The following is a 57,379-nucleotide window of genomic DNA, read 5'->3' on the forward strand; positions in this document are numbered from 1 at the left end:
CGCTGCCGCCATTCACATTGAAGATCAGGTGGGTGCCAAGCGGTGCGGCCATCGTCCGAACAAGGAAATCGTCTCGCAACAAGAGATGGTTGATCGCATCAAGGCCGCCGTGGATGCGCGCACCGATGACAGCTTTGTGATCATGGCGCGTACCGATGCGCTGGCGGTTGAGGGGCTGGAGTCCGCGCTGGAGCGTGCCGCTGCCTGCGTCGAAGCGGGCGCCGACATGGTGTTCCCGGAAGCCATCACCGAGCTTGAGATGTACAAGCTGTTCGCCAGCCGCGTCAAAGCGCCGATTCTGGCCAACATCACTGAATTCGGCGCCACCCCGCTGTACACCGTGGATCAACTGCGTGAGGCCGATGTGTCGCTGGTGCTGTACCCGCTGTCGGCCTTCCGCGCCATGAACAAGGCCGCGGAAAACGTCTATGGCGCGATTCGTCGCGACGGCACCCAGCAGAACGTCATCGACACCATGCAAACCCGTATGGAGCTGTACGACGCCATCGATTACCACGTGTTCGAACAGAAGCTCGATGCGCTGTTTGCCAGCAAAAAGTAACGCCGCTTGAAACCGGATTGACCTGACGCCTGTGATGGTTGTCGAGCCTCGCGGGGCTCGACACGCAAGACAGGTGTAAAAAAATTTATAAGTTCTTGCCGAATCCCTAACAAATTCAAGATTGGAGAAGCGCAATGGCCGAAGCAAAAGTATTGAGTGGTGCCGGATTACGCGGCCAGGTGGCCGGGCAAACGGCGCTGTCGACCGTAGGCCAGGAAGGCGCCGGGCTCACCTATCGTGGTTATGACGTGCGTGAGCTGGCCGCCCAGGCGCGCTTTGAAGAAGTGGCTTATCTGTTGTTGTACGGCGAGTTGCCGACCCAGGTCGAGCTGGAGGCCTACACAGGCAAGCTCAAAACCCTGCGCGATTTGCCGCAAGCGCTGAAGGAAGTTCTGGAGCGTATCCCGGCCGATACCCACCCGATGGACGTGATGCGCACAGGATGCTCGTTCCTGGGCAACCTTGAGCCGGAACAGGACTTCAGCGAGCAGCACGACAAGACCGACCGCCTGCTGGCGGCCTTCCCGGCGATCATGTGCTACTGGTATCGCTTCAGCCACGACGGCGTGCGCATCGATTGCGTGACGGACGAAGCGTCGATTGGCGGCCATTTCCTGCACCTGTTGCATGACAAAAAGCCAAGCGACTTGCACGTCAACGTCATGAACGTGTCGCTGATTCTGTACGCCGAGCACGAATTCAACGCCTCGACCTTCACTGCCCGTGTCTGCGCTTCCACGCTGTCCGATCTGTTTTCGTGCATCACGGCAGCCATCGGTTCGTTGCGTGGCCCGTTGCACGGTGGGGCCAACGAAGCGGCGATGGAAATGATCGAGCGCTTCAGCTCGGCCGACGAAGCCATCAAAGGCACCCTCGGCATGCTCGAACGCAAAGACAAGATCATGGGCTTTGGTCACGCCATCTATAAAGACAGCGACCCGCGCAATGAAGTGATCAAGGGCTGGGCGAAAAAGCTGGCGGACGAAGTGGGGGACACCATGCTGTTCCCGGTGTCCGAAGCCATCGACAAGACCATGTGGGAGCAAAAGAAGCTGTTTCCCAATGCTGACTTCTACCATGCCTCGGCGTACCACTTCATGGGCATTCCAACCAAGCTGTTCACCCCGATCTTCGTCTGCTCCCGCCTGACCGGCTGGGCCGCGCACGTGTTCGAGCAGCGCGCCAACAATCGCATCATTCGCCCGAGCGCCGAGTACATCGGCGTCGAACAGCGCAAGTTCGTGCCAATCGAACGTCGCTGACCGCAAGGCCGCCCACCCGCCCACAGGCGCGTGACTTGCGCCTGACGGCGCCGCGTGTGGCGGCCCCGACCTAACCGTGATCGAGTCCCATGCCAATGAACACTGAATTTCGCAAAACACTTCCGGGCACCCGGCTGGATTATTTCGACACCCGCGCGGCAGTCGATGCGATCAAGCCCGGCGCTTATGACACGCTGCCGTACACTTCCCGCGTACTGGCCGAAAACCTGGTGCGTCGCTGCGATCCGGCGACCCTCAATGCTTCGCTGAGCCAGTTGATCGAACGCAAGCGTGACCTCGACTTCCCGTGGTTCCCGGCCCGCGTGGTGTGCCATGACATTCTCGGACAGACCGCGCTGGTTGACCTGGCTGGCCTGCGTGATGCCATCGCCCAACAAGGCGGCGACCCGGCGCAAGTTAACCCGGTGGTTCCGACCCAGCTGATCGTTGACCATTCGCTGGCAGTGGAATGCGGCGGTTACGACCCTGAGGCGTTCGAAAAGAACCGCGCCATCGAAGACCGCCGTAACGAAGACCGTTTCCACTTCATTGAATGGACCAAAAAAGCCTTTAAAAACGTCGACGTGATCCCGCCGGGCAACGGCATCATGCACCAGATCAACCTGGAGAAAATGTCGCCGGTGATTCAGGTGCGTGACGGCGTGGCGTTCCCCGATACCTGCGTCGGCACTGACAGCCACACGCCCCACGTCGACTCGCTGGGGGTGATTGCGATTGGCGTTGGCGGGCTGGAAGCCGAAAGCGTGATGCTGGGCCGTGCGTCCTGGATGCGGTTGCCCGAGATCGTTGGCGTTGAGCTGACCGGTAAATTACAGCCGGGCATCACGGCGACGGACATGGTGCTGGCCCTCACTGAATTCCTGCGCAAGCAAAAAGTGGTCGGCGCCTGGCTGGAGTTCTTCGGTGAAGGGGCCGCGGCACTAACCTTGGGTGACCGCGCAACGATTTCCAACATGGCCCCGGAATATGGCGCCACGGCGGCGATGTTCTATATCGACCGGCAAACCATCGACTACCTCAAGCTGACCGGGCGCGAGGACCAACAGGTGCAGTTGGTCGAAACCTACGCCAAGGTCAGCGGCCTGTGGGCTGACAGCCTCAAAGACGCGCAATACGAGCGCCGTTTGAGCTTTGACCTGTCCAGCGTCGTGCGCAATATGGCAGGCCCGAGCAACCCGCACGCCCGGGTGGCCACCACCGATCTGGCCGCCAAAGGCATCGCCGGTCAATGGGACGACGTGCCGGGGCAAATGCCGGATGGCGCGGTCATCATCGCGGCCATTACCAGTTGCACCAATACCAGTAACCCGCGCAACGTGATCGCGGCAGGCCTGATTGCCCGTAACGCCAACCGGCTGGGGCTGACCCGTAAACCGTGGGTCAAATCGTCGCTGGCGCCGGGCTCGAAAACCGTCGCCTTGTACCTGGACGAAGCCGGGCTGACCGATGAACTGGAGCAGTTGGGCTTTGGTGTCGTGGCGTTTGCCTGCACCACGTGCAACGGCATGTCGGGTGCGCTGGACCCGCACATCCAGCAGGAGATCATCGACCGTGACCTGTACGCCACGGCCGTGCTGTCGGGTAACCGTAACTTCGACGGGCGTATTCATCCTTACGCCAAGCAAGCGTTTCTCGCCTCACCACCCTTGGTGGTTGCCTACGCGATAGCGGGCACCATCCGTTTTGACATCGAGAAAGATGTGTTGGGACGGGACGCCAACGGCACTGAAATCCGCCTCAAAGACATCTGGCCGAGCGACGAAGAAATCGACGCGGTGGTCAAGTCGGCGGTCAAGCCGGAGCAGTTCCGTCAGGTCTACATCCCGATGTTCGCGATACACGAAGACACCGGCCCGAAAGTCGAGCCGCTGTATGACTGGCGCCCGCAAAGCACCTACATTCGCCGCCCGCCTTACTGGGAAGGCGCACTGGCCGGCGCGCGTCCACTCAAGGGCATGCGCCCGCTGGCGGTGCTGCCCGACAACATCACCACTGACCACTTGTCGCCGTCCAACGCGATCATGCTCGACAGCGCGGCCGGTGAGTACCTGGCGAAAATGGGCCTGCCGGAAGTTGACTTCAACTCCTACGCGACCCATCGCGGTGATCACCTGACTGCGCAGCGTGCCACCTTTGCCAACCCGAAACTGTTCAATGAAATGGTGATCGAGGACGGCAAGGTCAAACAGGGCTCACTGACGCGGCTGGAGCCTGAAGGCAAGGTGATGCGCATGTGGGAAGCCATTGAAACGTACATGGAGCGCAAGCAGCCGCTGATCATTGTCGCCGGTGCCGATTACGGCCAGGGTTCTTCACGCGACTGGGCGGCCAAGGGCGTGCGGCTGGCGGGCGTGGAAGCCATCGTCGCCGAGGGTTTCGAGCGCATTCACCGCACTAACCTGGTGGGCATGGGCGTTCTGCCGCTTGAGTTCCTGCCGGGCACCAACCGCAAAACCCTGGCGCTGGACGGCAGCGAGATCTACGACGTGATCGGTGAGCGGACTCCGCGTGCCACGCTGACGCTGGTCATCACGCGCAAGAACGGCGAGCGCATCGAAGTGCCTGTGACGTGCCGTCTGGACACGGCTGAAGAAGTCTCGATCTATGAAGCGGGCGGCGTGTTGCAGCGTTTCGCACAAGACTTCCTGGAATCGGCCACCGCGTAATCACAGCGCCGGGGCGCCTCGCCCCGGCCTAAACAGGACTGTGTCATGGTTTATGCAGCGCAAATAAAAATCCCGGCGACGTATATGCGGGGCGGTACCAGTAAAGGTGTGTTTTTCAGTCTGCTCGACTTGCCCGCGATCGCGCAGGTGCCGGGCGCGGCCCGTGATGCCTTGTTGCTGCGGGTCATTGGCAGCCCGGACCCTTACGAAAAACAAATCGACGGCATGGGCGCCGCGACGTCCAGTACCAGCAAAACGGTGATTGTGAGCAAAAGCCTGCGACCTGATCACGACGTCGACTATTTGTTTGGTCAGGTCGCCATCGATAAGCCATTCGTGGACTGGAGTGGCAACTGCGGCAACCTGTCGGCCGCCGTCGGCTCCTTTGCCATCAGCAGCGGCCTGGTGGACGCGTCACGCATTCCGCAGAACGGCACTGCCGTGGTGCGAATCTGGCAAGCCAATATCGGGAAAACCATCATTGCTCATGTCCCCATCACGGACTCAGCCGTGCAGGAAACGGGCGATTTTGAGCTGGATGGCGTTACGTTTCCGGCCGCCGAAGTGCAGTTGGAGTTCCTTGATCCGGCGGCGGATGAAGACGGCGCCGGTGGTTCCATGTTCCCCACCGGGCATGTGGTCGATGAGCTGGACGTACCCGGCGTCGGCACCCTGAACGTGACTATGATCAATGCTGGCATTCCCACTATTTTCGTCAATGCCCGCGACATTGGTTACAGCGGCACGGAACTGCAAAGCGACATCAACAGTGATGCCAAGGCCCTGGCCATGTTTGAAACCATCCGGGCCTACGGGGCGCTGCGCATGGGGCTGATCGGCTCTGTGGAAGAGGCCGCCAAACGCCAGCACACCCCGAAAGTCGCCTTTGTAGCGGCACCTGCGGATTACGTGTCGTCCAGCGGCAAAGCGGTCAAGGTGCAGGATGTGGATCTGCTGGTGCGGGCGCTGTCGATGGGTAAATTGCACCACGCCATGATGGGCACGGCAGCCGTTGCGATTGGCACCGCGGCCGCCATTCCCGGCACGTTGGTGAACCTGGCGGCTGGCGGCGAAACCCGTGATGCCGTGCGATTTGGCCACCCTTCAGGGACGTTGCGCGTCGGCGCACAGGCGCAGCAGATCAACGGCGAATGGACCGTCACCAAAGCCATCATGAGCCGCAGCGCGCGGGTGCTGATGGAAGGCTGGGTACGAGTGCCGGGCGATTCGTTTTGAACGCGTGAACCCTTTTCCCTCATCCCGCCCTTTTCCGTCAGGTGAAGGGCGGGGTGACGGGCCAAGGTGCAAAGGCACTATTGAACGGGCACTTGAGACCTGCACCATCACGATAAACCTGAGGATGGAACACACCACTCACTGACTGTTCTGGAGACACCCCATGAGCGCCAACGTCGACCTCAACAACCGTCCTGACTATGACCAGGTTTTGCAGGACATTGCCGATTACGTCCTTAATTACCGCATCACGTCGCCCGAAGCCCTGAACACTGCCCGTTATTGCCTGATGGATACGTTGGGATGCAGTTTGCTGGCCCTGCGTTTTCCGGAGTGCACCAAGCACCTCGGGCCGCTGGTCGAAGGCACCGTGGTGCCATTCGGTGCGCGGGTGCCCGGTACGTCCTACCGGCTCGATCCCGTAAAAGCGGCGTGGGACATCGGTTGCTGCGTGCGTTGGCTGGATTACAACGACACTTGGCTGGCTGCGGAGTGGGGGCATCCTTCGGACAATCTCGGCGGGATTCTGGCGGTGGCCGATCACCTCTCACAGCAGCGCGTGGCCAAGGGGCAAGCGCCCCTGACGGTGCGCGACGTGCTCGACGCAATGATCATGGCGCATGAGATTCAGGGCGTGATCGCGCTGGAAAACTCGTTCAACCGAGTCGGCCTCGACCATGTGTTATTGGTGAAAGTCGCCTCGACGGCCGTGTGCGCCAAGCTGATGGGGGCGGGTCGCGAACAGCTGTTGTCAGCGCTGTCGCACGCATTTGTGGACGGTCAGGCCTTGCGCACCTACCGCCACGCGCCCAATGCAGGCTCGCGCAAATCGTGGGCGGCGGGGGATGCCACCAGCCGTGGAGTGCGTCTGGCCGACATCGCCCTGCGGGGAGAAATGGGTATTCCCGGAGCTCTCACAGCGCCGCAATGGGGCTTTTATGATGTGCTCTTCAGCCATACCAATAAGGATCTGGCCCTCAAACCTGAAGGTCAGCGCGCGTTCACGCTGGCGCAGCCGTATGGCACTTATGTGATGGAAAACGTGCTGTTCAAGGTCAGTTTTCCGGCGGAATTTCATGCGCAAACCGCCTGCGAAGCTGCCGTCACCTTGCATCCGCAGGTCAGGGATCGGCTGCATGAGATCGAGAAAATCGTCATTACCACCCACGAATCGGCGATCCGGATCATTTCCAAGCAGGGCAAACTCGCCAATGCGGCAGATCGCGATCATTGCCTGCAATACATGGCCGCCGTGCCCTTGGCGTTTGGCAATCTGGTGGCTGAACAGTACGAGGACGATTTCCATGCGGCGCATCCGATCATTGATGAGCTGCGGGAGAAGATGCACATCGTCGAAGACCCACGTTTTACCCGGGAGTATCTGGAGGCCGACAAGCGGTCAATTGCCAACGCCATACAGGTCTTTTTCACCGATGGTTCCAGCACGCAACAAGTGGTCGTGGAGTACCCGATAGGCCATCGTCGGCGCCGGGCGCAAGGCATTGTGCTGCTGGAAGAGAAGTTCAGGCATAACCTGGCGACGCGTTTTACAGGGCAGCGTTGCGCGCAGATTGTTGAACTGTGCAACGACCAGGCACGGCTTGAGTCGACGCCGGTCAATGAGTTTGTCGACAAGTGGGTGCTCTGAACCCGCCTTTGTCATCACCGCTGCAGGCTGCACACGGGGTTAATCCGCTTGCGTAGTGCAGCCGGTGGCAGTGCGACAGGCGAGGTTTATTTGAAGCGGCGTTCCACGCCTTTCTCGACCAGGATCTTGGCCGAGATTTCCTCCACGGAAAAATGCGTGGAGTTGATGTGCGGGATGTTTTCGCGCTTGAACAGGTTTTCGACTTCGCGCACTTCGAATTCGCATTGGGCAAAGCTGGAATAGCGGCTGTTGGGCTTGCGCTCGTTGCGGATGGCGGTCAGGCGGTCAGGGTCGATGGTCAGGCCAAACAGCTTGTGTTTGTGCTCGCGCAAGGCGGCGGGCAGTTTCAGGCTTTCCATGTCGTCTTCGGTCAGCGGGTAGTTGGCCGCGCGGATGCCGAACTGCATGGCCATGTACAGGCAGGTCGGGGTTTTACCGCAGCGCGAGACGCCGACCAAAATCAAGTCGGCCTTATCGTATTTGTGGGTGCGGGCGCCGTCGTCGTTGTCGAGGGCGAAGTTCACCGCCTCGATACGCTCCATGTAGTTGGAGTTGTGCCCGATGGAGTGCGACTTGCCTACCGAGTAGGAGGAATGTTCGGCCAGCTCTTGCTCCAGCGGGGCGAGAAAACTGGAGAAAATGTCGATCATGAAGCCATTGGAGGTCGCGAGGATTTCACGAATGTCCTGATTGACGATGGTGTCGAAGATGATGGGACGAACGCCGTCTTTTTCGGCGGCGTTATCGATTTGTTGTACCATTGCCCGCGCTTTTTCTGCGCTGTCTATATAAGGCCGCGTGAACTTGCTGAAGGTCACATTTTCGAATTGGGCCAACAAACTCTGGCCGAGGGTTTCGGCGGTGATGCCGGTGCCATCGGAGATAAAGAAAGCAGATCGTTTCATTTGCGCCTTGGGCCTTAAGCTGGTGACGATTCTTGGATATGATAGGCGCGATTTTGTCGGCCTCAGTGTCAGGCAGTGTCACTTATTTTCCAGGTCCAGGCCACATTCGCTGAGATGCCGCCCTGTAGAGCGTCCAGCGCCCTGAGCTTTTCCAACACAGTTAGTGGAGAGATCACCTTGGTAGAGTACGTAGTTTCCCTCGATAAGCTCGGCGTCCATGATGTAGAGCATGTGGGGGGCAAGAACGCATCCCTCGGCGAGATGATCAGTAATCTTGCAGGCGCCGGTGTTTCGGTACCCGGTGGTTTCGCCACCACGTCTGCGGCCTATCGCGATTTTCTTGAACTCAGCGGTTTGAACGATCAGATCCACGCGGCACTCGACGCGCTGGATGTTGATGACGTGAACGCACTGGCCAAAACTGGCGCCCAGATCCGTCAATGGATCATGGAAGCCGAGTTCCCGGAGAAGCTCAACGAAGCAATTCGCACGGCATTTGCCAGCTTGTCGCAGGGCAACCCCGACATGGCAGTGGCCGTGCGTTCTTCAGCCACCGCCGAAGACCTGCCGGACGCATCCTTTGCCGGTCAGCAAGAAACCTTCCTTAACATCCGTGGCGTAGAAAACGTGATTCGTGCGACCAAGGAAGTGTTCGCTTCCCTGTTCAACGACCGTGCGATTTCCTACCGAGTGCACCAGGGCTTTGATCACAAACTGGTCGCCCTGTCTGCGGGCGTACAGCGCATGGTGCGTTCCGAAACCGGGACCGCTGGCGTGATGTTTACGCTGGACACCGAGTCGGGTTTCCGTGATGTGGTCTTCATCACCGGCGCCTACGGCCTGGGCGAAACCGTCGTACAAGGCGCGGTTAACCCGGACGAGTTCTACGTTCACAAACCGACGCTGGACGCAGGCCGTCCTGCGATCCTGCGCCGTAACTTGGGCAGCAAAGCCATCAAGATGATCTACGGCGACGAAGCCAAGGCCGGTAAGTCCGTCAAGGTCATCGACGTCGAACCCGCGGATCGCGCACGTTTTTGCCTGAGTGACGCTGAGGTCTGCGAATTGGCCAAGCAAGCGATGATCATCGAAAAGCACTACAAGTGCCCGATGGACATTGAATGGGCCAAAGATGGCGATGACGGCAAGCTGTACATCGTTCAGGCACGTCCTGAAACCGTGAAAAGCCGCTCTCAGGCCAATGTCATGGAGCGCTACCTGCTCAAGGAAACCGGCACTGTGCTGGTAGAAGGCCGTGCGATCGGCCAGCGCATCGGCGCTGGCAAGGTCCGCATCATTAAAGACGTGTCCGAAATGGACAAAGTGCAGCCGGGCGACGTACTGGTGTCCGACATGACCGACCCGGACTGGGAACCGGTCATGAAGCGTGCAAGCGCTATTGTGACCAACCGCGGCGGCCGTACCTGCCACGCGGCGATCATTGCCCGTGAACTGGGCATCCCGGCCGTGGTGGGTTGCGGCAATGCCACCCAGCTGTTGAAAGACGGCCAGGGCGTCACTGTTTCATGTGCCGAGGGCGATACCGGTTTTATTTTTGAAGGCGAGCTGGGCTTCGACATCAAGAAAAACTCCGTGGATGCCATGCCGGAGCTGCCGTTCAAAATCATGATGAACGTCGGTAACCCGGATCGCGCCTTCGACTTCGCGCAGTTGCCGAATGCCGGTGTGGGCCTGGCCCGCCTGGAGTTCATCATCAACCGCATGATTGGCGTGCACCCTAAAGCCCTGTTGAACTACGACGGTCTGCCGCAGGACATCAAGGAAAGCGTCGACAAACGCATCGCCGGTTACAACGACCCGGTGGGCTTCTATGTTGAGAAACTGGTCGAAGGCATCAGCACGCTGGCTGCGGCTTTTGCGCCGAAGAAAGTGATCGTGCGCCTGTCGGACTTCAAGTCCAACGAATACGCCAACCTGATCGGCGGCAAGCTGTACGAGCCGGAAGAAGAAAACCCGATGCTGGGGTTCCGCGGTGCTTCGCGTTACATCAGCGAAAACTTCCGTGACTGCTTCGAACTCGAATGCCGTGCCCTGAAGCGTGTGCGCAATGAGATGGGCCTGACCAACGTCGAAATCATGGTGCCATTCGTGCGTACCTTGGGCGAAGCCAGTCAGGTGATCGACTTGCTGGCCGAGAACGGCCTCACGCGTGGCGAAAACGGCCTGCGCGTCATCATGATGTGCGAGCTGCCGTCCAACGCGATTCTGGCGGACGAGTTCCTGGAGTACTTCGATGGTTTCTCCATTGGTTCCAACGACCTGACTCAGCTGACGCTGGGGCTTGACCGTGACTCGGGTGTTATCGCGCATTTGTTCGACGAGCGTAACCCGGCGGTCAAGAAGCTGTTGTCCAACGCCATCCAGGCGTGTAACAAGGCCGGCAAATACATCGGTATTTGTGGTCAGGGCCCGTCCGATCACCCGGATCTGGCGCGCTGGCTGATGGAGCAAGGCATTGAAAGTGTCTCGTTGAATCCGGATACCGTGCTGGAAACCTGGTTCTTCCTGGCTGAAGGTCAAGCCAAGGCTTGAGTCGTTAAATGAGGGGCAGGGCAGTCCAGTGATTGCCCTGTCCTTATATAAGCAGTGGTAGGGCGAGTTCCTGTATGGGGTCGCCCTTTTTTGTGCAAGAGCATTATGCAAAGCAGCAGTCATCTATTTCCCGTTGCCCTGATCAGCGCCGAGCGTCGGGGCGATCTGAGCGAAGACGTGTATCGCTTGAAACCCGCTAATAGCCCGGATGTGTCCGTGGAGTTGGCGGTCACCCGCCTGGGCCTGGCAGATGCCGGGCTGACGCGGGGCGTGCCCGTGATTTTGTTGCACGGCAGTTTTTCTAATCGGCGTTTCTGGTACTCCCCGAAAGGTGTCGGGCTTGGGGCGTTTTTGGCCCGCGCAGGCTTTGATGTGTGGTTGCCGGAAATGCGCGGCCATGGCCTCTCTGTGCGTAATCAACAATGGCGCAACAATCGCGTGGCCGATTACGCACGTTACGATTTGCCGGCCATTGCTGCGTTTGTCCGTGAGCAGAGCGGGCAGGTCCCGCACTGGATCGGGCATTCACAAGGCGGCATTACATTGGCCGCGGCACTCGGCGGTCAGTATTTGGGTGAGCCGGCCGTAGCCTCCGCTGCGTTTTTTGGCACTCAGGTCAATCGCCGTTACTGGCCATTGAAAATACCGCCGGTGGAGTGGGGCGCTCATTTATTACTAAAACGCTGCGCGCAACTGTCCGGAACGCGCCTTAAGCGCGGGCCGGAGGATGAACCGATCGGCATTGCGCTGGAATCCTTACGCTGGAACGGTTTTCTCGGGCGCTTTAAGGATGCCGAGCGTGACTGGTGGGCGGGGCTGGCTGAAGTCCGCTTGCCGATCATGGCAGTCGCGGCGGCGGGTGACCTGAAAACGCCGGAGCGGGCTTGCCGCACGTTGTATGACCAAATGGGCTCAGAGGCGCGAAAATTCATTACGTTGGGGCATGCGCACGGTTTCAGTTCTGATTTCGGGCACGCTGAAATGCTGGTCAGTGACGCTGCTCAAGCCGAGGTTTGGCCTTTGGTGCTTGAATGGTTACACGGCCACACAGCGCTGCAGCTCTCCGGCACTGGGAAACAAAGCGACGGTACTCCATTGGGGTTCCGACAGGTCGAGGTTGAAGCTACTATGTGACGCGATTTGTGGTTTTGGTCATATTGTGTGGCTGGGGCCAGCGTATGTTCTGACCTGTAGGGCAACATTTAAAGCTTGGCTGCGTGCTGGCGTCTATAACACTAGAACCCTTTGTTTCTTCCTGTAGCGTCTTCTCCCAAGGAGTTTCCATGAACCACTACATCACGCCTGATTTGTGCGATGCCTACCCTGACCAGGTTCAAGTGCTAGAGCCGATGTTCAGCAATTTTGGGGGGCGCGATTCATTTGGTGGCCAAATCGTGACCATCAAGTGTTTTGAGGACAACTCACTGGTGAAAGAGCAGGCAGAGGCAGACGGTAAAGGCAAAGTGCTTGTCGTCGACGGCGGCGGTTCGCTACGCCGTGCTTTGCTGGGCGACATGATCGCTGAAAAGGCGGCGAAAAACGGCTGGGAAGGCCTGGTTATTTACGGCTGCATCCGTGACGTCGACGTCATTGCGCAAACGGATCTGGGCGTACAGGCCCTGGCCAGTCATCCGATGAAAACCGACAAGCGCGGGTTGGGCGACCTCAATGTTGCCGTGACCTTTGCGGGCGTGACGTTTCGTCCGGGTGAGTACATTTACGCCGACAATAACGGCGTCATTGTGTCGCCCACTGCTTTGAAAATGCCGGAATAACGGCGCAACCGCTAAGGATCACGGATGTTCGAGGAAGACAACGCTCAATGGGGCCTGGTGCACGCGTTGGTACTGGACGGCGAGGGCGGTGCCCGCCCGATTGCCCGCACCGAGCTCAATGACCTTGAGTTGCACAGTCATGAAAGCCTCTGGTTGCATTGGGATCGCAGTCATCCTCAAACCCAGAGCTGGTTGCGTAACGCCAGCGGCCTGAGCGAATTCAGCTGTGATTTGCTGCTCGAAGAGAACACCCGTCCACGTCTGCTGCCTTTGCCCAACAATGAACTGCTGCTGTTCTTGCGCGGCGTGAACCTCAATCCGGGGGCAGAGCCGGAAGACATGGTGTCACTGCGCATTTTCGGCAGTGCGCAGCGGGTAATTTCGCTGCGCATGCGCCCTTTGCGTGCAACCGATGAGCTGCTGACTGAGTTCGATCAGGGCGAAGGGCCTAAAAATCCCGCTGAATTGATCCTCTATCTGGCTCAGCACCTGACATTAAAGGTGCAGGATTTGATCGGTGAGCTGTCTGAAATCGTCGATGACGAGGAGGACAAGATAGATGCCGACGAACGGTACACTCCTGAGCATGGCTCGATATTGCAGATCCGTCGCCGGGCAGCGGCATTGCGTCGTTTTCTTGCACCGCAGCGCGATATTTTCGGACAGCTGACGCGCACCAAATTGCCGTGGTTTACGGCGGACGATGCCGACTACTGGAACGAATTGAATAACAGTCTGACCCGCTACCTGGAAGAGCTGGAATTGACCCGCGAGCGCGTGGGACTGGTACTTGAGGCTGAAGACCGGCGTCTGAATGTGCGCATGAGCCGCATCATGTATCGCTTTGGCGTACTGACCGGAATCTTTTTGCCCATCACCTTTATTACCGGATTACTTGGTATCAATGTGGGGGGAGTTCCCTTCTCCAATGACCCATACGGCTTTGCTGTTACGTGCCTCGTCATGCTGGTTATTGGCGTGGGCCAGTGGTGGTTTTATCGCCGGTTGCAATGGTTGTGAAGGGTGGGCATGTGACCCCGTTGATGTGGCCCGCGTCTTTCACTGACATACCGAGAGGTGCTTATGCACGATCCGTTTGAACAGTCTTTACGTGAAATGCTCAAGGCTGAGCCGTCGACCCGTGACGACGATGCATGCCTGGGCCGAGTACTGAAAACTGCAAACCGCCAGGTGGGTGCAGGTGATCTTTTCAGTCTTCTGGGCCGTTGGGTGCAGGCACTGATGATTGCTTTGAACAGCGGTTCGGCTCATATTGCGCCCGTTTCGCGACGCAAACCTGCTGCTCGCCCTGCTGATAAGGCTGATTGAACATGGAACTTGATCTCTGGACCCAGAGCCTGGTCACGGCAATGACCGCCCTTTGGACCAAAATTGCCAACTTCATTCCAAACCTGTTTGGGGCGTTGGTGGTTGTATTGCTGGGTTTCGTGGTTGCAAAACTGCTTGATACCCTGCTGTCGAAGTTGCTGGCCAAGCTGGGCCTTGATCGCCTGATGGGCGGGACCGGCCTGACCAAAATCCTGGGTCGTGCGGGGATCCAGGTGCCGATCTCCACCTTGATCGGCAAGATCGTCTACTGGTTTATTTTGCTGATTTTCCTCGTTTCTGCGGCTCAGTCCCTTGGGCTTGAGCGGGTTTCAGCTACGCTGGACATTTTCACGCTTTACCTGCCCAAGGTTTTTGGTGCGTTGCTGGTGCTGCTGGTGGGGGTATTGCTTGCGCAATTGCTCAACGGTCTGGTGCGTGGCGCGGCCGAAAGCGTCGGGTTTGATTATGCTGGCGGGCTGGGTCGGGTGGCTCAGGGGCTGGTCATCATCATCAGTATTTCAGTGGCGATCAGTCAGCTTGAGGTCAAAACTGACCTGCTGAACCATGTGATTGTCATCGTTTTGATTACCGTTGGTCTGGCCGTTGCGCTGGCAATGGGGTTGGGAAGTCGGGAAATTGCGGGTCAGATCCTTGCCGGGATCTATGTGCGTGAGCTGTATCAGGTTGGGCAAGACGTACGTGTTGGCGAGATAGAAGGGCAGATCGAAGAGATCGGCACGGTTAAAACCACGTTGCTGACCGAGGAGGGTGAGCTAGTCTCCATCTCCAATCGGATCTTGCTGGAGCAGCACGTGACTAGCCGCTGATGCGGCAAACCCTGCTAATGTATGCCGCCGCAAATATGCCTGTGTTCTCGGCTGTGGCGGACATTGACCTGACTGTCGGCACGACTCGTTTTGAATAAAGCCCAATCGCTATCCATGCGCTATGACCCCCGCGAACTCTCTGATGAGGAGCTGGTGGCGCGCTCGCATGATGAGTTGTTTCACGTCACGCGCGCCTATGAAGAGTTGATGCGGCGTTACCAACGCACTTTGTTCAACGTTTGTTCAAGGTATTTAGGGAACGATCGTGATGCTGACGATGTCTGTCAGGAGGTAATGCTTAAGGTGCTGTATGGCTTGAAGAATTTTGAGGGCAAATCGAAATTCAAGACCTGGCTATATAGCATCACCTACAACGAATGCATTACGCAGTATCGGAAGGAACGGCGAAAGCGTCGCTTGATGGACGCATTGAGTATTGACCCCCTTGAGGAAGCGTCTGAAGAAAAGGCGCCGAAACCTGAGGAAAAGGGCGGACTCGATCGCTGGCTGGTGCATGTGAACCCGATCGACCGGGAGATTTTGGTGCTGCGATTTGTCGCAGAACTGGAATTTCAGGAAATCGCGGACATAATGCATATGGGTTTGAGTGCGACGAAAATGCGCTACAAGCGTGCTCTTGATAAATTGCGTGAGAAATTTGCAGGCATTGCTGAAACTTAGTTCAGCGCAAATAGCTCTACGTGTAGGTAAGTTCTGATAGACTTGCCGCCGAGTTGTCCCCCGGTATGTGGGACTGCTTTACAATCACCAGATGGGGATTTAACGGATGAAACTGAAAAACACCTTGGGCATTGCCATTGGTTCCTTTGTAGCCGCAACTTCGTTCGGTGCCCTGGCACAAGGCCAAGGCGCGGTCGAGGGTGAACTGTTCTACAAAAAACAGTACAACGACAGCGTCAAGCACGTAGAAGACGGTTACAACCCAGGCGCATCGATCGGTTACTTCCTGACCGACGACGTCTCGCTGAACCTGACCTACGACAAGACTAACCACACCCGTTCGAACGACGGCACTGGCAACCAGAAAATCAAAGGCGACAACTTTGGTCTGAACGCTCAGTACCACTTCGGCACCGTTGGTGACGCTCTGCGTCCTTACGTTTCCGGTGGTGTTGCTCACAAGAGCATGACCAACGTAGAAGCTGACGGCCACAGCGGTCGTGACCAGTCGACTTTCCTGACTGCTGGCGCTGGTGTTAAGTGGTACATCACTGACAACCTGTTCGCCCGTGCAGGCGTTGAAGCTGACTACAAACTGGACAACGGCAAGTGGGACTACGCGCCTACTGTTGGCCTGGGTGTAAACTTCGGCGGCAACGGCGGTAAAGTAGCGCCTGCTCCAGTTCCAGCTCCAGCACCAATCGCTGAGCCAGAACCAGAAGCTCCAATCGCTGAAGTGGTTAAGGTTGAGCTGGACGTTAAGTTCGACTTCGACAAGTCGGTTGTTAAATCGCAGTACATGCCTGACATCCGCAACGTTGCTGATTTCATGAAGCAGTACCCTGCGACCACCACTACTGTTGCTGGTTACACTGACAGCGTAGGTCCAGACGCCTACAACCAAAAACTGTCCGAGCGTCGTGCTAACGCCGTTCGTGCAGCTCTGGTTAACGACGGTGTTGAATCCGGTCGCGTAAACGCAGTGGGTTACGGCGAAGCCAACCCAGTTGCTTCGAACGCAACTGAAGAAGGCCGTGCTCTGAACCGTCGCGTAGAAGCTACCGTTCAAGCAGAAGCTAAGTAATTTTTAGCTAGCCTGTTCAGAAAAGCCCGGCTCAGGCCGGGCTTTTCTTTGTCTGCGATTTAGTCCCGATGTCTCAAGCCGAGCAGGCCTGAAACGGCGTCCCACACTTCCCTCGCCTCTTACCGCTCGGCACGGCTATAATCGCGCTCACTTTCAGCCGCCTTCCGAGACCATCGAGCCCATGTATAACCTGGCCCGCCAGTTGCTCTTCAAGCTTTCCCCTGAAACCTCGCATGATCTGTCTCTGGATTTGATCGGAGCGGGCGGCCGTTTGGGGCTGAACAGTTTGCTGTGCAAGGCGCCAGCCAAGCTGCCCGTTAGCGTCATGGGGCTTGAGTTCCCTAATCCGGTAGGGTTGGCCGCAGGCCTGGATAAGAACGGGGCGGCGATTGATGGATTCGCCCAATTGGGGTTCGGGTTTGTGGAGATCGGCACCGTGACGCCGCGCCCTCAGCCCGGTAATCCCAAACCGCGGATTTTTCGCTTGCCTGAAGCGCAGGCCATTATCAATCGCATGGGCTTCAACAACCTGGGGGTCGATCATTTGTTGACCCGTGTGCAGGCGGCCAAATACAGCGGGATCCTGGGTATCAACATCGGCAAGAATTTCGATACACCGGTTGAGCGGGCCGTTGATGATTATTTGATTTGCCTGGACAAGGTTTACGCTCACGCGAGCTACGTGACGGTCAACGTCAGTTCTCCGAATACTCCGGGTCTGCGCACGCTTCAGTTCGGCGATTCACTCAAGCAGCTTCTGGAGGCCTTACAGCTGCGTCAGAACGAGCTTACGCAGCGTCACGGCAAGCGTGTGCCGCTAGCGATCAAGATTGCACCTGACATGACAGATGAAGAAACCGTGCTCGTCGCGCGAGCCTTGCTGGAAACCGGCATGGATGCGGTGATCGCCACCAACACGACGTTGAGTCGCGTGGGTGTGGAGGGCATGGAGCATGGGGATGAGGCAGGCGGCCTGTCGGGTGCGCCCGTACGAGAAAAAAGCACTCATACCGTCAAGGTCCTGTCTGAAGAACTTGCTGGCCGGATGCCGATTATTGCGGCGGGCGGTATCACTGAAGGCAAGCATGCGGCTGAGAAAATCGAGGCAGGTGCCAGTTTGGTGCAGATTTATTCCGGCTTCATTTACAAAGGGCCAGCGCTGATTCGCGAATCAGTGGATGCCATTTCGGCCATCACCCGTCGATAAACACCCAATAAAAAGGGCTCCTTGGAGGAGCCCTTGGGCCGCAGCCCGCCGCCCGGATAGGACGACATGGTTAACGTGTTGCGTATTCGAGGTGATGTCGGAATGTGCCCAGAGTTAGCCGACGGCGTGAAGTTCGTTGAGTCTGTGGATGCCCGCAGTGCCTGTCATACCGTCCCAGTTGTCGCCGCGTCCTTCGCGCCAGCCATTAATCCATGCCTGGCGCACCGACGGTAGAGTAAAAGGGCAAAGCTCACGGGACTTGCCGTTAACGCCATATTGGTATCCGCGCAAGAAAGCTCTTTCCAACGGATCACGCTTAAGTCTTCTCATAGGGTATTGCCCTCACTTGTTGACTGTTTTATATCGCGTCGACCTGACTCAGGTCGGGGCAGAGTGCTTCTGCCGTGGGTGGCTCGCTGCCGGCGTGGCGAGCATTTTTGTTATCACCTGCGCGGTGACAACCTGCGTTCAGTTCTAACCAATGTGGTTGGGTGTGTGAATGATCGTTTTGTCATAAGGACGTAACGATAGTGGTGTTCAGGCCATAAGAAAGGGAGGCCTTTTGCCCCTTTCTACGACCAAAGCCTGATCCTGCGAGTGTTTGCAAAGATGATGCGTTTCATTCTCTGCTGCGAATGACCGCCTTATTTGCTCGGGTACTATTCGACGAAGGGTCTGAATATGTCCCTTTGTTTCAAGATGAATGACCTGTCTCAGCGTCTAAACTCTTCATGCCTGCGGGCAAGGTTGGGCGCGGGGATGGACCGGCACAGTCTCGTGCCACGCGAGCGCTCTTCAAGAAAAGCGCTTGATTGAAAACGGAGCAGGCAATGCGTTGCCTCTTCACAGATAGCTAAAAGCTCAGGAATCCCATGTCGGATCGTTACGAACTCTTCCTTACCTGCCCGAAAGGCCTTGAAGGCTTGCTCCTTGAGGAGGCCACAGGCCTTGGCCTTGAGGACGCTCGCGAGCATACCTCGGCCATTCGTGGTACTGCAGATATGGAAACTGCCTACCGTCTGTGTCTCTGGTCGCGTCTTGCTAACCGCGTATTACTGGTACTTAAGCGCTTTCCGATGAAAGACGCCGAGGACCTCTATCACGGCGTGCTGGAGGTTGACTGGCAGGATCACATGGTGCCCGACGGCACCTTGGCGGTGGAGTTCAGCGGCCACGGCTCCGGCATCGACAACACCCATTTTGGTGCGTTGAAAGTCAAAGACGCCATTGTCGACAAATTGCGCACGCCGTCCGGCGAGCGTCCGTCGATCGACAAAATCAGCCCTGATTTGCGTATCCACCTGCGACTGGATCGGGGTGAAGCCATTCTGTCGCTGGATCTGTCAGGCAGCAGCCTGCACCAGCGCGGCTATCGCTTGCAGCAAGGCGCTGCGCCGCTCAAGGAAAACCTTGCAGCAGCTATCCTGATTCGTGCGGGCTGGCCGCGCATGGCAGCTGAAGGCGCTGCGCTGGCTGACCCGATGTGCGGTGTGGGCACATTTTTGGTCGAGGGCGCGATGATTGCCGCCGATATGGCGCCTAACCTCAACCGCATTCATTGGGGGTTTGACGCCTGGCTCGGCCACGTACCGGCGATCTGGAAAAAACTTCACCAGCAAGCCACTGAGCGGGCTGAGGCGGGCATGTCAAAACCGCCATTGTGGATTCGGGGTTATGAAGCCGATCCGCGCCTGATCCAGCCTGCGCGCAACAACATCGAGCGCGCCGGTCTGAGTCACTGGATCAAGATTTACCAGGGTGAAGTTGCGACGTTCGAACCTCGCCCGGATCAGAACCAGAAAGGCCTGGTCATTTGTAACCCGCCGTATGGCGAGCGCCTGGGCGATGAGGCGAGCCTGCTCTATCTCTACCAGAACCTGGGCGAGCGCCTGCGTCAGGCCTGTTTGAACTGGGAGGCGGCGGTGTTCACGGGCGCGCCTGACCTGGGCAAGCGCATGGGTATTCGCAGCCACAAACAGTATTCATTCTGGAACGGCGCCTTGCCGTGCAAGTTGCTGCTGATCAAGGTCGTGCCGGACCAGTTCGTGACTGGTGAGCGTCGTACCCCTGAGCAGCGTCAGGCTGAGCGCGAGCAGGCTGAGTCCGATCTGCCGTCCAACATTGAAGCACCGGGTAAGTACGAAAAATTCAACAAGAACGGTAACCCGATCAAGCCGGTTCCCGTTGTGGTTGAGCAGCCGCGTCTGAGCGAAGGCGGGCAAATGTTCGCCAATCGTCTGCAAAAGAACCTCAAAGCCTTGGGCAAATGGGTTAAGCGCGAAGGCATCGATTGCTACCGTGTCTACGATGCAGACATGCCTGAATACTCGATGGCGATTGATCTGTACCACGACTGGGTGCACGTTCAGGAGTATGCAGCGCCCAAATCCATTGACCCGGAAAAAGCCTCGGCGCGCATGTTCGATGCGCTGGCGGCCATTCCTCAGGCATTGAACGTCGATAAAAGCCGTGTGATCGTCAAGCGGCGCGAGCGCCAGAGCGGGACCAAGCAATACGAGCGCCAAAGCGCGCAAGGCAAGTTCACCGAGGTCAATGAAGGCGGCGTGAAGCTGCTGGTCAACCTGACGGACTACCTGGATACCGGTCTGTTCCTCGACCACCGCCCGATGCGCATGCGGATTCAGCGCGAGGCGGCCGGCAAGCGTTTCCTGAACCTGTATTGCTACACCGCAACCGCGAGTGTTCACGCCGCTAAAGGGGGCGCGCGCAGCACCACGAGCGTGGATTTGTCCAAAACTTACCTGGACTGGGCGCGTCGTAATTTGTCGCTCAACGGTTTTTCAGACAAGAACCGTCTGGAGCAGGGCGATGTGATGGTATGGCTCGATGCATGCCGGGAAGAGTACGACCTGATCTTTATCGATCCGCCGACCTTTTCCAATTCCAAGCGCATGGAAGGCATCTTCGATGTCCAGCGTGACCACGTGCAATTGCTGGACCTGGCGATGGCGCGTCTGGCGCCCGGCGGTGTGTTGTACTTCTCCAACAACTTCCGCAAGTTCATCCTCGATGAGCACCTGGAAGCGCGTTACGCCGTCGAAGAAATCACTGCCAGTACGATTGATCCGGATTTTGCCCGCAACAGCAAGATTCACCGCGCCTGGAAAATCACGGCGCGTTGATCGCGCTCCTGTCATCCCGGGCTGCAGGCAGGGATGACAGAGGCCATACACAAAAACGCCCCGGCTCGAGTGAGTCGGGGCTTTTTTTATGGCTTCGTAAAAGCCTTATTGGGCGATTGAAATCGCACTGTTCGGCAGTTGCGGTTGACGATAAAGATCCAGCAGGACCTGGTCGAGGACGGCCGAGGCGCCCCATGGGCGTGGGTCATTGAGAATGGCCACCACGGCCCAGGTGTTGCCATTGCTATCACGGCTAAAGCCCGAGATCGCACGCACAGTGTTGAGAGTGCCGGTCTTGATGTGAGCCTGACCGTTCATGGCGGTGGTTTTCAGACGCTTGCGCATCGTGCCGTCCTTGCCAGCAATGGGCATGGAGCTGATGAACTCGGCGGCGTAGGGGCTTTTCCAGGCGGCCTGGAGCATTTGAGCCATTTCACGGGCGCTGACCCGCTCGGCACGAGACAGGCCTGAGCCGTTCTCCATCACCAGGTGCGGCGCCGTGATGCCTTTCTTGGCCAGCCACTGACGAACCACACGCTGGGCTGCTTTGGCGTCATCGCCGTCGGCATCCGTGCGGAACTGCGCACCCAGGCTCAGAAACAACTGCTGAGCCATGGTGTTGTTGCTGTACTTGTTGATGTCACGAATGATTTCAGCGAGGTCTGGCGAGAAGGCGCGGGCCAGGACTTTGGCGCTTTTGGGGACGGAACCCTGGCGATCTTGCCCCAGAATACTGCCGCCCAGCTCTTTCCAGATCGCGCGAACGGCGCCTGCGGTATACGTGGCGTGGTCAAGCAGCGACAGGTAGGTCTGCGAGTTGCAGCCATCGCCCAATTGACCCGTGACGGTAACGAGGACTGAGCCGTCCGGCTGCGGCACCGGGTTGTAACGCACGTCGCCCGTGCATTGCTTGGCGTTGACGGCTTTTACCTGATTGTCCACGCGGATGCTGGCAATCGGCGGCTCAACTGATATCAGGACCTTGCCTGAGTCGTTGCGTGCAACAAAGCGCAGCGCCTTGAGGTTGACCATCAGCGCGTCGGGCTTGACCAGGAAAGGCTTGTTCTTGTCATTGCCGTCGTCATCAAATACTGGCAATTGCGGTTGCTCGAAGAAGCTGCGGTCCAGCACCAGATCCCCGGTGACTTGTTGCACGCCATTGGCACGCAGGTCGCGCATCAATAGCCACAGCTTTTCCATGTTCAGCTTGGGGTCGCCGCCGCCTTTGAGATAGAGGTTGCCTTGCAGGATGCCGTTGCTCAGCGTGCCATCGGTGTAAAACTCGGTTTTCCACTGATGGGTAGGGCCGAGCATTTCCAGGGCTGCGTAGGTGGTGACCAGCTTCATGGTGGAGGCCGGGTTCATTGAGACATCAGCATTGAACACAGTCGGTACGCCGGGGCCGTTGAGCGGCAGCATCACCAGTGATAGTGCGTTGTTTTGCAATTTGTTGGTTTTGAGCGCCTGCTGAACCTTGGGCGAAAGAGTGGTGTTGACCGGGGCAGCGTTGGCCCCAAAGGCGAATGGCAGCATCAACCCGGCGAGTAGCAGTGGACGTAAAGACTTGATCATAAAAAGTAATACCCTGCAGGCGAGGGGAAAAAATACGAGGGCATGATGAAAAATTCCCTCAATGGTCATGAAAGTGACGGCATTATGCCCCAAGGTGGTCAGTCTTGTGCATTGCCGTGATACACACGTGCATTGATTAAATGCACAAAACGATGAGCCGTCCACACTGAACCGGGCACGTACAGCTCGAAACTGGTAAAGTGCCGCCGTTATTACTTAAGAGGATTGTTCAATGGCTACTAATCGTTCCCAGCGTCTGCGCAAAAAGCTGTGCGTTGATGAATTTCAGGAGTTGGGTTTTGAGCTGAACCTGGATTTCAAAGAAGACCTGTCGGAAGAAGCTATCGACGCTTTCCTCGAAGCGTTCTTGAAAGAAGCCATGGAAGACAACGGCCTTGGTTATGTTGGCGGCGACGACTACGGTCTGGTGTGCCTGCAGAAGCGCGGTTCGGTCAGCGAAGAGCAGCGCGCAGCTGTTGAAGCCTGGCTGAAAGCTCGTCCAGAGCTGACCAGCGTTGAAGTGAGCCCGCTGCTCGACGTGTGGTACCCGGAAAAGCCTATCAATCCGGTAGCCTGATGTGATGCATGGAGGCAGCCTGTCTGGCTGCTTCCATGCGGCTGTTCTGCAAGATCCTCTGGCCCGTCCGGGCGACCGATACACATTCCTTGATTATTTTTTGCCTGCGCTCCTTGCACCCCCGTGCGTGCGTTTTTTAGCCGTGTAGTCGAGGGCGAGACTGCTTAGCGCGTGGCTGTCTGCGTGCATGGGTGTGTCCGTCTCACCCATCAGGCTTTCGGGAATGCAAAAAAAAGGACAAGGGATGGGCTTGTCCTTTTATCGATTGGCAATCAGGGCATCAGTCGTAGATGACCTTTTTCTTCCAGTCCGCGTCAGCTTCGTCAGTTTTCAAGCCCTCGGTCAGTTCGTTGACCTCATCCTTTGTCGGCTCAAGCTTGGTAAGCACCAGCGAATTTGCACGCGCCAGTTGTTCTTCCATTTCCTTCAACGCGCTGCTGTACATGGCGGGTTCAGGTTGTTTGCGCAGGTACTGGGCGCCGCGCTCATAGGCAAGGCGTGCCTGCCCCGGCTGATTTTGCTGGAAGGCCAACTGCCCAAGGTTGTTGAAGAATTCGATGTGCAGCACGACCAGCAAATGGCGGATCTCTTTGATCCAGCGTTTGGCTTCGTTAGTAGGCAGAAAGCCATCTTGCACCGCGCGGGTGATTTGCCCGTGCAATGTTTCCAGCAAGAAACGCACATCCTTGGCCTTGGCTTCAGTCAGGATCGGGCCGGGCGGGTTATTGACGGGGATCGACTCGCCTTGGCCCACCAGTGCGTTCAGCTCGGCAATACGCGCCTTGACTGGCGCACTGTTCTTATCCAGATGCAGCAGGCGCTGGCAGGCATTGAGCTCCAGGCGTGTCAGCAAGTGCTTTAAGCCGGGCGACATCAATTGGCCGGGGAAGGTTTCGCTGACTTCGCTGCAACGACGAACGCGGTCAGTCAGTTCGACCTTCAGGCGCGCCTTTTCGAGTTTGTTGTTTTCCACCACATGGTTCATGTAACCGATGGCGATCAATAGGACGATCCCGGCTACTACAAGCAGGGTGATCATGGATGGTGTCAACGTGAAAACCTCTTTGGATAGTCAATGGGCTTTATTTTGGTGTCGCAAACAATCTTGAAGGTCAGAGCTCTCGTCTATAAAGAGGCAGATGTGTTGGATGTGGTACAGAGTGCCACTATTGTGCGCTGCCAACTATAACTCCTTGTAGGATGTCGGAATATAGGCGTCAGGACTTGGGCGCTAGACGGCGTAGGAAATGGCCTTAAGATTGGGGAAGTCATTGATTTCAATATATTTTCATATTGGGGTTGACGACTTCTAAAACCATCCCTAGAATGCGCGCCAATTGCAGCGTAAAGCACACAGCGAAACGCAGTAACCAGTGAAGTTGTAGCGTGTCCCCTTCGTCTAGTGGCCTAGGACACCGCCCTTTCACGGCGGTAACAGGGGTTCGAGTCCCCTAGGGGACGCCAATGCGGGAATAGCTCAGTTGGTAGAGCACGACCTTGCCAAGGTCGGGGTCGCGAGTTCGAGTCTCGTTTCCCGCTCCATTTTTAAGCAGCTTCGCTCTCGGGCGGGGTTGAGTGAAAGCCAAAACATTAGCTTCGGTCAATGTGATTGGCACTGAAACATGCAGCGTATGTTTCGGGCAACGTCCCCTTCGTCTAGTGGCCTAGGACACCGCCCTTTCACGGCGGTAACAGGGGTTCGAGTCCCCTAGGGGACGCCATTATTGCGGGAATAGCTCAGTTGGTAGAGCACGACCTTGCCAAGGTCGGGGTCGCGAGTTCGAGTCTCGTTTCCCGCTCCAAATTTTGTTTTCTGAAGTCAAGCAACATTCAGGAAGCATAAAAAGATCAGCTGAGGCTGATTTTTTTTGTGTCACCAGCAGCCTTGCCTTCGGGTGAGGTTGAGTGAAACGCCAGCGCAGCAATTGAGTTTGATGCGGCTGGCACTGAGACATACAACGTATGTTTTGGGTAACGTCCCCTTCGTCTAGTGGCCTAGGACACCGCCCTTTCACGGCGGTAACAGGGGTTCGAGTCCCCTAGGGGACGCCATTTTGCGGGAATAGCTCAGTTGGTAGAGCACGACCTTGCCAAGGTCGGGGTCGCGAGTTCGAGTCTCGTTTCCCGCTCCAAATTTTGTTTTTTGGAGCAACGCAGTTTCAAAAAACACATAAAAGCAGCCTACGGGCTGCTTTTTTTGTGCCTGCGATTTTTAGGCCGTGCTCAATCCGTGCGGCTTTGCACAATCACTCCCGCGCCTCAACAACAGCCAAATACGTGTTCTTACCATTAAGCGTCACCGCCCGCTGGACGGTATGACTGCTAAGGTTGGACATATCCCCTTGTTCAGTCAGTACTGACCTGAACCTTGCGTCACCTTCGTTGTTCAAAACCCTTAATGCTTCGATCACGCCGACACAACACAACAAGAGAATCCGTATGAACAATCTTAAAAAGTGGCTCAGTGGCTCGCTTCTGGCCTTTGGGATCGTTACGCAACCGGTGTGGGCACAAAGCCAGGTAACACCGGTTCATTTCGCAGATCTCACGTGGGAAAGCGGCAGTTTTATCACTGAGGTGCTGCGCCAGCTCACCGAAAAGGGCTACGGCGTCAGCACCGACACATTGCCAGGCAGCACTGTCAGCCTTGAAGCGGCGTTGGCTAAAAACGATATTCAGGTGATCGGCGAAGAGTGGGCCGGGCGCAGTCCGGTGTGGGTCAAGGCTGAAGCAGAAGGCAAGGTCTTCGGCCTGGGCGATATCGTGAAAAACGCCAGCGAAGGGTGGTGGGTACCGGAGTACGTTATTAAAGGCGATCCGAAAAAAGGGATCGAGCCCTTGGCGCCCGAGCTGAAGTCCGTCAGCGATCTGGCCCGTTACAAGGATGTATTCCGCGATCAGGAAGACCCGAGCCGCGGGCGCTTTCTGAACAGTCCCAGCGGCTGGACGTCTGAAACCGTTAACAGTCAAAAGCTCAAAGCCTACGGGCTGGATAAAGATTTTGTGAATTTCCGGACAGGTTCCGGGGCTGCGCTGGATGCCGAGATCAGTTCTTCGATCAAACGCGGCAAGCCGGTGCTGTTCTATTACTGGTCCCCGACACCTCTGATCGGGCGCTACCCGTTGATCAAGCTGGAAGAGCCTCCATTTGATGCCCAGGCCTGGAAAACCCTGACCGACGCGAACGATCCGAACCCCAAGGGCACGCGTTCGTTGCCTGCGAAATTGGCGATTGGCGTTTCTGCCCCCTTCAAATCCGAGTACCCGCAGTTGGTGCAGTTTTATGAGAAGGTCGACTTCCCGATCGACCTGCTGAATCAGACGCTGGCGCAAATGAGTGAAAAACGAACCGAACCGCGTAAGGCCGCGCAAGCCTTCCTGCGTGAACAGCCGCAGATTTGGGAGAAATGGGTAACCCCTGAGGCCGCCCAAAAAGTTAAATCGGCGTTATAAGCCGCTTATTTCTCAGAACAAGAGCCGTGCATGTTTCCTGAAAATCTGACGTTCTCCATCGCCGGTTGGGTCAACGATGGGGTCGATGCGCTGGTAAGCAATTATGGGGATGTGTTGCGCAACATCTCGGACACGTTGCTGTGGGCCATTATCCACCTTGAAAACCTGCTGCGTCTGACGCCGTGGTGGCTGATGCTGGCCATCGTCGGCGCCATTGCCTGGCATGCCACCCGCAAGATCATCAGTACGCTGTTAATCGTTGGCTTGCTGTTCCTGGTCGGTGCGGTCGGGCTTTGGGACAAGCTGATGCAGACCCTGGCGCTGATGATGGTGGCCACCGTGATTTCGGTGCTCGTCGGCATTCCCTTGGGCATTCTGGCGGCGCGCAGCAATCGTCTGCGGGCGGTGATGATGCCGTTGCTCGACATCATGCAAACCATGCCCAGTTTCGTTTACCTGATCCCGGTGCTGATGCTGTTCGGTCTGGGCAAAGTTCCGGCCATTTTCGCCACGGTCATTTATGCCGTACCCCCGTTGATCCGCCTCACCGATCTGGGCCTGCGCCAGGTGGATCGCGAAGTGATGGAGGCCATCAACGCATTTGGTGCCACCCCGTGGCAGCAACTGTTCGGCGTGCAATTGCCACTGGCCTTACCGAGCATCATGGCCGGGATCAATCAGACCACCATGATGGCGTTGTCGATGGTGGTGATCGCTTCCATGATCGGGGCCAGGGGATTGGGCGAGGATGTGCTGGTGGGCATTCAAACCCTCAACGTCGGCAAAGGACTGGAAGCAGGATTGGCCATTGTGATTCTCGCCGTGGTGATTGATCGCATTACTCAGGCTTATGGTCGGCCGCGGCACGGAGAGCGTAAATGAGCGCAGTGACCGAGAGCAAAATCGAAGTCCGTCATGTGTTCAAGGTCTTTGGCAACCGCGAAAAAGAGGTGCTGGCGCTGATTCGGGCGGGCAAAAGCAAGGATCAAGTCCTGGCCGAAACCGGCTGCGTCGTGGGTATCAATGATTTGTCGTTGTCGATCCAGGCGGGGGAGGTCTTCGTCATCATGGGCCTGTCCGGGTCGGGCAAGTCGACGCTGGTTCGCCACCTGAACCGTTTGGTCGACCCTACAAGCGGTCAGATCCTGGTCGATGGTGAAGATATTCTTCAGTACGACATGTCAGCTTTGCGGCACCTGCGCCGCCATAAAATCAGCATGGTGTTTCAGAATTTTGGTCTGTTGCCCCATCGCACTGTGTTGGAAAACGTGGCCTACGGGCTCAAGGTGCGTGGCGAAAACAAAGCGCAGTGCAATGAGCGCGCCCGGCACTGGATTGGCGTGGTGGGCTTGCAGGGTTATGAACAGGCGATGATTCATCAATTGTCGGGGGGCATGCGTCAGCGCGTGGGGCTGGCAAGGGCCTTGGCCACCGATACCGACATCATCCTGATGGACGAAGCCTTCAGCGCGCTCGATCCGTTGATCCGCGCCGAAATGCAGGACCAGTTGCTCGAGCTTCAGCGCACGCTGCAAAAAACCATTGTCTTCATTACCCACGATCTGGATGAGGCGCTGCGTATTGGCAACCGCATTGCGATTCTCAAGGACGGGCAATTGATACAGGTTGGGACGCCGCAGCAAATACTCAACGCGCCAGCGGATGAGTACGTCGATCGTTTTGTGCAACGTCGGCGCACAGAGGTGTAAACAACAAGTAACCCGCTACCGCAGTAGGCAGGTGTGCATTGCGTTTAATGAAAAGACAGTCCGGCCCCGGGCACAGCGCCGGGCGGACTGGCCTTTTCACGCTACCGCAATGGATGCTCTATGAAAACCCTCTCCACGACCCCCGGGTTATTGTCCCGTTTCAAGGTTCTGGGCAGCTTCAATGCCCAACATTTTCCGCCGCGTCCCACGCTGTTCAGTGTGCTGGCCCGCCAACTCAATGAGGCGCTGGCCGAGAAGTACCCAAGCCTTGTCCTTGATGTGGCCGATTTGCATATCGCTGAGCCTTGGCCAGTAGCGGCCGCCTTAATCACCCCCGAAAACGGCATGCCCCGGCACTATCGGCTGATCTCCCCGGTGGACATGCTGATCCAGAGTTACCTTGATGCGCGGCCAGTGACCCTGATCCAGGGGTTCCATCGTTTGACCGGCGACACCCGCGAGCGCGATCCCCACCCATTGCCTGTGCACATGGATGACGTGCAAACGGCCATCAATGAATGCGCTGCGTTGCTGATCGACATTTGGCAACACGCGCTGACGCTGTTTTGGAGTGTTGGCAACGGTGAGGGCAGATCGCCATTTCAATGGCTGAGCCATGTGCAGCAATGGGGGCTGCAATCGACGTTGGCCGACAACCTTTACGTACCTGCCCTGAGCAATGATCAGGCGGCTTCAATGGCGGTGGTGGCCAATTTTCCCGACAAGGACACACGCGTAAAGGGGACACAAGAGACGCCTTTACACGCCTGTCTGGTCAATATTCAGGCCTTGCAGGCGCAAGGTGTTGAGCGCTTCCAATTACCCGGTGTGATGCTTGTTACGCGGCAGATGAAGCAGCGCCTGCTGGTGCTCAGTTACTCGCTGGAATCAGGCATTGAAGTATTTGAGTCGCTGAATGATTACGCCACACGAATGGCCAGCCGCCTTCAGGACACCCTCGAACAACCCGTATTTGCATGGGCGTTGCACGAACCGTCAGGTGACTTTTTCACCGCACTTTCCTGCACCCTGCTGGATCAGCAGCTGCGCGTTGTGCAGGCGCTTGGCCAAACAGCCCGGCGCGAACACTGGAGTGCATTGCGTCTGGAACAAAAACTGGATGCTGCCGTGGGCATGTTCCCTTTGTTCAATGAGCAAGACCGTCCGTGGCTGGACCATGTCATGACGAAATTGCCAGCATGGCTCAAGCAAGCATCAGCGCAGCACCTGTTGGCCTACAGCAAGCTGATGATTGCCCAGGCCTTGTTTCAGCAGCAAGCGCAGGGGAAAACATTCCTGGACGGGATCGATGCCTTGCCGACATTTGCTGAGCAGCAAATCAGGCAACGGCTGGACAGGGATCACCCCGGCGCAGACATCGACATCGCCAGGGTCGAGATTCATAACCTGGGTGTCGAAGTGCTGACCTTGCCGATTTTTACCGACGACACGCTGCCCCTGACCGAGTTTGTCCTGAGCTATCGCGGCGGCTGGCCCGTCGGGCTTATTGGGGTTCAGGGGCGCGACGCCACCGTTTTGCCAGACTGGTTCACCGCAGATTATGCGCGACAGTTAGTGGACGAGCTGGATGTCGGCTCGCAGTACATTGCGCTGATCAAACGGTTGCTGATTGATGAACCAGATGAAGTCGCACGTCGTAAAACGTTGTTCAAATCCCAGCTGAGCGTGCAACTGCCGCTATTCGCCCTGGAAAAACTGATCAAGGGTGAAGCCGGGTTTACGCAACAGGGCTGGAACATCGTGAACGGCCTGATGCGCCCCGACGCACACGACACGCTGGAGAAAAGTGACCTCTGTGTGCGGCCGTTGGGGTTCATCGCCTATGAGGGGGCGTCAACGGATTATGTCGCCAACATGTTTGTACTGGGCCCGCGTCAGGTCGACACAGGCCCGTTTGTCCTCTATCAACCCTTCGCGCCCGAACCGTTGCAGGAGTGTGCAACATGGGCGGCGCTATTTGCGGCGATCAGCGACTCTGAAGACCTGAATTACAGCGTGCTGCAATGGCTCAACGATGATGCGCGCGACGTGTACGCTGACGCCGGGTTTGCCAGACCGCATCTGGAAGGGGTGTTGCTGGAAGGCTTCCTGGCGCTGTTACCACGCAGTCCAGCGATGTTGAGCACACAGGCTGTAGTGGGTAATTACTTTGACGCGCTGTTTGAGGCCAATGCCCAGGCATTGCTTTTATTGGCAGACAAACAGACCGTTACCGTTGCAGAGCGGCGTTGGCTGTTGGTTAAAAAAGCCGGTTGGGCCTTGTTTAATGGCCTCACGTTTTTCGTCAATGGGCCATTGCAGAAGGCTGCCTGGTTGCTCCAGACCTTGCTGAGCATTGATAGCACGCTGCATGCGCGTTTGAGGGGGGACAAAGAGGCCGCGTTGGAGTCAGTGATCGACCTGTTGCTCAACATCAGCCTGGCGTTATTGCAGGAAGGTCTGAATTTCAGGACGCTCGCCAATGACCGTCGGCGTTTGAAGGTGCCAGTCGATGAGCCGTTGTTCTCCCGCTATGAAGAACCCAATGCGCCCAGTGTAAAACCGGACAAGTTGCCGCTGATAACCCCTGAAAAACGGCCGGATCTGACCCCTTCGGCTGTTCAGGACTATTCGGCACTGGCGGTGTCCTGGTTCAGTCCATCGCAGCGCTTGACCGGCGCGCAACGTCTGGAACTCGAAACCTATGAAGTGCCAGTTGATCTGACCGATGCCACGCCGATTGAAGTAGGCGAATTGGCCGGCATCCTGACGTACCAAGGCGTGTCCTACGTGCGCATCGCTAACAAAACGTATTGCGTGGCGCGTGATGCTGAAGGCTTGCACATTCAAGATGTACAGCACGCCAACCGTCGGGGGCCTCGCTTGAGGAAAGAGCCTTCCGGTCGTTGGCAACTGGATTTGCGGCTAGGTTTGAAAGGTGGCGGGCCTAAAGCGCGGATCAAGAAACTGCGTGATGAGAAACAAAAGAAAGTTAACGAACTGCTACAGCAGGCTGAAGTCCTCAAAGGCCAAATTAATGACAGTGAGCGCGTCCTGCACGTCACACAGGGGCTCATGGACACTGCGGTGGACCGTCGGGCAGCGTTTCTTGAGCGTTTCAGCGTTGAGTTTGAAAGCTGGCGGCTAAAGATGCACGACCTGATCAATCTCTTGGACAAAGCCGAAGCGATCTCGCCGTTGGAGTCGCGTGCAAAGCTACTCCATGAATGCTGGGTAAAGCTGACCCTGCAGCACTTCAAATTGCAGAACTACTATGAGCTGGAGCGCCAGGCCCTCCCGGTCTTCAACTCTCAAGAGGACTTTCTGGAAAAGTTGCTTGATGTGGCCAAACAGCTGACAGCCGGCTCTGTTAGTACGTATGAAACGTGGATTGAGAACCTGGAAAAAGCCCGCGATATCGAAGCCAAACTGTTTTACAACTCGGCGCTGGAAGTTGAAGCCCTCAGACACGTACATGGACGGCCTTTGCCCAAAGACAGTGCGCTGCGCGAGCTTAAGCATATGGAGGATCAGGAATATTTTGATCGTCATTGGTCGGCTGTGTATCTGGAAACCTTGTGTGAGCTGGTGATCCGCCGGGGCGGTGTCAACTTGTCCCCGGAAGAACAGCATGCGTTCAACTTCTTTGGCAGTGCGGCACTGATTGATACGGCGTGGTCGCAACTGAGTTTGCGGATGGATAATCAACTGTACAGCGAAGATCACATTGCGCTGCTGGACCGCGCTATCGAGCAGTACTATGCAGCAGAAAGTGTGTGCGGGAACTTGATCAATCTGGAGTCCGAGCATTTTCGGAATGAGTACCTGGCGCCGATCATGCAGGTAGTCCGGCACTTGAGAGTGTTTGCAGAATCCCAGCTGGAAAAAGTCATTCGCGACTCCGAGAGCTCATCTTCAGAATACGAAGAGCCGCGACCGGGGCCTAGCCGATTGGCGTATGCGGCACTCAGTAAAAAGCCGGCGACATCCGGAGCGCCACAACGGGTGATTAAGACCACCACCCATCAGGTATTGGTCGGCGCCCCGCGCGAATCATCCGCGGGTCAATCTGGCGGCGTGGTGGATGTGACCGAAGGCTTTGGCAGGCTGTCCGTTCACACCTATAAGCAGGTCGAGAGTGGTGTCTGGGAGGAAATCACTCAACTGCGGCCGGCTGTGCAACTGGCCACTCAGGCCAGAAACCTCTCGCGGCTCGAAGCCGACGGTCGACGCTTGCTGGCCAAGGTCGACAGTGCGATTGAAGCCAGCCGTTCCAGCGCCATGACTTCAAAAATCCCCGTCGAAATCGAAGAAATTCTGGAATTCAAAGGCAAGAGCCTTGATGAGGTGGCGGTGCAGATCGACCGGATTGTGACGGGCGTCAGCACTGAACCGGAAACCCTGAGCGAAACGCGCAAACAGGCAGCCCGGGCACTGAGCGAACAATTGAAGGCAGAGGCCATCAAGTTGCGCGCGTTGGGTAAAAGTTTGCGAATCAGCATGATCAAGCGCCTCCCGCCGACGGGCCCCAATGTGGAGTATTTGAATACGCAGGGAGAAATCAGGATTCGGCGCCTGGGTGAGCGCAAGTTCTTGTCCCGCGGCCAGCGCAAGGATTACCTGCAGGAATACGCCATCGACGACAAACAGGGGGCAGCGCTGTGGTACGCGCACTTTCATTACAAAGCGCTCGATACCCCGACGGCTGCGTTCGATGTGGCGCATCTCAAAACGGCAGCCCAGCGGCGGTTGAGTGAACAGGCGCTGTATTCAAAGGCCGGGACCTCGCAAGAAGTGATTGAGGTGTACCGCGCCAAACTGGATACGGCATTGGCCCAGCGGCTGTTCCTGTTGATCCCTTAATGGCGGGCTCTTATTGCACGTCGTAGCGAACGGTGAGCACGCCTTTCTTTTCTTTGATCGACAGGATGGGCACTGTCTTCAATTGCTTCAACGAGCTGACATGGGTGCCAGCGCATGGGTGGGTGGGCAGTTCACCGAAGCCGATGAAACGCTGGTCGCCTTCCATGCGCGTCATCCGCGGCAAGTCTGCGTCGATCCATCGCTGCAGTTGCTCCTCGACCTGTTGCGCCTGCAGCGGCTGAGGGGCGTTGCCCGGGACGAAGCTGACCCGGCATTCACCGGGCCAATGATGCGCTTTGCTGGGGATCCAGCCTGCGCGTTCGCCACAGACGCCGATCAAATGACCGGCCGAATGCAGGCGGGTATTCAAAAGGCGCCGCGTCGCATCGACTCGGGCCTGGTTTTTACCTGTTTGCACTGCGGCGTTGACCACATGCACCAAGTGCTCGACATCATGGAAGACCTTGATCACTTCGCTGTCCCCAATCCAGCCCGTGTCGCTGGGCTGCCCGCCACCCTGGGGGTGAAAAGGGGTGCGACTCAACACCACCGCAAATCCATCGTCACACGGCGCACAACTGAGCACATCGACCTGAGCGGTGAGTCCATCTTCGGTAAAAAACAGGCGTGGGGTCATGGGGAGGTTCCTGAGAAACAAGTTTTTAAAGTATAAGGACGTCACCCTGGCGTGATAATCCCTTCAAATTTCAATGGACCTGTGCGCTGTGAGCATAAATCTACCGTTGTCCTTATTGGCCGAAATGGCGATTTTCGTGAAGGTGGTCGAGGCCGGGAATTTTTCTGAAGCGGCGCGGCAACTGGGCACCTCGCCCTCTGCGGTGAGCCGCAGCATTGCCCGGCTGGAAAAGGCATTGGCCATCCGTTTGTTGCAGCGCACCACCCGCAAACTGCGTCTGAGCGATGGCGGGGAGGAGGTGTATAAGCGCTGCCGGGATGTAGTGGGCGCGGCGCAATCGGTCATGGAAGTCAGTGGACGGTTTACCCAAGAGGCTGAAGGTCTGGTGCGCGTGAGCGTCCCCAAGGCCATCGGCCGCTACGTCATCCACCCGCATATGCCCGAGTTCTTGCGCCGCTTCCCGCACGTGGATGTGCAGTTGGTGCTTGAAGACCGCTATGTGGATTTGATTGATGGCAACGTCGACTTGAGCATTCGCGTCACTGACCAGCCCGCGCCGGGCTTGGCGGGGCGGCAATTGTGTGTGATCGAGCAACTGCTGTGCGCAACCCCTCAGTACCTGGCCTCGAACGGCGTCCCGCAACAGCCCGAAGATCTGCGCCATCACAGCTGTATTTGCCTGGGCGAGACTCCGGCCGATGCACGGTGGAAGTTCAAGCAGGGCAGCGTATCCGCTGTGGTGGGGGTGAAGGGGCGGTATGCCGCCAATCACACGGGCGTTCGGCTGGATGCGGTGTTGCAGCACATCGGAATTGGCAGCCTACCGTACTTCACGGCGCGTCAGGCACTGGAGCAAGGGCGCATCGTTCAGGTGTTGCCCGAGTGGGACTTTATTGCGTCTTACCACGGTGGCGTGTGGCTGCTGTACGAGCCGACCCGTTATCTGCCGCCGAAATTGCGGGTGTTTATCGACTTTCTGGTTGAACGGCTGGCGCAAGAAGCGAGTCGGCCGCAGTCAGCCTCTAGTCCGGACGCGAGCACTGCCTAAGCGCCACACCCGCCGTGACAGTGGGCCTTAAAACGGCCGGGCGAAAAAAAAGCCCGTCCGGGTAACCGGGCGGGCCTGATGTGGTGCTGGGCGCCGATCAGTGTTGCGGGCTGTCTTCGCCTGTCGGCAACGCCATGAACTGCTTTTCCTGATTCCAGTCGAACGGTTCGCCGTTTTCTTCGGCTTCATGACGGCGCTCTTCAAGCGCCTCATACATGTCCAGTTCTTCATCGGACAGGAAGTTGAAGCATGCACCGCCGAAGTACCACAGCAGATCGCGGGGCACCAGGTGAGCGATTTGCGGGTAGCGTTCGATCACCTGGCACATGATGTCCTGGCCCAGGTACTGACTCTCGATCGGATCGACCGGCAATGCGCTGCGCATTTCGTCGAACCGTTCCATAAACAATGCGTGGCTTTCTTCGGGGATCTGCTCGGCATCACCGACAGCAACCAGAATGCTGCGCAGAATGTCGAGCAACACGAGGTTGTGGTTGAGATCGTTGGTGGCCATTGCGGTGTCCTCTAAAGCAAAACGGGCGCGGGAGTATAAAGCTCCGCGCGCCTGCTGTCGTGCTATCGAACTTTTCCTTCGCTGTGGGTGAGTGCTTCCTTCGAGAAATCGTCGACGTCGATCACCTTGCGACGTGCCGCCTCGGCCTCGCGCAGGGTCTGCCCCTCGGCCGGTTGCAGCACGCCAGCAGTGAGCGCCGCATCAATCGCATGTTCCCCTGCGGCCGGTTTAACCTGACCGCTTTTGAGCCCCTGATGCAGTTTTTTGAACAGCGGTTGGGCGGCGCTAAGCAGTTGACTGGCATGTTGCAGGGCGCCGACCGGATCCTCAGCCGATTGCGGGCGATAGCACCCGGCAAGTACGGCCTCCAGTGTCGGATCGCCTTTGGCGCGTCCCAACACGGCGGCCACCTCGGCGTCCAGTGCATCGTCCGGCCCGGTGTGACGTCGGCCAAACGGGAAGACAACCCCGCGCAGCAACCAGCCCAAGGTGCGGCTCGGGAAGTTTTTCAGCAATTGATCCAGTGCCCGCTCGGCCTGTCCCAAGCTTTCTTCCATGGCCCAGGTAAACAGCGGGTTCAGATGCTCGGGTGAATCCAGATCGTGATAGCGCTTGAGGGCTGCGCTGGCCAGGTACATATGGCTGAGCACATCGCCCAGACGCGCCGACAGGCGTTCGCGACGTTTAAGTTCGCCACCCAGCAGCATCATGCTCAGGTCTGCCAGCATCGCGAACGCTGCAGCCTGACGGTTCAAGGCGCGGAAATAGCCTTGGCTCAACGCGTTGCCCGGTGCGTGTTCGAAGCGACCCAGCCCCAGGTTCAAGACCAGCGTACTGGCGGCGTTGCTGACAGCAAAACCGATGTGTTTGAGCAACAGGTCATCAAACTCGTGCAGGGCCTGTTCGTGGTCCTCGCGCCCGGCCAGTGCCATTTCCTTGAGTACAAACGGGTGGCAGCGAATGGCACCCTGGCCGAAGATCATCAGGTTGCGCGACAGAATGTTCGCGCCTTCCACGGTGATGAAGATCGGCGCCCCTTGCCAGCTGCGACCCAAATAGTTGTTGGGCCCCATGATGATGCCTTTGCCGCCGTGCACGTCCATGGCGTGGCTGATGCATTCGCGGCCACGCTCGGTGAGGTGGTATTTGAGGATGGCCGACAACACGGACGGTTTTTCCCCCAGATCGACGGCGTTGGCCGTCAGCATGCGGGCGCTGTCCATCAACCAGGCATTGCCGCCGATACGGGCCAGCGCTTCCTGAATGCCTTCGAACGCTGCGAGGGGCACGTTGAACTGTTCGCGCACCTGAGCGTATTGCCCGGTGACCAGGCTGGTGAACTTGGCCGCGCCGGTGCCAACGGCCGGGAGTGAAATCGAACGGCCCACGGACAGGCAGTTCATCAGCATCATCCAGCCCTTGCCGAGCATCTCCTGCCCGCCAATCAGGTAGTCCAGCGGAATAAACACGTCTTTGCCCGAGTTGGGGCCATTCATGAAGGCTGCACCCAGTGGCAGATGGCGTCGGCCAATCTCGACCCCCGGAGTGTCGGTCGGAATCAGCGCGAGACTGATGCCCAGATCTTCTTCCTCACCCAACAAGTGGTCGGGGTCATGGGCCTTGAAGGCCAGGCCCAGCAGGGTGGCGACCGGGCCGAGCGTGATGTAGCGCTTTTCCCAATTCAGACGCAGACCGATGACTTCCTCGCCTTGCCACTGGCCTTTGCAAATGATGCCGGTGTCGGGCATGGCGCCCGCGTCAGAACCGGCAAGCGGGCCGGTGAGGGCGAAGCACGGGATGTCGTCGCCCCGGGCCAAGCGGGGCAGGTAGTGGTTGCGCTGTTCATCCGTGCCGTAGTGCAGCAGCAATTCAGCCGGGCCGAGGGAGTTGGGCACCATCACCGTGGACGCCAGGTCGCCACTGCGGGTGGCGAGTTTCATGGCCACCTGTGAATGCGCATACGCCGAAAAGCCCTTGCCGCCAAACTCCTTGGGAATGATCAGTGCAAAGAAACCGTGTTGCTTGATGTGCGCCCAGGCTTCAGGGGGCAAGTCCATGCGCTGGCCGATGTCCCAGTCCGAGACCATGGCGCACAGTTCTTCGGTGGGGCCGTCAATAAAGGCCTGTTCTTCATCGGTCAGCTGGACTTTGGGGTAAGCCAGCAACTGATTCCAGTCGGGACGACCGCTGAACAATTCGCCATCCCACCACACGGTGCCAGCGTCGATGGCGTCGCGCTCGGTTTGCGACATGGGTGGCAGGGTTTTTTGAAACCAGTTGAACAGCGGGGCGGTGAACACCTTGCGCCGCAGATCAGGCAGCAACAACAGCGCGGCCGGTATCGCCAGCAGAATCCAGAAGATCCCCAGCAGCCAGCCCGGTGCATGGCTGAAAATGGCCATGGCCACGAGATAGACAGCCACCACGCCCATGGCGGGCAGCGGTGCAACGCGGCGATGCGCCAGCCAGGCGACGCCAACGATTAAAACCACAATCCACAACAACAGCATATTCAATCCTCCGTGAAACCAGTGGCGGGAACCTTCTAGAGCTTAGTCGCAAGTCTTGTTCGGGGTGCTATGGATAGTGACCTCACCCGGGAGGCGGAGTTCGTCCTGTGGGGTTAGACTCCTGCGGCGTCTATCAATCAGGAGTTGAGTCATGCTGAAAGTGTGGGGTCGCAAGAATTCATCCAATGTCAGAAAAGTCCTGTGGTGTGCCGAAGAGTTGGCCTTGCCTTACGAGCGAGAAGAGGCCGGTGGTGCGTTTGGTGTGGTCGATACCCCACAGTACCGGGCGTTAAACCCCAACGGTCGGGTGCCGATGATTGAAGACGGCGATTTCGTGCTGTGGGAATCCAACGCCATCGTGCGGTATCTGGCTGCCCGTTATGGCTCAGACACCTCCTGGTATCAGCGCGATGTGTGCGTGCGCGCACAGGCAGACAAGTGGATGGACTGGACTACGTCGACATTTGCAGGGCCTTTCCGCGATCTGTTCTGGGGCATGTTGCGTACGCCAGCCGAGCAGCAAGACTGGGTGTTGATCAACGGTGCGAGTAAAACGTGCGCAGAGTTGCTGTCGATTGTGGATCAGGCCTTGTCGGAAAAACCTTATTTGTCGGGTGATGAAATTGGCATGGGCGACATTCCGCTGGGGTCATTCATTTATGCCTGGTTTGAAATGCCCCTTGAGCGCCCTTCAATGCCGAACCTGGAAGCGTGGTATGAGCGCCTGAAACTGCGCCCGTGCTACCGCGGTGCGGTCATGACCGCGTTGACTTAATACTCACTATTAATACGGGCGACTGTACTTGTGCGTCGAGGCCAAGCACCATGCTGCCTGCGTGACGGACTTGTATGACAGACGGCTCGCCCTTACTTACACCTCCTATTCCCCCATCTTGGTGCGTAATCAGATATGAGTTCCGCTCTGTCCATACGGCAGCTAACCAAAACCTACGGCAACGGTTTCCAGGCCCTGAGTGGTATCGATCTGGATGTTTCTGAAGGTGATTTTTTCGCATTGCTTGGCCCCAACGGCGCCGGCAAATCCACAACCATTGGCATTCTCTCGACGCTGGTGAACAAAACCAGCGGCACGGTGAATGTGTTCGGCCATGACCTGGACCGCGAACCCGCCGCCTTGAAGCGTTGCATCGGTGTGGTGCCCCAGGAGTTCAACTTCAACCAGTTTGAAAAAACCTTCGATATCGTCGTGACCCAGGCGGGTTATTACGGCATTGCGCCCAAAGTCGCCAAGGAACGCGCTGAGAAATACCTGACCCAGCTCGGGTTGTGGGACAAGCGCGACACGCCCTCGCGCTCATTGTCAGGGGGCATGAAACGCCGCCTGATGATTGCTCGCGCCCTGGTGCACGAGCCGCGCCTGTTGATTCTCGACGAGCCGACGGCGGGGGTGGACATTGAGCTGCGTCGCTCCATGTGGACGTTCCTTACCGAGCTGAACGAGCAGGGCACCACCATCATCCTCACCACCCACTACCTGGAAGAGGCTGAGCAACTGTGCCGCAACATCGGCATCATCGATCACGGCACCATCGTTGAAAACACCAGCATGCGCCAGTTGTTGGGCCAGCTGCATGTCGAAACCTTCCTGCTGGACCTGAAAACCCCATTGCAGGCAGCGCCGCAGCTGATCGGTTACCCGAGCCAATTACTCGACAGCGTGACGCTGGAAGTTCAGGTGGACAAACAGGTCGGCATTACCGGTTTGTTCACCCAACTGGCTGCCCAGCAGATTGAAGTGGTGAGTTTGCGCAATAAAACCAATCGCCTTGAGGAGTTGTTTGTGTCGTTGGTCGAGAAAAATCTGGCGAAGGTGGCGATATGAGCTCGGAGCTGCGCCCCAATCTGATTGCGTTGAACACCATTGTTTACCGCGAAGTGCGCCGTTTCATGCGCATCTGGCCGCAAACCCTGCTGCCGCCAGCGATCACCATGGTTCTGTACTTTGTGATCTTCGGTAACCTGATTGGCCGACAAATCGGCGATATGGGTGGTTTCACCTATATGGAGTACATCGTGCCCGGCCTGATCATGATGTCTGTGATCACCAACTCCTACGGCAACGTGGTATCGAGCTTTTTTGGCAGCAAGTTCCAGCGCTCCATCGAGGAGCTGATGGTGTCGCCGGTATCGCCGCACACCATTTTGATCGGCTACACCGTGGGCGGGATTCTGCGAGGCTTGATGGTGGGGGTGATCGTGACGTTGCTGTCGCTCTTTTTCACCCACTTGCAGGTGCATCACCTGGGGTTGACGGTGGCCGTGGTATTACTGACAGCGACCATTTTTTCGCTGTTGGGCTTCGTTAACGCCGTGTTTGCACGCAATTTCGATGATATTTCGATCATTCCGACGTTTGTGCTCACGCCGTTGACTTATCTGGGCGGGGTGTTCTATTCGATCTCGTTGCTGCCGCCGTTCTGGCAGACGGTGTCGATGGCCAACCCGGTGTTGCACATGGTGAACGCCTTCCGCTACGGCATTCTGGGGGTGTCTGACATCAAAATCAGCGTGGCCTTGACCTTTATGGTGGTGGCGACCGTGGTGTTGTACTTCTTGTGCGCCCGCTTGCTGGTCAGCGGTCGCGGCATGCGTCAGTAATACGTTCCGCGCTTTGCAATAAGACCCCGAACGGGGTCTTTTTTATGGGCGATTGTTTTGCCGGCGCTTCCATTGGCGGCTCACCCACCAGCGCCAATACAGCTGTGTCAGGCAATAGGCCAGCGCACCCAACACCACGCCGCACACCACCGAACCGAGCAAGAAGGGTTGCCAGAGCGTAGACAGCTGCCCGCTGATCCACTCCCAGGTCAGGTCGTCCGGTAATTTACGTACCGGTACGTCCATTAGCCACGCGCCGAGTTTGTAGGTGCAATAAAACACCGGTGGCATGGTGATCGGGTTGGTCAGCCACACCAGTCCGACCGAAATGGGCATGTTGCTGCGCACGGTGATTGCGAGGAACGCGGCCAGCAGCATTTGAAACGGCATGGGGATGAACGCGGCGAATATGCCCACGGCCATGGCGCGGGATACGGAGTGCCGATTCAGGTGCCACAGGTTTGGGTCATGCAGCAGGGTGCCCATAAATCGTAAGGATTTGTGTTCCCTGATGCTTGCCGGATCTGGCATGTAACGTTTGAATAAACGCCGTGGCATGGGCCTCTCCCTAGGATGAATGGGCCAGTATGCCCAAATTCGGCCTTATGCCTATTCAGACTTTGTGACAATTATTAAAGCGTCGTTTGCCCTGATGAACTAATCCGTGTGAAAGGGATTTTTGGGGCGGGCTATGTACACAGGGATGACAGGGCTGGCGCTGGGGTTGATGGCGTTAAGGTATTTGCCGGTACTGCCCCCGGCAGGGTGGTTAGGGGTGTTGTGCGGCCTTGCAGTAGGGCTGATGTTTTTTCGAACGTACCCGGTCGGGTTGTGGCTGCTGGGGTTGGTGTGGGCATGCGTGCAGGGGCAGTCGGCACTGGATGACCGTCTGTCGGATGCCCTCGACGGTCGCACCCTCTGGATTGAAGGGCGGGTGACTGGGTTGCCGCAACGCACGGCGTCCTACGTGGGGTTTGACATCGATACGCCCGTCTCTCGTCGGGCTGAGTTGCCGCGCACGCTTCGCTTGAGCTGGCAAGGTGGTCCGCCGGTTAACAGTGGCGAACGCTGGCGCCTGGCCGTGAAGCTGAAAAAGCCGCGGGGTCTGCTTAATCCTCAGGGGTTTGATTACGAGGCGTGGTTGCTCAGCAAGCGGATAGGCGCAACCGGAACGGTCAAGGATGGGCAGCGGCTGGCGACAGCCTCTTCTGCGTGGCGTGACGGGTTGCGTCAACGTTTGTTGAGTGTCGAGGCCCATGGCCGGGCGCCCTGGCTGGCGGCGCTGGTGATGGGGGACGGCTCCGGTCTGGACCGCGAAGACTGGAAGCTGTTGCAAACCACAGGCACCGTACATTTATTGGTGATCTCGGGGCAGCACATCGGTTTGTTTGCCGGATTGCTCTACGGACTGATCGCACTGTTCGCGCGTTATGGCATATGGCCCCGAGGCTGGCCGTGGCTGCCTTGGGCGTGTGGCCTGGCGTTTGTGGGGGCGGTCAGTTATGGCCTGTTGGCCGGATTTGAAGTGCCAGTGCAGCGCGCCTGCGTGATGCTGGGCCTGGTGCTGTTATGGCGTCTGCGCTTTCGGCATTTAGGGGTGTGGTTGCCATTTTTGCTGGCGTTGAATGCGGTGTTGCTGGTGGAGCCGTTAGCCAGCCTGATGCCTGGTTTTTGGCTTTCATTTACAGCGGTTGCCGTGCTGATTTTTACGTTCAGCGGGCGTTTGGGGGCGTGGAGTCAGTGGTCTGCCTGGACAAGGCCCCACGGCCTGATTGCCCTGGGGCTGTTTCCCGTGATGTGGGCCTTGGCGTTACCCGTGAGTGCGACCGGCCCGCTGGCGAACCTGGTGGCGGTGCCGTGGATCAGCCTGCTGGTGTTGCCCTCAGCGTTGCTGGGCACCTTCTTGCTGCCCGTGCCCTGGCTGGGAGAGGGGTTGCTTTGGGTGTCCGGGGGGCTGCTGGACGTGTTGATACGCGGTTTGACCTGGTTGGCGGGGACGTTCCCGGCCTGGTTGCCGCCAGCCGTACCGATCGGCATTTGGGCGCTGACGGCGGCAGGGGTTGTGATGCTGCTGTTGCCGGCGGGCGTTGCGCTGAGGCCATTGGGTTGGCCGCTGCTGGCATTGGCGTTTCTTGCGCCGCGCGAGCAGGTCCCGCACGGTCAGGTTGAGGTCTGGCAACTGGACGTCGGGCAAGGGTTGGCCATGCTGTTGCGCACGCGCCACCACACCCTGCTTTATGACGCGGGCCCCACGCTCCGGGATCTGGATCAGGGGGAGCGGGTGGTCGTGCCTTTTCTGCGCTCGCAAGGCATCCATGAGCTGGATTTGATGCTGATCAGCCATGCCGACTCAGACCACGCAGGGGGTGCGTTGGCGGTCCGGCGAGCGCTGAACGTCAAGCAGGTGATCAGCGGCGACGTACCGGGTTTGCCCGCTCAGTTACAGGCTCAACCTTGCGCCGCGCAAGACGGCTGGGAGTGGGACGGTGTGCGCTTCTCGCTTTGGCAATGGCCGGACGCCAGCAACGGCAACCAAAAGTCCTGTGTGCTCTTGGTACAGGCTGGCGATGAGCGGCTATTGCTGACCGGAGACATCGACGCGCAGGCTGAGCGGGCTTTTTTGCGCAGCCCTTTGGCGGTCCCGGTGCAGTGGTTGCAAGCTCCGCATCACGGCAGCCGCACCTCGTCGTCCCGGGTGTTTCTGAACGCGCTGTCTGCGCAGCATGTCTTGATTTCACGCGGGGCTGGCAACAGTTTTGGTCACCCGCACCCTCAGGTATTGGCTCGCTACCGGGCGTTGGGCATGACGGTGCTCGACAGTGCAGAACAAGGCGCCGTGCGTTTGAGCCTGGGGGCGAAGGGGGTGGCTCTGGGCGAGCGTCAACAACGCAGGTTCTGGCGCCTTGACGGGTGACAGGGGTTTTGTGCGTGCCTGAGCGGCGAGCCAATCCTATGGTAGAGTGGCGCACTTTTTCGAGGGGATTGTCACTGTGTGGGAACTGGTCAAATCCGGTGGCTGGATGATGCTGCCGATCATTCTGAGCTCTGTTGCCGCGCTGGGCATTATTGTCGAGCGTCTTTGGACATTACGCGCCAGCCGCGTGACGCCGCCTCATCTCTTGGGGCAAGTTTGGGTCTGGATCAAAGACAAGCAGCTGGACAAAGAGAAACTCAAACAACTGCGTGCTGATTCCCCGCTGGGTGAAATCCTTGCGGCGGGTCTGGCCAATTCCCGGCACGGCCGCGAGATCATGAAAGAGTGCATTGAGGAGGCGGCTGCCCGTGTGATTCACGAGCTGGAGCGCTACCTCAACGCGCTGGGCACGATCGCCGCGATGGCCCCGTTGCTGGGCCTGTTGGGCACAGTACTGGGCATGATCGATATTTTCAGCTCGTTCATGGGTTCGGGCATGACCACCAATGCTGCAATCCTGGCAGGCGGTATCTCCAAAGCGTTGATCACCACGGCAGCGGGCCTGATGGTGGGTATCCCGGCGGTGTTCTTCCATCGTTTCCTGCAGCGTCGCGTCGACGAGCTGGTGGTCGGCATGGAGCAGGAAGCCATCAAACTGGTTGAAGTCGTTCAAGGCGACCGCGAAGTCGACATGGCCGGGAGCACAGCGTGAAATTTCGCCGCAAGCCACGAGAAACGGTGGATATCAACCTCGCTTCGCTGATCGACGTGGTGTTTATCCTGCTGCTGTTTTTCGTCGTGACCACCACCTTCACCCGTGAAACCCAACTGCGGGTTGACCTGCCTGAAGCGGTGAGTGGCTCCCCGAGCGAAGATCAAACCGTTAAACAGCTGGATATCGCCATCAGCGCGGACGGCGTGTTTTCGGTGAATAACCAGTTATTGCCGAAAAATGATCTGGCCAGCCTGATGCAAGCCCTGCAGAAAGAATCCGGCGGGGACACGTCATTGCCGTTGTCGATCAGTGCGGATGGCAAAACCCAGCACCAGGCCGTGGTAACCGCCATGGATGCAGCGGGTAAGCTGGGGTTCAGCCATTTGCGCATGACCACGGTCGAGGCGCAGGCGAATCCCTGATGGCCATGTCCGATCGTTTGTTGCGGGCCTGGTACACCGGGCACCCCTTGCTGACACTATTAAGACCGCTCGAATGCCTCTACCGGCGTGTGGTGAACGGCAAGCGTGCGCGTTTTATGGCCGGGCAGGGCGACATTTATCGAGCCCCGGTGCCTGTCGTAGTCGTGGGCAATATCACCGTGGGAGGCACAGGCAAAACGCCTTTGATCCTGTGGCTGATCGCGCATTGCCAACGTAAAGGGCTGCGGGTCGGGGTGGTCAGCCGGGGATACGGCGCCAGACCGGGGCAGTTCCCTTGGCGGGTCACGGCGGATCAACCGGCCGCAGAGGCGGGGGATGAGCCGTTGTTGATTGTGCAGCGCACGGGTGTGCCGTTAATGATCGATCCGGATCGCAGCCGTGCGGTGAAAACGCTGTTGGCCACCGAGCCGCTGGACGTGATCCTGTCTGATGACGGTCTGCAACATTACCGGCTGGCCCGCGATCTGGAACTGGTACTGATCGATAACGCGCGCGGCCTGGGTAACGGCCGCTGCCTGCCAGCCGGCCCACTGCGTGAACCGGCCGAACGCCTCAGCAGTGTCGATGCGGTGCTGTACAACGGCGCCCAAACAGACCCTGCCCTAGGTTTTGCCTTTCAGTTGCAGCCGACAGCGCTCATCAACGTGCGCACGGGTGAGCGTCAGGCACTGGATTATTTTCCTCCTGAGCAAGCACTGCACGCGGTGGCCGGTATCGGTAACCCGCAGCGTTTTTTCAAAACCCTTGAAACGCTACACTGGCGGCCAATTGCCCACGCGTTTGCCGACCATGCGCCCTACAGTGCTGAAGTTCTGAATTTCAAGCCGGACTTGCCGCTGGTCATGACGGAGAAGGATGCGGTGAAATGCCGCGACTTTGCCGCGCCGAACTGGTGGTATCTGGCGGTAGACGCTGTACCTTCAGAGGCCTTCGCGCTCTGGTTGGATCAACAGTTGTTGCGTCTTTTGCCTGATCGTTTTTTGCCCTAACTCATCTTTATTCAGGGAAACCTTATGGACACCAAATTGCTCGACATCCTTGCCTGCCCGGTTTGCAAAGGCCCGCTCAAGCTCAGCGCCGACAAAACGGAGCTGATCAGCAAGGGCGCCGGTCTTGCGTACCCGATCCGTGATGGCATTCCGGTCATGCTGGAAACCGAAGCCCGCACCCTCACCGATGATGAGCGTCTGGATAAATGATTCCGGTTTTTACGGTCGTCATCCCCTCGCGTTTTGCCTCGACGCGTTTGCCCGGCAAGCCGTTGCAAATGATTGCGGGCAAACCCATGGTCCAGCATGTTTGGGAACAGGCGTGCAAAAGCAGTGCGCAGCGTGTTGTGGTTGCCACCGATGACGCGCGCATCGTCGAAGCCTGCAAGGCGTTTGGCGCCGAGGTGCTGTTGACCCGGGCCGACCATGAGTCAGGCACCGATCGTCTGGCCGAAGTGGCCACGCAATTGGGCCTGGCCAGTGATGCGATCGTGGTCAACGTTCAGGGTGATGAGCCGCTGATCCCGCCGCAAGTGATTGACCAGGTGGCTGTCAACCTCGCGGCCCATGGTGAAGCCAGCATGGCCACCCTGGCCGAGCCGATTGAAGACGTCGCGACCCTGTTCAACCCGAACGTGGTCAAAGTGGTCAGCGATGTCAACGGGCTGGCCCTGACGTTTAGCCGTGCCACATTGCCGTGGGCGCGTGACGATTTTGCCCTGAGCACCGAGCGTTTGCCTGAGGGCGTGCCTTACCGCCGACACATCGGGATCTACGCCTACCGGGCGGGCTTCCTGCATGACTTCGTCAGCTGGGGGCCGTGCTGGCTTGAAAACACCGAGCGCCTGGAGCAACTGCGGGCGTTGTGGCATGGCGTGCGGATTCATGTGGCCGATGTGCTGCAAGCCCCCCCTGCGGGAGTCGACACCCCTGAAGACCTTGAGCGCGTTCGGCGTTTGTTGGAGGCGTGATGCGCATCCTGTTTGTATGCCTGGGCAATATTTGCCGTTCGCCAACGGCCGAAGGTGTGCTGCGCCACAGACTTCAGCAGGCGGGTCTGGAGGGGCAGATTGAAGTGGCGTCGGCCGGGACTGGCGGCTGGCATGCTGGCGAGCCGCCGGACAAGCGCACGCAACGGGCCGCTCTGCGGCGGGGCTATGACCTGTCGCAGCAACGAGCGCAACAGGTTCGTGCGCAGGATTTCGAGCGCTATGACCTGATTCTGGCGATGGATAACAGCAACCTGCGGGACCTCAAGGCCCTACAGCCTGCCAAGGGCAAGGCTGAGCTGGATCTGTTCCTGCGTCGGTATCAGGGCGTGAAACATGAAGTTCCCGACCCTTATTACGACGGTGAACAAGGGTTCGAAGAAGTGCTGGACTTGATAGAAGCGGCCTGTGATGGGCTGGTGATCGAATTGAAGGGACGTGTATGAGTTTGCAGTTGCAGGTTGATGCGTCGCTCAAACCGTTCAACAGCTTCGGTGTCGATGTGCGTGCGCGGCTGTTTGCCGAGGCGCACAACGACGACGAGGTGCGTGAAGCGTTGCAATATTGCGCCGAGCGCGAATTACCCTTGCTGGTCATTGGCGGTGGCAGCAACGTGCTGCTGACTCAGGATGTTCAGGCGCTGGTCTTGCGCATGGCCACCCGCGGCATTCGGGTGATCGAGGATGGCGGGCAGCGTGTGGTGGTCGAGGCCGAGGCGGGCGAGGTATGGCATGCCTTTGTCTTGTGGACCCTGGCCCAGGGGTTCGCCGGGCTTGAGAATCTGAGTCTGATCCCCGGTACGGTCGGCGCTGCACCGATGCAGAACATTGGCGCCTACGGGGTGGAGATCAAGGATGTGTTTGCCGGGCTGACGGCGCTGGATCGTCAAACGGGCCAGCTGCGTGATTTCACGCTCGAGGAATGCAACTTTGGTTACCGCGACAGCGTGTTCAAACAGCATCCGGGGCGCTGGTTGATTTTACGGGTCCGTTTTGCCCTGAGCCGCGCTGCCCGTTTGCACCTGGAGTACGGCCCGGTACGCCAGAGACTGAGCGAACAAGGTATCCATCAGCCGACGGCCGCGGATGTCAGTCGCGCCATCAGCAGCATCCGCAGCGAAAAACTGCCTGATCCAGCGGTGCTTGGCAATGCCGGGAGTTTCTTCAAAAACCCTGTGGTGTCCTCAGCACTGGCGGCTGAGCTGAAATTGACCCACCCCAACCTCGTCGGCTATCCGCAACCCGATGGCCAGGTCAAGCTGGCGGCCGGGTGGTTGATCGAGACGGCTGGCTGGAAAGGCTTCCGGGAAGAAGATGCAGGCGTCCATCGCTTGCAGTCGCTGGTGTTGGTCAACTATGGCGCGGCAACTGGTGTGCAATTGTTATCGCTGGCGCAGCGCATTCAGGAAGACATCGCCCGGCGGTTCAATGTGCAGCTTGAGATGGAACCCAATCTGTATTGATGAGCGCCTTCGCGGCGTCATTGGCAGTGCCCTGAGGACATTCAATGAAACATAAGCCTGCATGGGCCCTGGCGTTGACTCTGGTGGCGCTGTCGGGGTGCACCACTGCACCTCCGCGGGATCAGGGCAACCTGTGCAACATCTACCGGCAATACCCGCGCTGGTATGAAGATTCCCTTGCTATGCAGAGTCAATGGGGCACACCGCCCCAGGTGGCGATGGCAATCATGAAGCAGGAGAGCAGTTTCGTGGCCGACGCGCTGCCACCGCGTGCTTATCTGTTGTGGGTCATCCCCTGGGGGCGTGTGAGTCCTTCCTACGGATATGCTCAGGCTCAGCCTCCCGCCTGGAGTGACTTTGAAAGAAGCACCGGCAAAAGTGGGTCGCGGGACAACTTTGCGGACGCCATCCGCTTTATCGGCTGGTATACGGCGGGCACGCAACAGCAGTTGGGGATTTCCAAGTGGGATGCTTATAACCAGTATTTGGCCTATCACGAAGGTCGAGGGGGCTACAGTCGCGGGACTTACCGCGCCAAGCCCTGGCTGATGCAGGTCGCGCGCAAAGTTGAGCAGCAGTCCAGAACCTACGGTGCGCAGCTTAACCAGTGCCGCGGCGAGTTAGAGAGCAAGCGTCGTTCATTCTGGTTCTTCTAAGATTTGACGGACATTAAAAAGCCCCGCCTGATTGCTCAGGCGGGGCTTTTTAACAGCGGCTGGAATCAGGCGAGGGGCTTAGGCTCGTGTTCTTCTTCCAGGGCTTTAGGGTTTTGCTCGATCAGGTCTTCGACGGAACGCAGGTTTTCGTCGACGGTTGGCGTCGTGTGCTCTGCAACGGCCTCGGTAGCTTGCGCTTGAGCAGCGGCTGCGGCAGCAGCGGCTTCACGCTTGCGGCGACGCACTTCACGTGGGTCGTTAGGGGCGCGACCGTTGCTGGTCAGGGCACTTGCCACAGGCGCTGCAACGACAGCCACTTCAACCACCTCAGCCTTCACAATCACTTCAACCGGTTCTGGTTGGGCGATTACTTCAGGTTCAGCAGGCTGCGGCGCAGCGGGTGCTTCCTCAATCATCACAGGCTCGGCAACGGGTTCGCGCAGGGTACGCGCTTCCTTGACGGGCTCAGGACGCTTTTCAAAAGCAGGCTTTTCAACGACTGGCGCTTGTACAACCGGCGTCTCTGCCGCTGGGGCCTCTGCAACAGGCTCTGCTGTCAGTTCGACGGGTGCTTCAATCACAGGCGCAGGCTCGGAAGCGGCCTTGATCTGAGGCTGAGTCTCTTGGGCCGGAGCCACTTCAACTTCAGGCGCTTTAACCGCTTCGACCGGTGTTGTGGCTTCAATCACGGGAGTTTCAACGACTGGCGCTTGCGCTACCGGTGTTTCAACAACAGGCGTTTCAACAACCGGTGCCGAAGCAGCGGGCGTCTCAACAATCGCCACGGCCTTGGTTTGCTCTGCAACTACGGTTTCAGCCGGAGCCGATTCCTGGGTTGCCGCGGTCGCCCGTTCGGCTTGCTGATTGGCCTGGGCTTCAGCCGGGGCGCTGATTACAGTGCTGGCAACGGCTTCTGTCACGGCCAGACCGGCCGCCAGTTCAGCTGTGGTGGCTGGCGCGTTTTCAGCTTTGGCTTCTTCACTGCCTTCTTCCGAGCCTTCGATCACATTGCCGTTGGCATCACGTTGGCGCTCGCGACGATTGCTGCGACGACGCTGACCGCGTGAGCGGCGACGTGGGCGATCGCCCTCGGCGTTGTCCTGGGAATCATCCTGGATTTGTTCAGCGTTGCTCAGAGCGGCTTCGTCTTCGACAGCAGGCGCGGCTTGCTCTGTGCGAGGGGCGCGTTCTTCACGTGGCGGGCGAGGTTGACGCTCTTCACGGGGTGGGCGGGCCGGGCGTTCTTGCTCAGGGGTGATGGCCGGCGCGGCATCCAGAGGTTCGCGCAATTCACGTACGCGCTCTTCACGTTCGCCACGCGGCTTGCGGTCTTCACGCGGTGCGCGTGGAGCGCGCTCTTCACGAGGCGGACGAGGTTGACGCTCTTCACGGGCTACAACCGGTGTCTCTTCACGAGGTTCACGGGCTTCACGCGGCTCACGTGGGGCGCGCTCTTCACGCGGTGCACGCTCTTCGCGAGGTTTGCGCTCTTCGTCGCGGCGACCGTTGCGATTGCGGCTTTGCTGACGGCCGTTGCGACGCTCTTCGTTACGCTGCGGACGTTCAGTGGCCGGTTTTTCAACCACGGTCGGCGCCGGTGCTGGTTCTTCCTTGGAGGCAAACAGGCTGACCAGTGACTTCACCAGGCCTTTGAACAGGCTTGGTTCGGCGATGGTTGGCGCGGGAGCCGGTGCAGCGGCAGCAGCTTCGGTCGGGACCGGCGCCGAGGTGCGGGCCGGGGCTGTCTTGACGGCAGCTTCCTGACGAACCAGGGTGCGGGTGGCAGCAGCCGGCTGAACTTCTTCCACTTCAGCGGCAGCCGCGGCGATTTCATAGCTGGACTGATTGGTGTGGGCTTCCGGGCTGTCATCACGCAGGCGCTGCACTTCGAAGTGAGGCGTTTCGAGGTGGTCGTTCGGCAGAATGACGATGCGTGCGCGAGTCCGCAGTTCGATCTTGGTGATCGAGTTGCGTTTTTCGTTAAGCAGGAACGCAGCAACCGGGATTGGCACCTGGGCACGAACTTCGGCAGTACGGTCTTTCAGGGCTTCTTCTTCGATCAGGCGCAGGATGGCCAGCGACAGGGACTCGACGTCGCGGATGATGCCGGTGCCGTTGCAGCGCGGGCATACGATGCCGCTGCTTTCGCCCAGAGAAGGACGCAGACGCTGACGGGACATTTCCAGCAAGCCGAAGCGCGAGATGCGGCCGACCTGTACGCGGGCGCGGTCTGCTTCCAGGCATTCGCGGACTTTCTCTTCCACGGCGCGCTGGTTTTTGGCAGGGGTCATGTCGATGAAGTCGATGACGATCAGGCCGCCGATGTCGCGCAGGCGCAACTGGCGAGCGATTTCTTCAGCCGCTTCAAGGTTGGTTTGCAGGGCAGTTTCTTCGATATCGCTGCCTTTGGTGGCGCGCGCCGAGTTGATGTCGATGGACACCAGGGCTTCGGTCGGGTCGATAACGATGGAGCCGCCGGAAGGCAGTTCAACGACGCGCTGGAAAGCGGTCTCGATCTGGCTTTCGATCTGGAAACGATTGAACAGCGGAACGCTGTCTTCGTAGAGTTTGATTTTGCTGGCGTACTGCGGCATCACCTGGCGAATGAATGTCAGGGCTTCGTCCTGGGCTTCAACGCTGTCGATCAGAACTTCGCCGATGTCCTGGCGCAGGTAATCGCGGATGGCACGGATGATGACGTTGCTTTCCTGGTAGATCAGGAACGGGGCAGCGCGGTCCAGCGAGGCTTCTTTGATGGCGGTCCACAGTTGCAGCAGGTAGTCGAGGTCCCACTGCATTTCTTCGCTGCTGCGGCCCAGGCCGGCAGTGCGCACGATCAGGCCCATGTCGGCAGGGGCGATCAGGCCGTTCAGCGCTTCACGCAGTTCGTTGCGCTCTTCGCCTTCAATGCGGCGCGAGATGCCGCCAGCGCGCGGGTTGTTCGGCATCAGAACCAGGTAACGGCCGGCCAGGCTGATGAACGTGGTCAGGGCTGCGCCCTTGTTGCCACGCTCTTCTTTCTCGACCTGAACGATGACTTCCTGGCCTTCGCTCAGGACGTCCTTGATATTGACGCGGCCTTCAGGGGCTTTCTTGAAGTATTCGCGGGAGATTTCTTTGAGGGGCAGGAAGCCGTGGCGCTCAGAGCCGAAATCGACAAAGGCAGCCTCAAGGCTGGGTTCGATGCGAGTAATACGGCCTTTGTAGATGTTGGCTTTCTTTTGCTCGCGCGCACCTGACTCGATGTCCAGGTCATAGAGGCGTTGGCCATCTACCAGTGCTACGCGCAACTCTTCAGGTTGAGTTGCGTTAATCAGCATTCTTTTCATGTTGTACCGTCGGTTTCCGGGCTGCCGGAAACGGCGTTCGGCACACACGACTTCTCATGGTCGGTGTCAGGTGCGTCAGGAGTAGTTGGCCACTCCAGTGTCCAGCGAGGTTCAACCCGGAGGCCGAAGTCGCGACTAACGCGTCCTGCTTGCTGTGGTGCTAATGCACCGCCTTAAGCAAAAGTCTGGTCAGGAGGAGGAATCAACCGGCGGCTGTGGACGAGATGAAGCGTCTTGATAAAGCCTATTGCTACACAGTCCGGCGGTTGTGCATCTCCACCCTACACGTATCCCTGATAATTCGGGTGCTGCCGCGCGCAGAATCCGCAGCGGGTTGGCATTTACCGTGAACTCCAAAAGGGGAGGCCACGCATCATGGCTAATAAAGGCGAAGTTTCCGAAACGTTCGCTCGGCATCCCCGGGGCTGACTGCACTTTGTGAACTGGCCGTGAATATCGGCGTAAAAGGCGAGTTTGCACTCTGCTTTCCAGGCTCGCTTCAGGCCTCATGTCACCTGCGCTTGTTACAACTCCAGGCATTCCGTTGCAGCAAAAGTCCCGTAGGACGGCCTCGCGTCCTCGTGAAGAGCGTTGGTCAGGGCCGGCGATACACCGTTAATCCGCTGTCCGGGCCGCTTTTGGCGGCGTTCGCGACTATAGCAGCAATGATTAAGTGCTTCAATTCCATAAAAAATTGTTATCATCCGCGCCATGACGACGACTACCCCCCCGACCCCCAGCGTCCAGCTGCTTGAGGTCTCGCCGGAATATGCCGGCCAACGCATTGATAACTTTCTTCTTGCTCGCCTCAAAGGTGTTCCCAAGACCTTGATTTACCGCATTTTGCGTAAAGGCGAAGTGCGCGTGAACAAGGGCCGGATCAAGCCTGAGTACAAGCTTCAGGCGGGCGATATCGTGCGCGTGCCCCCTGTGCGAGTCCCTGAGCGCGATGAGCCTGTGCCGTTGGCGCAAGGGCTGTTGCAGCGGCTTGAAGCGGCGATTGTCTACGAAGACAAGGCCTTGATTGTGCTGAACAAGCCCGCGGGCATTGCGGTGCATGGGGGCAGCGGTCTTAATTTCGGCGTTATTGAAGCCTTTCGTCAGTTGCGCCCCGATGTCAAAGAGTTGGAGCTGGTGCATCGTCTCGACCGTGATACCTCGGGTCTGCTGATGATCGCCAAAAAACGCAGCATGTTGCGTCACTTGCATGAAGCGTTGCGTGGCGACGGTATCGACAAGCGCTACATGGCACTGGTGCGCGGTCATTGGGCGTCTTCCATCAAGCAGGTGCGTGCGCCGCTGATGAAAAGCAACTTGCGTTCCGGCGAGCGCATGGTGGAAGTGAATGAAGAGGGCAAGGAATCAGTCACGGTGTTTAAGGTGCTGCGTCGCTTCGGCGACTTTGCCACCCTGATTGAGGCCAAGCCCATTACCGGTCGTACCCACCAGATCCGCGTGCACACGTTGCATGCCGGGCACTGCATTGCGGGCGATACCAAGTACGGCGAAGAAGGTTTCTCGAAAGAAATTCGCGATCTGGGTGGCAAGCGTTTGTTCTTGCACGCCTACATGCTGACGGTGCCGATGCCGGATGGGGGCGAAATGAAATTTCAGGCGCCGGTCGACGACATGTGGGCCAAGACCGTGGAGCGACTGAGTGTCGTCTGAGTACAAGCTGCTGATTTTTGATTGGGATGGCACGCTGGCGGATTCCATCGGCCGTATCGTGACCTCGATGCAAGAAGCTGCGCGGCGCGCAGGGCGTGCCGAGCGTGATGATGAGGCGATCAAGGGCATTATCGGGCTGGGGTTGCCTGAGGCAATTCTGACGCTTTATCCCGATATGGCGGCAGAGCAGGTGATTGCCTTCCGTCAGCACTATGCCAATACCTATATTGCTCTGGATGCCGAGCCTTCCCCTTTGTTTGTCGGTGTGGTCGAGTCGCTTGAGGCTTTTCGTGCGCAGGGCTATCGTCTGGCTGTTGCAACAGGTAAGGCTCGGCGGGGGCTGGATCGCGTGCTCAAGGCTCACGGCTGGGAGCGTTTTTTCGACGTGACCCGCGCCGCCGATGAAACCGCCAGTAAGCCAGATCCCTTGATGCTCAATCAGATTCTCGCGCACTGCGACATGCGGCCGGAGCAGGCGCTGATGGTGGGTGATGCCTCCTTCGATCTGCTAATGGCGCGCAATGCCGGTATTGATTCGGTTGCTGTGAGTTACGGGGCTCAGTCGATTGAGCGTTTGCGCGACTTTGACCCGGTGCTGGAGGTTGATCATTTTCCCGAGTTGCGTGGCTGGTTGGAGGCGCGCGCTCATTCACGTCTTTGCTGAGGTAACGCATGGTTGATCAATGGAAGGCGCCTGTCGAGGCTGAGCCCGCCGCGGGCGATGACAAGAGCTGGAAGCTGCTGGAAAAAACCTTGCTGGCCGGTATTCAGGAGCAGCGCCGAGCGCGGCGCTGGGGGATTTTCTTCAAACTGCTCTCATTCTTGTTGCTGGTGGCTGTGCTGTTGACCTTCACGCCGGTGATGGAGATGGAGCGCAATGTCGCTTCGGGTACGCACTACAGTGCATTGATCGATGTGCGGGGTGTGATCGCCGATAAAGAGCAGGCCAGCGCCGACAATCTGGTGACCAGCCTGCAAGCGGCGTTTGACGATCCGAAGGTTAAGGGCGTGGTGCTGCGCATCAATAGTCCGGGCGGCAGTCCTGTGCAATCGGGTTACGTGTACGACGAAATACGCCGTCTGCGCGGGTTGCACCCCGAGACCAAGGTGTATGCGGTGATCTCCGATCTGGGTGCTTCAGGTGCTTATTACATTGCCAGCGCGGCCGATGAGATTTATGCCGACAAGGCCAGTCTGGTGGGTTCGATTGGTGTCACGGCGGCCGGTTTTGGATTTGTTGGTGCCATGGAGAAGCTCGGCGTGCAGCGTCGCGCTTACACCTCGGGCGAGCACAAGGCGTTTCTGGATCCGTTTGAGCCCGAAAAGCCGGATGAAACCAAGTTCTGGCAGGGCGTACTCAATATTACCCATGAGCAGTTCATTGCCAGCGTCAAACAAGGGCGCGGCGATCGTCTGAAGGATAAGGAGCATCCCGAGCTGTTTTCGGGGCTGGTCTGGACGGGGCAGCAGGCACTGCCTTTGGGGTTGATCGATGGGCTGGGTAATGCCAGTTCTGTTGCACGTGATGTGATCGGTGAGAAAGAACTGGTCGACTTTACGGTGCAAGAATCGGCGTTCGATCGTTTCTCTAAAAAGCTGGGTGCCAGCGTGGCGGAGCATATCGCCCTGTGGATGGGCTTTCAGGGCCCGACCCTTCGCTAAGGGAATGTCGCTTGAAGAGCCGACCTGAGAAGGTCGGCTTTTTTGTGTCCGGTCCAGGCGTCAGGGGATGCTGATACCTTCATTAATAAGCATGGTCACAAGGCTGATAAGCGGCAGCCCGACCAGGCTGGTGGCGTCATCGCCCTCGGTGCGTTCAAACAGGCTGACCCCGAGGCCTTCTGCTTTGAAGCTGCCAGCGCAGTCGTAGGGTTGCTCGGCATGCAGGTAGCGTTCGATCTGCTGCGTGGTGAGCGGTCGCATGTGCACGGTAAAAGGTACGCAGTCGGTCTGGTACTTGCCGGTCTGGCTGTTGAGCAGCGTCAGGCCGGTCAGGAAGCTGACGCTGGCGCCGCTGGCGTCCAGCAGTTGCTGGCGCGCATTGTCAAAGGTGTGAGGCTTGCCAAGGATCTTTGCGTCAAGGACGGCTACTTGGTCGGAACCGATGATCAGGTGCTGTGGGTGGCTGCCAGCCAGGGCTTGCGCCTTTTGCAGGGATAGGCGCCGGACCAGTTCCGTTGCGCTCTCGTCAGGGGAGTGGGCTTCGTCAATATCGGGTGAGCTGCACGTGAAAGGAAGGCGCAGGCGGTCGAGCAATTGGCGGCGATAAACCGAGCTTGAGGCGAGTAATAAAGGCAGCATGCGCGTCTCCTGAAGATGAGCGGCGATTCTAGCGGGCGTACGGGATGTCGCACAGGCACAATTTCCTTTGACAGGTGAGGGGGTCGTCCCTAGAATGCTGCGCCTATGTTGAATGACCCGATTCCACCTCACGTTGACCCGCGCAAATTGGCTGATCGTGGCACTACCCTTCAAGGTGAAGTGCTGCTGGCCGATTTGGAGAGACTCTGCGACCCGCTTTCCGACGATGTCGGTACGGTGCAGGCTAAATTTGTTTTTGAGCGCGACGAGCGAAGATCTGTGGTAATACACAGCTCCATCGACGTCGAGGTCAAGATGGTTTGCCAGCGTTGTCTTGAGCTGGTCACCCTGCCGATCCACAGCGAATGCAGTTATGCCGTGGTGAAAGAGGGTGCGAATACCCAGTCGTTACCGAAAGGTTATGACGTGCTGGAACTGGGCGAAGATCCATTGGATCTGCATGCACTGATCGAGGAGGAGCTTTTGCTCGCCTTGCCCATTGTGCCTGCTCATCATCCGGAAGAATGCCAGCAGCCGGCGGGTCTCGATGAGCCCGATCCAGGCGAGGACGAGGTAACGCGGTCCAACCCGTTCAGTGTATTGGCGCAGTTAAAGCGTGACCCAAACGTTTAGGAGTTAATCAATTATGGCTGTTCAGCAGAACAAAAAATCCCGCTCTGCCCGTGACATGCGTCGTTCGCACGATGCTCTTTCGGCTAGCACGCTGTCTGTAGAAAAAACCACCGGTGAAATTCACCTGCGTCACCACGTATCGCCAGAAGGCGTATACCGTGGTCGTAAAGTGATCGACAAGGGCGCTGACGAGTAATCACTTGTCCGTTCAGGTCATCGCGATCGACGCAATGGGCGGGGACTTCGGTCCCCGCAGCATTGTTCAGGCATGTATCGCTTGCCTATCTGCTACGCCCTCGCTTCACCTGACCCTCGTAGGTCAACCCTCCGTACTTGAAGATTTGATCGCCAGTCACTCGGCTGTGGATCGCTCGCGCCTGACCATTACTCCTGCCTCCGAAGTCATTGCCATGAGTGAACGGCCGTCCCATGCCTTGCGTGGTAAGCCGGATTCTTCCATGCGTGTGGCGCTGGAATTGTTGCGTGATGGCAAAGTGCAAGCGTGTGTGAGTTCCGGCAATACGGGTGCATTAATGGCCCTGTCGCGGTTTGTCCTTAAAACCCTGCCGGGTATTGATCGTCCGGCAATGGTTGCGGCAGTGCCCACGCAGGCAGGCTATTGTCAGTTGCTGGATCTCGGGGCCAATGTCGACTGCACTGCGCAGCAGTTGTTTCAGTTTGCCGTGATGGGGTCGGTGGCTGCGCAGGCGCTGGGTACACAACGCCCGCGCGTGGCGCTGCTCAATATTGGCACGGAAGACATCAAGGGCAATCAGCAGGTCAAGGAGGCCGCCAGTCTGCTTCAGGCTGCGCCGGGTTTGAATTACATCGGTTTTGTCGAGGGTGATGGGCTGTATCGGGGTGAAGCGGACGTCGTCG

49 protein-coding genes and 6 tRNA genes (2 of these 55 cut by a window edge) are annotated in these 57,379 nt (G+C 58.1%); 45 read left to right on the forward strand and 10 right to left on the reverse strand.

Annotated elements, in window-relative coordinates:
* From prpB to prpD, 5 genes are all read left to right on the forward strand, one after another.
* Positions 1-562 carry the 3' portion of a methylisocitrate lyase gene (gene prpB / locus V6F78_RS18045; RefSeq protein ID WP_047294794.1) on the forward strand. Its footprint begins 326 nt before the window's first position, so only the last 562 of its 888 coding nucleotides appear in the window; its start codon lies beyond the left edge, outside the window; its stop codon occupies positions 560-562.
* 134 nt (positions 563-696) lie between these two features.
* Complete coding sequence (prpC, locus tag V6F78_RS18050; protein ID WP_047294792.1) at positions 697-1,824, forward strand: bifunctional 2-methylcitrate synthase/citrate synthase; 1,128 nt, start codon at positions 697-699, stop codon at positions 1,822-1,824.
* Between the two features lie 95 nt (positions 1,825-1,919).
* Entirely contained in the window at positions 1,920-4,511 is a 2,592-nt protein-coding gene (gene acnD, locus V6F78_RS18055; protein ID WP_047277363.1) for a Fe/S-dependent 2-methylisocitrate dehydratase AcnD, read from the forward strand.
* A 45-nt stretch (positions 4,512-4,556) separates the two neighbouring features.
* Entirely contained in the window at positions 4,557-5,747 is a 1,191-nt protein-coding gene (gene prpF / locus V6F78_RS18060) for a 2-methylaconitate cis-trans isomerase PrpF (protein ID WP_094991402.1), read from the forward strand.
* 163 nt (positions 5,748-5,910) lie between these two features.
* Entirely contained in the window at positions 5,911-7,395 is a 1,485-nt protein-coding gene (gene prpD / locus V6F78_RS18065; RefSeq protein ID WP_332727983.1) for a 2-methylcitrate dehydratase, read from the forward strand.
* A gap of 86 nt (positions 7,396-7,481) precedes the next feature.
* Here prpD and ppsR read toward each other — a convergent pair whose 3' ends face one another.
* Positions 7,482-8,300 carry a posphoenolpyruvate synthetase regulatory kinase/phosphorylase PpsR gene (gene ppsR, locus V6F78_RS18070; protein WP_047276310.1) on the reverse strand — a complete coding sequence of 273 codons (819 nt, stop codon included), beginning with the start codon at positions 8,298-8,300 and terminating at the stop codon, positions 7,482-7,484.
* A gap of 177 nt (positions 8,301-8,477) precedes the next feature.
* Between ppsR and ppsA the strand changes: the two genes are divergently transcribed.
* From ppsA to V6F78_RS18115, 9 genes are all read left to right on the forward strand, one after another.
* Complete coding sequence (ppsA, locus tag V6F78_RS18075) at positions 8,478-10,853, forward strand: phosphoenolpyruvate synthase (protein WP_047276308.1); 2,376 nt, start codon at positions 8,478-8,480, stop codon at positions 10,851-10,853.
* Positions 10,854-10,958: 105 nt separating this feature from the next.
* On the forward strand, positions 10,959-11,987 hold the full coding sequence (locus tag V6F78_RS18080; protein WP_080963816.1) for an alpha/beta fold hydrolase: 1,029 nt from the start codon (positions 10,959-10,961) through the stop codon (positions 11,985-11,987).
* Positions 11,988-12,136: 149 nt separating this feature from the next.
* Positions 12,137-12,628, forward strand: a complete 492-nt coding sequence (gene rraA, locus V6F78_RS18085) for a ribonuclease E activity regulator RraA (RefSeq protein WP_047276306.1) — start codon at positions 12,137-12,139, stop codon at positions 12,626-12,628.
* A gap of 24 nt (positions 12,629-12,652) precedes the next feature.
* Positions 12,653-13,648, forward strand: a complete 996-nt coding sequence (locus tag V6F78_RS18090; RefSeq protein WP_047294784.1) for a CorA family divalent cation transporter — start codon at positions 12,653-12,655, stop codon at positions 13,646-13,648.
* A gap of 63 nt (positions 13,649-13,711) precedes the next feature.
* Positions 13,712-13,957, forward strand: coding sequence for a hypothetical protein (locus V6F78_RS18095; RefSeq protein ID WP_047276304.1), 246 nt, complete (start codon positions 13,712-13,714; stop codon positions 13,955-13,957).
* Positions 13,958-13,959: 2 nt separating this feature from the next.
* Complete coding sequence (locus V6F78_RS18100) at positions 13,960-14,784, forward strand: mechanosensitive ion channel family protein (RefSeq protein WP_047276302.1); 825 nt, start codon at positions 13,960-13,962, stop codon at positions 14,782-14,784.
* A 90-nt stretch (positions 14,785-14,874) separates the two neighbouring features.
* Complete coding sequence (gene sigX / locus V6F78_RS18105; RefSeq protein WP_029611289.1) at positions 14,875-15,465, forward strand: RNA polymerase sigma factor SigX; 591 nt, start codon at positions 14,875-14,877, stop codon at positions 15,463-15,465.
* Between the two features lie 106 nt (positions 15,466-15,571).
* A complete protein-coding gene (locus V6F78_RS18110) occupies positions 15,572-16,549 on the forward strand; it encodes an OmpA family protein (protein ID WP_047294782.1) in 978 nt (325 codons plus the stop codon).
* A 181-nt stretch (positions 16,550-16,730) separates the two neighbouring features.
* Positions 16,731-17,756 (forward strand): quinone-dependent dihydroorotate dehydrogenase, encoded by a 1,026-nt coding sequence (locus tag V6F78_RS18115; RefSeq protein WP_047294780.1) that lies wholly within the window; start codon positions 16,731-16,733, stop codon positions 17,754-17,756.
* A gap of 114 nt (positions 17,757-17,870) precedes the next feature.
* Here the strand turns inward: V6F78_RS18115 and rmf are convergent, their stop codons facing one another.
* Positions 17,871-18,086 carry a ribosome modulation factor gene (rmf, locus tag V6F78_RS18120; protein WP_010448881.1) on the reverse strand — a complete coding sequence of 72 codons (216 nt, stop codon included), beginning with the start codon at positions 18,084-18,086 and terminating at the stop codon, positions 17,871-17,873.
* A 542-nt stretch (positions 18,087-18,628) separates the two neighbouring features.
* Here rmf and rlmKL point away from each other — a divergent pair.
* Positions 18,629-20,899, forward strand: coding sequence for a bifunctional 23S rRNA (guanine(2069)-N(7))-methyltransferase RlmK/23S rRNA (guanine(2445)-N(2))-methyltransferase RlmL (gene rlmKL / locus V6F78_RS18125; RefSeq protein WP_047282857.1), 2,271 nt, complete (start codon positions 18,629-18,631; stop codon positions 20,897-20,899).
* A gap of 105 nt (positions 20,900-21,004) precedes the next feature.
* Here the strand turns inward: rlmKL and dacB are convergent, their stop codons facing one another.
* The gene (gene dacB, locus V6F78_RS18130; RefSeq protein WP_047276292.1) at positions 21,005-22,471 is read right to left on the reverse strand and encodes a D-alanyl-D-alanine carboxypeptidase/D-alanyl-D-alanine endopeptidase; all 1,467 of its coding nucleotides are present in this window, start codon (positions 22,469-22,471) and stop codon (positions 21,005-21,007) included.
* A 232-nt stretch (positions 22,472-22,703) separates the two neighbouring features.
* Between dacB and V6F78_RS18135 the strand changes: the two genes are divergently transcribed.
* Complete coding sequence (locus V6F78_RS18135; RefSeq protein WP_047294778.1) at positions 22,704-23,048, forward strand: YggL family protein; 345 nt, start codon at positions 22,704-22,706, stop codon at positions 23,046-23,048.
* A 280-nt stretch (positions 23,049-23,328) separates the two neighbouring features.
* On the opposite strand, the gene V6F78_RS18140 is transcribed toward V6F78_RS18135, so the two are convergent.
* Positions 23,329-24,087, reverse strand: a complete 759-nt coding sequence (locus V6F78_RS18140) for a hypothetical protein (RefSeq protein WP_047276289.1) — start codon at positions 24,085-24,087, stop codon at positions 23,329-23,331.
* 349 nt (positions 24,088-24,436) lie between these two features.
* Between V6F78_RS18140 and V6F78_RS18145 the strand changes: the two genes are divergently transcribed.
* The 10 genes from V6F78_RS18145 (at position 24,437) to V6F78_RS18190 (ending at position 33,073) form a co-directional block, all read left to right on the forward strand.
* Positions 24,437-24,512, forward strand: a tRNA-Glu gene (locus tag V6F78_RS18145).
* Positions 24,513-24,514: 2 nt separating this feature from the next.
* Positions 24,515-24,590, forward strand: a tRNA-Gly gene (locus V6F78_RS18150).
* Positions 24,591-24,693: 103 nt separating this feature from the next.
* A tRNA-Glu gene (locus tag V6F78_RS18155) sits at positions 24,694-24,769 on the forward strand.
* Positions 24,770-24,774: 5 nt separating this feature from the next.
* A tRNA-Gly gene (locus V6F78_RS18160) sits at positions 24,775-24,850 on the forward strand.
* 174 nt (positions 24,851-25,024) lie between these two features.
* Positions 25,025-25,100 (forward strand) — tRNA-Glu (locus tag V6F78_RS18165).
* A 4-nt stretch (positions 25,101-25,104) separates the two neighbouring features.
* Positions 25,105-25,180 (forward strand) — tRNA-Gly (locus V6F78_RS18170).
* Between the two features lie 307 nt (positions 25,181-25,487).
* Positions 25,488-26,501, forward strand: coding sequence for an ABC transporter substrate-binding protein (locus V6F78_RS18175; RefSeq protein ID WP_047294776.1), 1,014 nt, complete (start codon positions 25,488-25,490; stop codon positions 26,499-26,501).
* A gap of 30 nt (positions 26,502-26,531) precedes the next feature.
* A complete protein-coding gene (locus V6F78_RS18180; protein ID WP_047276285.1) occupies positions 26,532-27,383 on the forward strand; it encodes an ABC transporter permease in 852 nt (283 codons plus the stop codon).
* The gene (locus V6F78_RS18185; protein ID WP_052959414.1) at positions 27,380-28,210 is read left to right on the forward strand and encodes a quaternary amine ABC transporter ATP-binding protein; all 831 of its coding nucleotides are present in this window, start codon (positions 27,380-27,382) and stop codon (positions 28,208-28,210) included. Before V6F78_RS18180 ends, V6F78_RS18185 begins: the two co-directional genes overlap by 4 nt.
* 120 nt (positions 28,211-28,330) lie before the next feature.
* A complete protein-coding gene (locus V6F78_RS18190) occupies positions 28,331-33,073 on the forward strand; it encodes a dermonecrotic toxin domain-containing protein (protein ID WP_332727984.1) in 4,743 nt (1,580 codons plus the stop codon).
* Between the two features lie 10 nt (positions 33,074-33,083).
* Here V6F78_RS18190 and V6F78_RS18195 read toward each other — a convergent pair whose 3' ends face one another.
* Entirely contained in the window at positions 33,084-33,710 is a 627-nt protein-coding gene (locus V6F78_RS18195; protein ID WP_047294772.1) for a serine-tRNA(Ala) deacylase AlaX, read from the reverse strand.
* A gap of 88 nt (positions 33,711-33,798) precedes the next feature.
* Here V6F78_RS18195 and V6F78_RS18200 point away from each other — a divergent pair, with 88 nt between their 5' ends.
* Positions 33,799-34,758 (forward strand): LysR family transcriptional regulator, encoded by a 960-nt coding sequence (locus V6F78_RS18200; RefSeq protein ID WP_047294880.1) that lies wholly within the window; start codon positions 33,799-33,801, stop codon positions 34,756-34,758.
* A 97-nt stretch (positions 34,759-34,855) separates the two neighbouring features.
* Here V6F78_RS18200 and V6F78_RS18205 read toward each other — a convergent pair whose 3' ends face one another.
* Together V6F78_RS18205 and V6F78_RS18210 are read right to left on the reverse strand one after the other, a co-directional pair.
* Complete coding sequence (locus V6F78_RS18205; RefSeq protein WP_047294770.1) at positions 34,856-35,272, reverse strand: PA2817 family protein; 417 nt, start codon at positions 35,270-35,272, stop codon at positions 34,856-34,858.
* A 62-nt stretch (positions 35,273-35,334) separates the two neighbouring features.
* Positions 35,335-37,782: an acyl-CoA dehydrogenase gene (locus V6F78_RS18210; protein WP_332727985.1), complete on the reverse strand. Its 2,448-nt coding sequence runs from the start codon at positions 37,780-37,782 to the stop codon at positions 35,335-35,337.
* A gap of 151 nt (positions 37,783-37,933) precedes the next feature.
* Between V6F78_RS18210 and V6F78_RS18215 the strand changes: the two genes are divergently transcribed.
* From V6F78_RS18215 to V6F78_RS18225, 3 genes are all read left to right on the forward strand, one after another.
* Positions 37,934-38,557 (forward strand): glutathione S-transferase family protein, encoded by a 624-nt coding sequence (locus tag V6F78_RS18215; protein ID WP_047294766.1) that lies wholly within the window; start codon positions 37,934-37,936, stop codon positions 38,555-38,557.
* Between the two features lie 135 nt (positions 38,558-38,692).
* Positions 38,693-39,625: an ABC transporter ATP-binding protein gene (locus V6F78_RS18220; protein WP_047276274.1), complete on the forward strand. Its 933-nt coding sequence runs from the start codon at positions 38,693-38,695 to the stop codon at positions 39,623-39,625.
* Positions 39,622-40,401: an ABC transporter permease gene (locus V6F78_RS18225; protein WP_047294764.1), complete on the forward strand. Its 780-nt coding sequence runs from the start codon at positions 39,622-39,624 to the stop codon at positions 40,399-40,401. The genes V6F78_RS18220 and V6F78_RS18225 overlap by 4 nt, the downstream gene beginning before the upstream one ends.
* Positions 40,402-40,443: 42 nt before the next feature.
* Here the strand turns inward: V6F78_RS18225 and V6F78_RS18230 are convergent, their stop codons facing one another.
* Positions 40,444-40,959, reverse strand: a complete 516-nt coding sequence (locus V6F78_RS18230; RefSeq protein WP_047280950.1) for a DUF2062 domain-containing protein — start codon at positions 40,957-40,959, stop codon at positions 40,444-40,446.
* Positions 40,960-41,092: 133 nt separating this feature from the next.
* On the opposite strand from V6F78_RS18230, the gene V6F78_RS18235 reads away from it, so the two are divergent.
* The 9 genes from V6F78_RS18235 (at position 41,093) to V6F78_RS18275 (ending at position 48,569) form a co-directional block, all read left to right on the forward strand.
* The gene (locus tag V6F78_RS18235) at positions 41,093-43,315 is read left to right on the forward strand and encodes a DNA internalization-related competence protein ComEC/Rec2 (RefSeq protein WP_332727986.1); all 2,223 of its coding nucleotides are present in this window, start codon (positions 41,093-41,095) and stop codon (positions 43,313-43,315) included.
* A 76-nt stretch (positions 43,316-43,391) separates the two neighbouring features.
* Positions 43,392-44,027 (forward strand): MotA/TolQ/ExbB proton channel family protein, encoded by a 636-nt coding sequence (locus V6F78_RS18240; protein ID WP_047276443.1) that lies wholly within the window; start codon positions 43,392-43,394, stop codon positions 44,025-44,027.
* A complete protein-coding gene (locus tag V6F78_RS18245; RefSeq protein WP_047294760.1) occupies positions 44,024-44,452 on the forward strand; it encodes an ExbD/TolR family protein in 429 nt (142 codons plus the stop codon). Before V6F78_RS18240 ends, V6F78_RS18245 begins: the two co-directional genes overlap by 4 nt.
* Positions 44,452-45,462 carry a tetraacyldisaccharide 4'-kinase gene (lpxK, locus tag V6F78_RS18250; RefSeq protein WP_047280948.1) on the forward strand — a complete coding sequence of 337 codons (1,011 nt, stop codon included), beginning with the start codon at positions 44,452-44,454 and terminating at the stop codon, positions 45,460-45,462. Before V6F78_RS18245 ends, lpxK begins: the two co-directional genes overlap by 1 nt.
* A gap of 24 nt (positions 45,463-45,486) precedes the next feature.
* Positions 45,487-45,672, forward strand: coding sequence for a Trm112 family protein (locus V6F78_RS18255; RefSeq protein ID WP_047276262.1), 186 nt, complete (start codon positions 45,487-45,489; stop codon positions 45,670-45,672).
* Complete coding sequence (gene kdsB / locus V6F78_RS18260) at positions 45,669-46,433, forward strand: 3-deoxy-manno-octulosonate cytidylyltransferase (protein ID WP_047277323.1); 765 nt, start codon at positions 45,669-45,671, stop codon at positions 46,431-46,433. Before V6F78_RS18255 ends, kdsB begins: the two co-directional genes overlap by 4 nt.
* Positions 46,433-46,897 carry a low molecular weight protein-tyrosine-phosphatase gene (locus V6F78_RS18265; RefSeq protein ID WP_070414835.1) on the forward strand — a complete coding sequence of 155 codons (465 nt, stop codon included), beginning with the start codon at positions 46,433-46,435 and terminating at the stop codon, positions 46,895-46,897. Before kdsB ends, V6F78_RS18265 begins: the two co-directional genes overlap by 1 nt.
* Positions 46,894-47,913 carry a UDP-N-acetylmuramate dehydrogenase gene (gene murB / locus V6F78_RS18270; RefSeq protein ID WP_047294758.1) on the forward strand — a complete coding sequence of 340 codons (1,020 nt, stop codon included), beginning with the start codon at positions 46,894-46,896 and terminating at the stop codon, positions 47,911-47,913. Before V6F78_RS18265 ends, murB begins: the two co-directional genes overlap by 4 nt.
* 44 nt (positions 47,914-47,957) lie before the next feature.
* Complete coding sequence (locus tag V6F78_RS18275) at positions 47,958-48,569, forward strand: transglycosylase SLT domain-containing protein (protein ID WP_047276253.1); 612 nt, start codon at positions 47,958-47,960, stop codon at positions 48,567-48,569.
* A 65-nt stretch (positions 48,570-48,634) separates the two neighbouring features.
* On the opposite strand, the gene rne is transcribed toward V6F78_RS18275, so the two are convergent.
* On the reverse strand, positions 48,635-51,898 hold the full coding sequence (gene rne / locus V6F78_RS18280) for a ribonuclease E (RefSeq protein ID WP_442965111.1): 3,264 nt from the start codon (positions 51,896-51,898) through the stop codon (positions 48,635-48,637).
* Positions 51,899-52,609: 711 nt separating this feature from the next.
* On the opposite strand from rne, the gene rluC reads away from it, so the two are divergent.
* From rluC to sppA, 3 genes are read left to right on the forward strand one after another with little or no spacing between them, the layout of a single operon-like run.
* Complete coding sequence (gene rluC, locus V6F78_RS18285) at positions 52,610-53,566, forward strand: 23S rRNA pseudouridine(955/2504/2580) synthase RluC (protein ID WP_047276249.1); 957 nt, start codon at positions 52,610-52,612, stop codon at positions 53,564-53,566.
* Positions 53,556-54,230, forward strand: coding sequence for an HAD-IA family hydrolase (locus V6F78_RS18290; protein WP_070414831.1), 675 nt, complete (start codon positions 53,556-53,558; stop codon positions 54,228-54,230). The genes rluC and V6F78_RS18290 overlap by 11 nt, the downstream gene beginning before the upstream one ends.
* 8 nt (positions 54,231-54,238) lie before the next feature.
* Positions 54,239-55,228 (forward strand): signal peptide peptidase SppA, encoded by a 990-nt coding sequence (gene sppA / locus V6F78_RS18295; RefSeq protein ID WP_070414830.1) that lies wholly within the window; start codon positions 54,239-54,241, stop codon positions 55,226-55,228.
* Positions 55,229-55,288: 60 nt separating this feature from the next.
* On the opposite strand, the gene V6F78_RS18300 is transcribed toward sppA, so the two are convergent.
* Entirely contained in the window at positions 55,289-55,867 is a 579-nt protein-coding gene (locus V6F78_RS18300; protein ID WP_047280945.1) for a Maf family protein, read from the reverse strand.
* A 105-nt stretch (positions 55,868-55,972) separates the two neighbouring features.
* On the opposite strand from V6F78_RS18300, the gene V6F78_RS18305 reads away from it, so the two are divergent.
* The 3 genes in view from V6F78_RS18305 to plsX are tightly spaced (at most 13 nt apart) and all read left to right on the forward strand, a layout consistent with a single transcriptional unit that may run on beyond the window.
* Positions 55,973-56,500 (forward strand): YceD family protein, encoded by a 528-nt coding sequence (locus tag V6F78_RS18305; protein WP_047276241.1) that lies wholly within the window; start codon positions 55,973-55,975, stop codon positions 56,498-56,500.
* A gap of 13 nt (positions 56,501-56,513) precedes the next feature.
* Positions 56,514-56,696, forward strand: a complete 183-nt coding sequence (rpmF, locus tag V6F78_RS18310; RefSeq protein WP_003442519.1) for a 50S ribosomal protein L32 — start codon at positions 56,514-56,516, stop codon at positions 56,694-56,696.
* 4 nt (positions 56,697-56,700) lie between these two features.
* Positions 56,701-57,379 carry the 5' portion of a phosphate acyltransferase PlsX gene (plsX, locus tag V6F78_RS18315; RefSeq protein ID WP_080960227.1) on the forward strand. The gene runs 332 nt beyond the window's last position, so 679 of the gene's 1,011 nt are visible here — the first part of the coding sequence; its start codon is at positions 56,701-56,703; its stop codon lies off the right edge, out of view.

It is taken from the genome of Pseudomonas sp. ESBL9 (assembly GCF_036668715.1).
Taxonomy (GTDB): domain Bacteria; phylum Pseudomonadota; class Gammaproteobacteria; order Pseudomonadales; family Pseudomonadaceae; genus Aquipseudomonas; species Aquipseudomonas lundensis.

Excerpts from the sequence above, each read along its gene's own strand:
- prpD (WP_332727983.1), top strand. The coding sequence starts at position 5,911 with ATGAGCGCCAACGTCGACCTCAACAACCGTCCTGACTATGACCAGGTT.
- rpmF (WP_003442519.1), top strand. The coding sequence starts at position 56,514 with ATGGCTGTTCAGCAGAACAAAAAATCCCGCTCTGCCCGTGACATGCGT.
- kdsB (WP_047277323.1), top strand. The coding sequence starts at position 45,669 with ATGATTCCGGTTTTTACGGTCGTCATCCCCTCGCGTTTTGCCTCGACG.
- V6F78_RS18095 (WP_047276304.1), top strand. The coding sequence starts at position 13,712 with ATGCACGATCCGTTTGAACAGTCTTTACGTGAAATGCTCAAGGCTGAG.
- V6F78_RS18185 (WP_052959414.1), top strand. The coding sequence starts at position 27,380 with ATGAGCGCAGTGACCGAGAGCAAAATCGAAGTCCGTCATGTGTTCAAG.
- rraA (WP_047276306.1), top strand. The coding sequence starts at position 12,137 with ATGAACCACTACATCACGCCTGATTTGTGCGATGCCTACCCTGACCAG.
- V6F78_RS18225 (WP_047294764.1), top strand. The coding sequence starts at position 39,622 with ATGAGCTCGGAGCTGCGCCCCAATCTGATTGCGTTGAACACCATTGTT.
- V6F78_RS18235 (WP_332727986.1), top strand. The coding sequence starts at position 41,093 with ATGTACACAGGGATGACAGGGCTGGCGCTGGGGTTGATGGCGTTAAGG.
- acnD (WP_047277363.1), top strand. The coding sequence starts at position 1,920 with ATGAACACTGAATTTCGCAAAACACTTCCGGGCACCCGGCTGGATTAT.
- rne (WP_442965111.1), bottom strand. The coding sequence starts at position 51,898 with ATGAAAAGAATGCTGATTAACGCAACTCAACCTGAAGAGTTGCGCGTA.
- V6F78_RS18265 (WP_070414835.1), top strand. The coding sequence starts at position 46,433 with ATGCGCATCCTGTTTGTATGCCTGGGCAATATTTGCCGTTCGCCAACG.
- V6F78_RS18255 (WP_047276262.1), top strand. The coding sequence starts at position 45,487 with ATGGACACCAAATTGCTCGACATCCTTGCCTGCCCGGTTTGCAAAGGC.
- murB (WP_047294758.1), top strand. The coding sequence starts at position 46,894 with ATGAGTTTGCAGTTGCAGGTTGATGCGTCGCTCAAACCGTTCAACAGC.
- prpF (WP_094991402.1), top strand. The coding sequence starts at position 4,557 with ATGGTTTATGCAGCGCAAATAAAAATCCCGGCGACGTATATGCGGGGC.
- V6F78_RS18210 (WP_332727985.1), bottom strand. The coding sequence starts at position 37,782 with ATGCTGTTGTTGTGGATTGTGGTTTTAATCGTTGGCGTCGCCTGGCTG.
- V6F78_RS18135 (WP_047294778.1), top strand. The coding sequence starts at position 22,704 with ATGGCTACTAATCGTTCCCAGCGTCTGCGCAAAAAGCTGTGCGTTGAT.
- lpxK (WP_047280948.1), top strand. The coding sequence starts at position 44,452 with ATGGCCATGTCCGATCGTTTGTTGCGGGCCTGGTACACCGGGCACCCC.
- rlmKL (WP_047282857.1), top strand. The coding sequence starts at position 18,629 with ATGTCGGATCGTTACGAACTCTTCCTTACCTGCCCGAAAGGCCTTGAA.
- ppsR (WP_047276310.1), bottom strand. The coding sequence starts at position 8,300 with ATGAAACGATCTGCTTTCTTTATCTCCGATGGCACCGGCATCACCGCC.
- sppA (WP_070414830.1), top strand. The coding sequence starts at position 54,239 with ATGGTTGATCAATGGAAGGCGCCTGTCGAGGCTGAGCCCGCCGCGGGC.
- prpC (WP_047294792.1), top strand. The coding sequence starts at position 697 with ATGGCCGAAGCAAAAGTATTGAGTGGTGCCGGATTACGCGGCCAGGTG.
- rluC (WP_047276249.1), top strand. The coding sequence starts at position 52,610 with ATGACGACGACTACCCCCCCGACCCCCAGCGTCCAGCTGCTTGAGGTC.
- V6F78_RS18100 (WP_047276302.1), top strand. The coding sequence starts at position 13,960 with ATGGAACTTGATCTCTGGACCCAGAGCCTGGTCACGGCAATGACCGCC.
- V6F78_RS18175 (WP_047294776.1), top strand. The coding sequence starts at position 25,488 with ATGAACAATCTTAAAAAGTGGCTCAGTGGCTCGCTTCTGGCCTTTGGG.
- V6F78_RS18115 (WP_047294780.1), top strand. The coding sequence starts at position 16,731 with ATGTATAACCTGGCCCGCCAGTTGCTCTTCAAGCTTTCCCCTGAAACC.
- V6F78_RS18305 (WP_047276241.1), top strand. The coding sequence starts at position 55,973 with ATGTTGAATGACCCGATTCCACCTCACGTTGACCCGCGCAAATTGGCT.
- V6F78_RS18230 (WP_047280950.1), bottom strand. The coding sequence starts at position 40,959 with ATGCCACGGCGTTTATTCAAACGTTACATGCCAGATCCGGCAAGCATC.
- V6F78_RS18180 (WP_047276285.1), top strand. The coding sequence starts at position 26,532 with ATGTTTCCTGAAAATCTGACGTTCTCCATCGCCGGTTGGGTCAACGAT.
- rmf (WP_010448881.1), bottom strand. The coding sequence starts at position 18,086 with ATGAGAAGACTTAAGCGTGATCCGTTGGAAAGAGCTTTCTTGCGCGGA.
- V6F78_RS18215 (WP_047294766.1), top strand. The coding sequence starts at position 37,934 with ATGCTGAAAGTGTGGGGTCGCAAGAATTCATCCAATGTCAGAAAAGTC.
- V6F78_RS18205 (WP_047294770.1), bottom strand. The coding sequence starts at position 35,272 with ATGGCCACCAACGATCTCAACCACAACCTCGTGTTGCTCGACATTCTG.
- V6F78_RS18110 (WP_047294782.1), top strand. The coding sequence starts at position 15,572 with ATGAAACTGAAAAACACCTTGGGCATTGCCATTGGTTCCTTTGTAGCC.
- V6F78_RS18195 (WP_047294772.1), bottom strand. The coding sequence starts at position 33,710 with ATGACCCCACGCCTGTTTTTTACCGAAGATGGACTCACCGCTCAGGTC.
- V6F78_RS18080 (WP_080963816.1), top strand. The coding sequence starts at position 10,959 with ATGCAAAGCAGCAGTCATCTATTTCCCGTTGCCCTGATCAGCGCCGAG.
- V6F78_RS18220 (WP_047276274.1), top strand. The coding sequence starts at position 38,693 with ATGAGTTCCGCTCTGTCCATACGGCAGCTAACCAAAACCTACGGCAAC.
- V6F78_RS18190 (WP_332727984.1), top strand. The coding sequence starts at position 28,331 with ATGAAAACCCTCTCCACGACCCCCGGGTTATTGTCCCGTTTCAAGGTT.
- V6F78_RS18300 (WP_047280945.1), bottom strand. The coding sequence starts at position 55,867 with ATGCTGCCTTTATTACTCGCCTCAAGCTCGGTTTATCGCCGCCAATTG.
- V6F78_RS18090 (WP_047294784.1), top strand. The coding sequence starts at position 12,653 with ATGTTCGAGGAAGACAACGCTCAATGGGGCCTGGTGCACGCGTTGGTA.
- V6F78_RS18275 (WP_047276253.1), top strand. The coding sequence starts at position 47,958 with ATGAAACATAAGCCTGCATGGGCCCTGGCGTTGACTCTGGTGGCGCTG.
- V6F78_RS18140 (WP_047276289.1), bottom strand. The coding sequence starts at position 24,087 with ATGATCACCCTGCTTGTAGTAGCCGGGATCGTCCTATTGATCGCCATC.
- dacB (WP_047276292.1), bottom strand. The coding sequence starts at position 22,471 with ATGATCAAGTCTTTACGTCCACTGCTACTCGCCGGGTTGATGCTGCCA.